This is a genomic window from Streptoalloteichus hindustanus (assembly GCF_900129375.1).
Lineage (GTDB): Bacteria > Actinomycetota > Actinomycetes > Mycobacteriales > Pseudonocardiaceae > Streptoalloteichus > Streptoalloteichus hindustanus.
On sequence record NZ_FQVN01000009.1, the window covers coordinates 1 to 56,407 of the forward strand.

Annotated in this window: 54 protein-coding genes and 1 pseudogene (1 of these 55 cut by a window edge); 36 read left to right on the forward strand and 19 right to left on the reverse strand. The window is 73.2% G+C overall.

What is annotated here, in order from left to right; all coding sequences use genetic code 11:
- Both BUE43_RS24665 and BUE43_RS24670 read right to left on the reverse strand, forming a co-directional pair.
- Positions 1–274, reverse strand: a 274-nt coding sequence (locus tag BUE43_RS24665) for an SDR family NAD(P)-dependent oxidoreductase (protein WP_143174361.1), incomplete at its 3' end; no start/stop codon positions are given.
- Between the two features lie 398 nt (positions 275–672).
- Entirely contained in the window at positions 673–1,647 is a 975-nt protein-coding gene (locus tag BUE43_RS24670) for an ABC transporter substrate-binding protein (protein ID WP_073487531.1), read from the reverse strand.
- Between the two features lie 315 nt (positions 1,648–1,962).
- Here BUE43_RS24670 and BUE43_RS24675 point away from each other — a divergent pair, with 315 nt between their 5' ends.
- The 4 genes from BUE43_RS24675 to fes are packed head-to-tail and all read left to right on the forward strand — an operon-like array spanning position 1,963 to position 6,117.
- Positions 1,963–2,961, forward strand: a complete 999-nt coding sequence (locus tag BUE43_RS24675) for a FecCD family ABC transporter permease (protein ID WP_073488062.1) — start codon at positions 1,963–1,965, stop codon at positions 2,959–2,961.
- A complete protein-coding gene (locus BUE43_RS24680; protein WP_073487534.1) occupies positions 2,961–4,013 on the forward strand; it encodes a FecCD family ABC transporter permease in 1,053 nt (350 codons plus the stop codon). The genes BUE43_RS24675 and BUE43_RS24680 overlap by 1 nt, the downstream gene beginning before the upstream one ends.
- Positions 4,013–4,834, forward strand: a complete 822-nt coding sequence (locus BUE43_RS24685; protein ID WP_073487536.1) for an ABC transporter ATP-binding protein — start codon at positions 4,013–4,015, stop codon at positions 4,832–4,834. The genes BUE43_RS24680 and BUE43_RS24685 overlap by 1 nt, the downstream gene beginning before the upstream one ends.
- Positions 4,831–6,117: an enterochelin esterase gene (gene fes, locus BUE43_RS24690; protein ID WP_073487538.1), complete on the forward strand. Its 1,287-nt coding sequence runs from the start codon at positions 4,831–4,833 to the stop codon at positions 6,115–6,117. The genes BUE43_RS24685 and fes overlap by 4 nt, the downstream gene beginning before the upstream one ends.
- On the opposite strand, the gene BUE43_RS24695 is transcribed toward fes, so the two are convergent.
- Positions 6,054–7,187: a 3-deoxy-7-phosphoheptulonate synthase gene (locus BUE43_RS24695; protein ID WP_073487540.1), complete on the reverse strand. Its 1,134-nt coding sequence runs from the start codon at positions 7,185–7,187 to the stop codon at positions 6,054–6,056. The two genes, fes and BUE43_RS24695, sit on opposite strands and share 64 nt — an antisense overlap.
- Before the next feature lie 189 nt (positions 7,188–7,376).
- Positions 7,377–9,050: a glycoside hydrolase family 13 protein gene (locus BUE43_RS24700; RefSeq protein WP_073487543.1), complete on the reverse strand. Its 1,674-nt coding sequence runs from the start codon at positions 9,048–9,050 to the stop codon at positions 7,377–7,379.
- A 561-nt stretch (positions 9,051–9,611) separates the two neighbouring features.
- Between BUE43_RS24700 and BUE43_RS24705 the strand changes: the two genes are divergently transcribed.
- From BUE43_RS24705 to BUE43_RS24715, 3 genes are all read left to right on the forward strand, one after another.
- Positions 9,612–11,069: a M20/M25/M40 family metallo-hydrolase gene (locus BUE43_RS24705; protein WP_073487545.1), complete on the forward strand. Its 1,458-nt coding sequence runs from the start codon at positions 9,612–9,614 to the stop codon at positions 11,067–11,069.
- Entirely contained in the window at positions 11,066–12,931 is a 1,866-nt protein-coding gene (locus BUE43_RS24710; RefSeq protein WP_073487547.1) for a PLP-dependent aminotransferase family protein, read from the forward strand. Before BUE43_RS24705 ends, BUE43_RS24710 begins: the two co-directional genes overlap by 4 nt.
- Before the next feature lie 162 nt (positions 12,932–13,093).
- On the forward strand, positions 13,094–13,543 hold the full coding sequence (locus BUE43_RS24715; protein ID WP_073487549.1) for a MarR family winged helix-turn-helix transcriptional regulator: 450 nt from the start codon (positions 13,094–13,096) through the stop codon (positions 13,541–13,543).
- A gap of 15 nt (positions 13,544–13,558) precedes the next feature.
- Here the strand turns inward: BUE43_RS24715 and BUE43_RS24720 are convergent, their stop codons facing one another.
- Positions 13,559–13,846 carry a hypothetical protein gene (locus BUE43_RS24720; RefSeq protein WP_073487551.1) on the reverse strand — a complete coding sequence of 96 codons (288 nt, stop codon included), beginning with the start codon at positions 13,844–13,846 and terminating at the stop codon, positions 13,559–13,561.
- 145 nt (positions 13,847–13,991) lie between these two features.
- Here BUE43_RS24720 and BUE43_RS24725 point away from each other — a divergent pair, with 145 nt between their 5' ends.
- The 5 genes and pseudogenes from BUE43_RS24725 to BUE43_RS24740 all read left to right on the forward strand — a co-directional run bounded on the left by BUE43_RS24725 (position 13,992) and on the right by BUE43_RS24740 (position 15,918).
- The gene (locus BUE43_RS24725; protein WP_200797665.1) at positions 13,992–14,867 is read left to right on the forward strand and encodes a helix-turn-helix domain-containing protein; all 876 of its coding nucleotides are present in this window, start codon (positions 13,992–13,994) and stop codon (positions 14,865–14,867) included.
- A complete protein-coding gene (locus BUE43_RS24730) occupies positions 14,864–15,169 on the forward strand; it encodes a DUF397 domain-containing protein (RefSeq protein ID WP_073487553.1) in 306 nt (101 codons plus the stop codon). The genes BUE43_RS24725 and BUE43_RS24730 overlap by 4 nt, the downstream gene beginning before the upstream one ends.
- 43 nt (positions 15,170–15,212) lie before the next feature.
- Positions 15,213–15,518, forward strand: coding sequence for a DUF397 domain-containing protein (locus BUE43_RS24735; RefSeq protein ID WP_073487555.1), 306 nt, complete (start codon positions 15,213–15,215; stop codon positions 15,516–15,518).
- A 43-nt stretch (positions 15,519–15,561) separates the two neighbouring features.
- Positions 15,562–15,645, forward strand: a pseudogene (locus BUE43_RS35345) (DUF397 domain-containing protein); the annotation flags it as partial.
- 54 nt (positions 15,646–15,699) lie between these two features.
- Positions 15,700–15,918: a DUF397 domain-containing protein gene (locus tag BUE43_RS24740; protein WP_327083490.1), complete on the forward strand. Its 219-nt coding sequence runs from the start codon at positions 15,700–15,702 to the stop codon at positions 15,916–15,918.
- Between the two features lie 84 nt (positions 15,919–16,002).
- Here BUE43_RS24740 and BUE43_RS24745 read toward each other — a convergent pair whose 3' ends face one another.
- On the reverse strand, positions 16,003–16,929 hold the full coding sequence (locus tag BUE43_RS24745; protein WP_073487560.1) for a ribonuclease Z: 927 nt from the start codon (positions 16,927–16,929) through the stop codon (positions 16,003–16,005).
- Between the two features lie 162 nt (positions 16,930–17,091).
- Between BUE43_RS24745 and BUE43_RS24750 the strand changes: the two genes are divergently transcribed.
- Entirely contained in the window at positions 17,092–17,847 is a 756-nt protein-coding gene (locus BUE43_RS24750) for a 4'-phosphopantetheinyl transferase family protein (RefSeq protein WP_073487562.1), read from the forward strand.
- A 136-nt stretch (positions 17,848–17,983) separates the two neighbouring features.
- Here BUE43_RS24750 and BUE43_RS24755 read toward each other — a convergent pair whose 3' ends face one another.
- From BUE43_RS24755 to BUE43_RS24765, 3 genes are all read right to left on the reverse strand, one after another.
- Entirely contained in the window at positions 17,984–18,394 is a 411-nt protein-coding gene (locus BUE43_RS24755; protein WP_073487564.1) for a VOC family protein, read from the reverse strand.
- Between the two features lie 102 nt (positions 18,395–18,496).
- Positions 18,497–18,838, reverse strand: coding sequence for a helix-turn-helix domain-containing protein (locus tag BUE43_RS24760; RefSeq protein WP_200797669.1), 342 nt, complete (start codon positions 18,836–18,838; stop codon positions 18,497–18,499).
- A 110-nt stretch (positions 18,839–18,948) separates the two neighbouring features.
- Complete coding sequence (locus tag BUE43_RS24765) at positions 18,949–19,941, reverse strand: o-succinylbenzoate synthase (protein ID WP_268844441.1); 993 nt, start codon at positions 19,939–19,941, stop codon at positions 18,949–18,951.
- 90 nt (positions 19,942–20,031) lie between these two features.
- Here BUE43_RS24765 and BUE43_RS24770 point away from each other — a divergent pair, with 90 nt between their 5' ends.
- Entirely contained in the window at positions 20,032–20,448 is a 417-nt protein-coding gene (locus BUE43_RS24770) for a hypothetical protein (protein ID WP_073487568.1), read from the forward strand.
- Positions 20,449–20,504: 56 nt separating this feature from the next.
- Here BUE43_RS24770 and BUE43_RS24775 read toward each other — a convergent pair whose 3' ends face one another.
- Positions 20,505–20,978: a hypothetical protein gene (locus BUE43_RS24775; RefSeq protein ID WP_073487570.1), complete on the reverse strand. Its 474-nt coding sequence runs from the start codon at positions 20,976–20,978 to the stop codon at positions 20,505–20,507.
- 218 nt (positions 20,979–21,196) lie between these two features.
- On the opposite strand from BUE43_RS24775, the gene BUE43_RS24780 reads away from it, so the two are divergent.
- From BUE43_RS24780 to BUE43_RS24800, 7 genes are all read left to right on the forward strand, one after another.
- A complete protein-coding gene (locus BUE43_RS24780) occupies positions 21,197–21,649 on the forward strand; it encodes a flavodoxin family protein (protein WP_073487572.1) in 453 nt (150 codons plus the stop codon).
- A gap of 415 nt (positions 21,650–22,064) precedes the next feature.
- The gene (locus BUE43_RS24785) at positions 22,065–23,126 is read left to right on the forward strand and encodes a thiopeptide-type bacteriocin biosynthesis protein (RefSeq protein WP_073487574.1); all 1,062 of its coding nucleotides are present in this window, start codon (positions 22,065–22,067) and stop codon (positions 23,124–23,126) included.
- A complete protein-coding gene (locus tag BUE43_RS24790) occupies positions 23,116–25,665 on the forward strand; it encodes a lantibiotic dehydratase (RefSeq protein ID WP_143174362.1) in 2,550 nt (849 codons plus the stop codon). The genes BUE43_RS24785 and BUE43_RS24790 overlap by 11 nt, the downstream gene beginning before the upstream one ends.
- Before the next feature lie 25 nt (positions 25,666–25,690).
- Positions 25,691–25,831 (forward strand): hypothetical protein, encoded by a 141-nt coding sequence (locus BUE43_RS34375; protein WP_159447787.1) that lies wholly within the window; start codon positions 25,691–25,693, stop codon positions 25,829–25,831.
- Positions 25,832–25,954: 123 nt separating this feature from the next.
- A complete protein-coding gene (locus tag BUE43_RS34380) occupies positions 25,955–26,125 on the forward strand; it encodes a hypothetical protein (RefSeq protein WP_159447788.1) in 171 nt (56 codons plus the stop codon).
- Between the two features lie 466 nt (positions 26,126–26,591).
- Positions 26,592–27,782 (forward strand): lanthionine synthetase LanC family protein, encoded by a 1,191-nt coding sequence (locus BUE43_RS24795; RefSeq protein ID WP_073487578.1) that lies wholly within the window; start codon positions 26,592–26,594, stop codon positions 27,780–27,782.
- A gap of 275 nt (positions 27,783–28,057) precedes the next feature.
- Positions 28,058–28,714 (forward strand): response regulator, encoded by a 657-nt coding sequence (locus BUE43_RS24800; RefSeq protein ID WP_073488068.1) that lies wholly within the window; start codon positions 28,058–28,060, stop codon positions 28,712–28,714.
- Between the two features lie 48 nt (positions 28,715–28,762).
- Here the strand turns inward: BUE43_RS24800 and BUE43_RS24805 are convergent, their stop codons facing one another.
- On the reverse strand, positions 28,763–29,938 hold the full coding sequence (locus tag BUE43_RS24805) for a sensor histidine kinase (protein WP_073487581.1): 1,176 nt from the start codon (positions 29,936–29,938) through the stop codon (positions 28,763–28,765).
- 274 nt (positions 29,939–30,212) lie between these two features.
- Between BUE43_RS24805 and BUE43_RS24810 the strand changes: the two genes are divergently transcribed.
- Together BUE43_RS24810 and cutA are read left to right on the forward strand one after the other, a co-directional pair.
- Positions 30,213–31,301: a Gfo/Idh/MocA family oxidoreductase gene (locus BUE43_RS24810; RefSeq protein ID WP_073487583.1), complete on the forward strand. Its 1,089-nt coding sequence runs from the start codon at positions 30,213–30,215 to the stop codon at positions 31,299–31,301.
- 66 nt (positions 31,302–31,367) lie between these two features.
- Positions 31,368–31,700, forward strand: a complete 333-nt coding sequence (gene cutA, locus BUE43_RS24815) for a divalent-cation tolerance protein CutA (protein WP_073487585.1) — start codon at positions 31,368–31,370, stop codon at positions 31,698–31,700.
- Positions 31,701–31,780: 80 nt separating this feature from the next.
- Here cutA and BUE43_RS24820 read toward each other — a convergent pair whose 3' ends face one another.
- Positions 31,781–32,650 (reverse strand): oxygenase MpaB family protein, encoded by an 870-nt coding sequence (locus tag BUE43_RS24820; protein ID WP_073487587.1) that lies wholly within the window; start codon positions 32,648–32,650, stop codon positions 31,781–31,783.
- A gap of 198 nt (positions 32,651–32,848) precedes the next feature.
- On the opposite strand from BUE43_RS24820, the gene rdmE reads away from it, so the two are divergent.
- The 5 genes from rdmE (at position 32,849) to BUE43_RS24845 (ending at position 37,682) form a co-directional block, all read left to right on the forward strand.
- Complete coding sequence (gene rdmE, locus BUE43_RS24825) at positions 32,849–34,486, forward strand: aklavinone 12-hydroxylase RdmE (protein WP_073487590.1); 1,638 nt, start codon at positions 32,849–32,851, stop codon at positions 34,484–34,486.
- A gap of 141 nt (positions 34,487–34,627) precedes the next feature.
- On the forward strand, positions 34,628–35,584 hold the full coding sequence (locus BUE43_RS24830; RefSeq protein ID WP_073487592.1) for an MBL fold metallo-hydrolase: 957 nt from the start codon (positions 34,628–34,630) through the stop codon (positions 35,582–35,584).
- Between the two features lie 126 nt (positions 35,585–35,710).
- A complete protein-coding gene (locus tag BUE43_RS24835; protein ID WP_073487595.1) occupies positions 35,711–36,082 on the forward strand; it encodes a YidH family protein in 372 nt (123 codons plus the stop codon).
- Positions 36,079–36,396 (forward strand): DUF202 domain-containing protein, encoded by a 318-nt coding sequence (locus tag BUE43_RS24840; RefSeq protein ID WP_073487597.1) that lies wholly within the window; start codon positions 36,079–36,081, stop codon positions 36,394–36,396. The genes BUE43_RS24835 and BUE43_RS24840 overlap by 4 nt, the downstream gene beginning before the upstream one ends.
- An 80-nt stretch (positions 36,397–36,476) precedes the next feature.
- Positions 36,477–37,682 (forward strand): glycoside hydrolase 5 family protein, encoded by a 1,206-nt coding sequence (locus tag BUE43_RS24845; RefSeq protein WP_073487599.1) that lies wholly within the window; start codon positions 36,477–36,479, stop codon positions 37,680–37,682.
- A 39-nt stretch (positions 37,683–37,721) separates the two neighbouring features.
- On the opposite strand, the gene BUE43_RS24850 is transcribed toward BUE43_RS24845, so the two are convergent.
- From BUE43_RS24850 to BUE43_RS24865, 4 genes are all read right to left on the reverse strand, one after another.
- Positions 37,722–38,273 carry a hypothetical protein gene (locus tag BUE43_RS24850; RefSeq protein ID WP_073487602.1) on the reverse strand — a complete coding sequence of 184 codons (552 nt, stop codon included), beginning with the start codon at positions 38,271–38,273 and terminating at the stop codon, positions 37,722–37,724.
- A gap of 173 nt (positions 38,274–38,446) precedes the next feature.
- Positions 38,447–39,640 (reverse strand): DUF418 domain-containing protein, encoded by a 1,194-nt coding sequence (locus BUE43_RS24855; RefSeq protein WP_234995901.1) that lies wholly within the window; start codon positions 39,638–39,640, stop codon positions 38,447–38,449.
- A gap of 69 nt (positions 39,641–39,709) precedes the next feature.
- The gene (locus BUE43_RS24860; protein ID WP_073487604.1) at positions 39,710–40,432 is read right to left on the reverse strand and encodes a TetR/AcrR family transcriptional regulator; all 723 of its coding nucleotides are present in this window, start codon (positions 40,430–40,432) and stop codon (positions 39,710–39,712) included.
- A 326-nt stretch (positions 40,433–40,758) separates the two neighbouring features.
- Positions 40,759–41,877: a nucleotide disphospho-sugar-binding domain-containing protein gene (locus BUE43_RS24865; RefSeq protein WP_073487607.1), complete on the reverse strand. Its 1,119-nt coding sequence runs from the start codon at positions 41,875–41,877 to the stop codon at positions 40,759–40,761.
- A gap of 780 nt (positions 41,878–42,657) precedes the next feature.
- Between BUE43_RS24865 and BUE43_RS24870 the strand changes: the two genes are divergently transcribed.
- The 8 genes from BUE43_RS24870 (at position 42,658) to BUE43_RS34800 (ending at position 54,516) form a co-directional block, all read left to right on the forward strand.
- Positions 42,658–42,858, forward strand: a complete 201-nt coding sequence (locus BUE43_RS24870; protein WP_073488072.1) for a hypothetical protein — start codon at positions 42,658–42,660, stop codon at positions 42,856–42,858.
- Positions 42,859–42,952: 94 nt separating this feature from the next.
- Entirely contained in the window at positions 42,953–43,741 is a 789-nt protein-coding gene (locus tag BUE43_RS24875; RefSeq protein WP_234995902.1) for a hypothetical protein, read from the forward strand.
- A 99-nt stretch (positions 43,742–43,840) separates the two neighbouring features.
- Complete coding sequence (locus BUE43_RS24880) at positions 43,841–45,019, forward strand: ABC transporter ATP-binding protein (RefSeq protein WP_073487609.1); 1,179 nt, start codon at positions 43,841–43,843, stop codon at positions 45,017–45,019.
- Positions 45,019–45,888 (forward strand): ABC-2 transporter permease, encoded by an 870-nt coding sequence (locus tag BUE43_RS24885; protein WP_073487611.1) that lies wholly within the window; start codon positions 45,019–45,021, stop codon positions 45,886–45,888. Before BUE43_RS24880 ends, BUE43_RS24885 begins: the two co-directional genes overlap by 1 nt.
- A 227-nt stretch (positions 45,889–46,115) precedes the next feature.
- The gene (locus tag BUE43_RS24890) at positions 46,116–49,982 is read left to right on the forward strand and encodes an ABC transporter ATP-binding protein (protein WP_234995925.1); all 3,867 of its coding nucleotides are present in this window, start codon (positions 46,116–46,118) and stop codon (positions 49,980–49,982) included.
- A gap of 197 nt (positions 49,983–50,179) precedes the next feature.
- The gene (locus BUE43_RS35660) at positions 50,180–50,308 is read left to right on the forward strand and encodes a hypothetical protein (RefSeq protein WP_268844442.1); all 129 of its coding nucleotides are present in this window, start codon (positions 50,180–50,182) and stop codon (positions 50,306–50,308) included.
- A 271-nt stretch (positions 50,309–50,579) separates the two neighbouring features.
- On the forward strand, positions 50,580–54,257 hold the full coding sequence (locus BUE43_RS24895; protein WP_234995903.1) for a multifunctional oxoglutarate decarboxylase/oxoglutarate dehydrogenase thiamine pyrophosphate-binding subunit/dihydrolipoyllysine-residue succinyltransferase subunit: 3,678 nt from the start codon (positions 50,580–50,582) through the stop codon (positions 54,255–54,257).
- An 82-nt stretch (positions 54,258–54,339) separates the two neighbouring features.
- A complete protein-coding gene (locus tag BUE43_RS34800) occupies positions 54,340–54,516 on the forward strand; it encodes a DUF6104 family protein (protein ID WP_200797666.1) in 177 nt (58 codons plus the stop codon).
- Between the two features lie 116 nt (positions 54,517–54,632).
- Here BUE43_RS34800 and BUE43_RS24900 read toward each other — a convergent pair whose 3' ends face one another.
- From BUE43_RS24900 to hutI, 3 genes are all read right to left on the reverse strand, one after another.
- Entirely contained in the window at positions 54,633–54,899 is a 267-nt protein-coding gene (locus BUE43_RS24900; RefSeq protein ID WP_234995904.1) for a MazF family transcriptional regulator, read from the reverse strand.
- Between the two features lie 29 nt (positions 54,900–54,928).
- A complete protein-coding gene (locus BUE43_RS33660) occupies positions 54,929–55,246 on the reverse strand; it encodes an Arc family DNA-binding protein (RefSeq protein WP_143174364.1) in 318 nt (105 codons plus the stop codon).
- 81 nt (positions 55,247–55,327) lie between these two features.
- Positions 55,328–56,407: the 3' portion of an imidazolonepropionase gene (gene hutI / locus BUE43_RS24910; protein ID WP_073488075.1), read on the reverse strand. The gene runs 78 nt beyond the window's last position; the window shows 1,080 of its 1,158 coding nt (coding positions 79–1,158); the start codon falls outside the window, past its right edge; it ends in the stop codon at positions 55,328–55,330.

Here is a 56,407-nt window from a genome sequence, read left to right on the forward strand (position 1 = left end):
CGTTGACCAGAATCCCCAGCGGCCCCAACTCCCGCTCCACCCGGTCCACCACCGACTCCACCGCCGCCACGTCGCTCACGTCCGCGACGAACGGGGAGACCTGGAACCCCTGCTCGGTGAGCTCCTCGGCCAGGGCGGTGACGCCGGCGGGATCCCGGTCCAGCGCGGCGACCGCGACCCCGGACCCGGCCAGTGCCCGGACCACGGCGGCGCCGATGCCCTGACCGGCGCCCGTCACCAGGGCGACCCCGCCCGCGATGCCGTTGCCGTCCATACGCTCGTGTCCCTCTCGTCCCCGCCGGCCGCGCGGGCTCCCGGCCCGGCCCCGGGACTCGGCTCGGGGCGGTGCGACCAGGGAGGTCCGCGGCGGACGGCCCGGAATACAAATGTGAAGTGAGGCTAACCTAAGTTCACTCCATCGTGTGACTGCGAATGAGTGATCGGCCTCACGGGGCACCGCCCCAGGTCGGAGCCGGTGCCGCGTTGCTCGCGTGTGCTGTGCCAGAAAGGAAAGACGGGGCGAACGGCAGATACCGCGCTCGTCCGCACAGACGAGAACCCGCCGCGTCCGGACGCCTCGACGGGCGTCCCGACGCGGCGGGGCGACAGACGACAACGCCCGCCGACCCGGGCCGGGGGCGGCCTCGGGTCAGCGGGCGCGTGCAGCCGGGATCAGGACTTGGCCATGGCCTTGCTGACGTCCTCGACCACCGCGAGCGCGCCGAGCGGGCCGCCCCTGCTGGTCCACAGGGAGCCGTCGACGGCCACCAGGTGGTTGTCGCGGACCGCCTTGAGCTGCTGGAACGCCGGCATGTTGCGGGCCTGCTCCATGGCCTGCACGGCCTCGCCGTCCGGGGTCAGGGTGCCCAGGAACAGCCAGTCGCCGTCCATCTTCGCCAGCGCCTCCAGGCTCAGCGGCGAGCCGTGGCTGAAGCCGGGCTCCTGCTGGGCCGCGGGGCGGCGCAGGCCGAGGTCGGCGACGACGAGGCTGGCGAACTGCTGCGTCTGCATCGTGCCCGGGCCCTTTGGGTTCCAGCGCACGATGCTCACCTCGGCGTTCGCGTTCGGGCCGAGCTTGCCCTTGACCTCCTGGACCTTCCGGTCGTAGTCGGCCAGCACGGCCTTGGCCTTGTCCGCCTTGTTCAGCGCGTCGGCCTCGATGCGGAACGCCGTCTTCCAGTCGGTCTCCAGCTTGAAGGTCACCACGGTCGGCGCGACCTGGCGGAGCTGGTTGAGCACGTTCTCGTCGGTGACGCCGCCGGCGAGGATGACGTCGGGGGTGGACTCGACGACCTTGTCCATCGACGGGGTGCTGAGGTCCCCGACCACCTTGATGTCCTTGAGCCGGTCGCCGAGGTAGCGCGGCGGAGTCTTCTGGCCGCGCCCGTTGACGGTGCCCACCGGCTTGACGTCCATGGCCAGCACCGCGTCGAGGTCCTGCTCGCTCAGCGCGAGGACGCGTTGCGGGTTCGCGGGCACCTCGACCTGCTTGCCCAGGGCGTCCGTGATCGTGCGCTTGCCACCGGCGTCCTGACCCCCGGTCACCGGGGACTGCCCCGACGAGCAGGCGGACAGGCCGACGAGCGCCGCGAGGGAGGCCGCGACCAGGCCCAGTCCGCGGCGGGAGAGTCGAGCTGAAGCGGTCATGGTTCCTCTCCGACAGTGAAGGTCCGACGCGCGCACGCCCGAGCCGGCCGCCCGGCGACAACCATCCACTGTGGACATCACTGGGGACGCCACCGGGGACCCGGCGGGGGACGCCGAGCGGCGCGCGGACGTCGGCCGGGACACGGTCCCGGGGATGAGGAAGCGCCATCCTCGGCTGTGCACGGTGGGTTAGGTTAGCCTCTCCTCATGCCCCTGTCATCGGTACGCCGGTCGTGTGAACCAGACGATGATGTATCACATACTGCAACCGACGCGCCGGTGCGGCGGCAACGCCGCCGGACGGCCGTCGGCCCGGTGGCGGCAGGCCTCGGGGTGCTCGCCATCGCCCTCGTCACCAGTTCGATCTTGGTTGGCTCCGGGGACATCCCCAGCGGGCGCGTCATCGACTACGTCCTCGGCGACGCCGCCGCGCGCGCGGACTCCCACCTACAGATGGTGATCACCACGCTCCGTGTCCCCCGCACCCTGGCCGCGGTCCTCGTGGGCTGCGCGCTCGGCGTCGCCGGCACGCTGCTGCAGTCCGCGACCCGCAACCCGCTCGCCGAGACGGGCCTGCTCGGCGTCAACGCCGGCGCGGCGCTCGGCGTCGTGCTCGGCATCGCCTACGCCGGCGTGGAGAGCGGGTACGGCTACCTGGTCTGGGCCTTCGCCGGCGCGGCCGTCGCGAGCGCGCTCGTGCTGATGATCGCCAGGGTGGGCGGCGCGCTCGTCTCGCCGCTGCGGCTCGTGCTGGCCGGCGCCGCGCTCGGCGCCACCTTCCGCGGCCTCACCGGCTCGATCCTGTTGCGCCAGGCCAACTCCTACGACCAGTACCGGTTCTGGGTCCTCGGCTCACTGTCCGGTGTGGACATGAGCCTGACGCTGCGGATGCTGCCGGCCATCGGGATCGGGCTGCTCACGGCCGTCCTGGTGGCCCGGCCGCTGTCGGCGCTGCACCTGGGCGACGACGCGGCCCGCGCCCTCGGCCACCGGCCGGGCCTCGTGCGCGTCGTCGTGGCGGTCGTCGTGACGCTGCTGGCCGGCGCGGCGGTCGCCCTCGCCGGCCCGATCGCCTTCCTCGGCCTGCTCGCGCCCTACCTGGCCCGCGCGGTCGCCGGCCCGCGCATGCTCGCGCAGGTCGTGGTGTCCGGCATGGCGGGCATCGTCCTCCTGCTGGCCGCCGACGTGCTGGGCCGGGTCGTGATCCGGCCGTACGAGGCGCCGGTCTCGGTGCTGCTGGCGATCGTGGGCGGGCCGGCGCTGGTCCTCATCGCCCGGTCCCGCCGGCTGATGACCCTGCGGACGGAGGCGTGATGGAGCACCCGGTCCCCCCGCCCCCGGACAGCGTCGTCCTCCGGCGCGGCGCCCTCTCCGTCCTGCTGCCCCGCCGCGCCAGCCTGGCGGCGCTGGGCCTCGGGGTGCTCGCGGCGCTGGCCGTCGTCGGCTCCACCCTCGTGGGCGCCGGCCACCTGACGCCCGGCCAGGCGCTGAACGCGTTGTTCGGCGAGGGCGGCCACAACGCGGTGCTCCTGGTCCAGAAGTTCCGGCTGCCCAGGGTCGTGGCGGGACTGCTCGCCGGCGCGGCGCTCGGCCTCGCCGGCTGCCTCACCCAGACGCTGTCCCGCAACCGGCTGGCCACGCCCGACCTGCTCGGCGTGACCGACGGGGCCACGGTGGCGATCCTGGTCGCGGTCGCCGGCAGCACCGCCGGGATGATCGGCGACTGGTGGCTCGGCCCGGTCGGCGCGGTCGTCGCGGGCGCGCTCGTGATGCTGGCCGCCGGCGGCGCGGACAGCAGGGGGTACCGCGTGCTCGTGGTGGGCCTCGCGCTGACCGCCACCGTGCGCGCGATCACGGATCTCGTGCTCACGCAACAGGGTCTGCACACCGCGTCGGCGATCTTCACCTGGACCATCGGCAGCCTCAACGCGCGCGGGTACGAGATCGCCGTGCCGGTCGGCGTCGCGCTCGCGGTGCTGCTCCCGCTGGCGGTGCTCGCCGGCCGGCAGCTCTCGGTGCTCCGCTTCGACGACGACGTGGCCGCGACCCTGGGCACGGACCTGCGCCGCGCCCGGATGTACGTCCTGGCGATGGCGGTCCTGCTCGCCGGCCTGGCGGTCGGCGTCGGCGGGCCGATCGCCTTCGTGGCCATGGCCGCCCCGATCGTGGCGGGCCGCCTCGCCGGCCCGGCCCGCGTCCCGCTGGTCGGCTCCGCCCTCGTCGGCGGCGTGCTGGTGGTCCTGGCCGACACGCTGGCCAGGATCGCCACGGAGCACGAGCTGCCGGTCGGCGTCGTCACCAACGTCCTCGGCGGGCCGTTCCTGCTGTGGGTCCTGCTCAGCGACAAGTCGAACAGGAGGTTCTAGTGGAACTCGTCGTGGAGCGGCTGCGGGCCGGCTACCCGGGGTTCGTCGCCGTGGACGAGGTGGATCTCCGGATCCCGTCGGGCCAGGTGGTGGCCGTCGTGGGACCCAACGGCTGCGGCAAGTCGACGTTGCTGCGCGCCCTCGCCCGCCTGCACCGGCCCGAGTCGGGCCGGGTGCTCGTCGGCGACGCCGACATCTGGGGGCTGCGCCCCCGCCAGGCCGCGCACCGCGTCGCGCTGCTCCCGCAGTCGCCGCGCGCGCCGGAGGCCATCACGGTGGCCGGGCTGGTCCGGTTCGGTCGGCACCCGCACCAGGGGCTGTTCCGGCAGTGGTCGCGCGAGGACGAGCGGATCGTCGGGGAGTCGCTGGCCGCGACCGGCGTGGCCGACCTCGCCGAACGCCGCCTCGACCAGCTCTCCGGCGGTCAGCGGCAGCGGTGCTGGATCGCGATGACCCTGGCCCAGCGCACGCCGGTGGTCCTGCTGGACGAGCCGACCAGCGCGCTCGACCTCGGCCACCAGGTCGAGGTTCTGGGCCTGGCCCGGTCGGTCGCGGCCACCGGGCGCACCGTGGTGATGGTGCTGCACGACCTGGGTTCGGCGGCCCGCTACGCCGACCACCTCGTCGCGATGCGGGCCGGCCGGATCGTCGCCGCCGGGCCGCCCCGCGAGGTGGTGGACGCCAACCTGGTGCGGGCGCTCTACGACATCGAGGCCGACATCCTGCGCGCTCCGGCCGACGGCGCGCCCGTGGTCGTGCCGGCCCCCGCCCCGGCCACTCCGGCCACGACGGTCACAGAGGCGGAGGCGGTCGGGGCATGACGCCCCCGGCCCCGCCCCGCACCCCGATGCCCCCGCCCGAACTCGCGGTCAGCCCACGGATCGCGGAGCTGGAACGGGATCTCGCCTCGGGGGCTCCCGACGCCCTCCCCCGGTTCTGGGCCGAGGTCGCCGGAGAGGGCACACCGCTGGTCGAGCCGATCGCGGGCGATCTCGACCACCGCGTCGTCACCTTCCTCTGGCGCGACGCGGGAACGCGCACCAGCGAGGTGCTCCTCCTCGCCAACTGCGTGACCGACCGCAGCGTGCTCCCCCAGAGCCGTCTCACGCGGATTCCCGGCACCGACGTGTGGCACCGCAGCTACCGGATGTCCGGAAAGTGGCGCGGCAGCTACCAGTTCGTCGCCCTGGACGAGCCGTTTCCCGACCCGCCCGCCGTGGAGGACGCGAACAGCGCGACGACCGGGCACCGCATGTGGCGAATGCTCGGGCTGATGGCCGAGCCCGACCCGCTCAACCACCGCCGGCTTCCGGCGCGGTGGGGCGCGCCGCCCCGGTCCGTCGCCGAGTTGCCGGACGCGCCGCCACAACCCTGGGCCGCGCCGCGACCGGGAGCTCCCCGGGGCAGGGTGGAGACCCACATAGTCCACAGTGGACATCTGGGCGCGGACAGGAAGGTGTGGGCCTACCTGCCGCCCGACCACGACCCGAACGTCGAGTACCCGATCCTGGTGCTGCTCGACGGGGACATGTGGGGCGACGCGCTGCCCATCCAGTCCACATTGGACAACCTCGTCGCCGAGCGCCGACTGCCCCCGCTGGTCGCGGTGATGCCCGACGCGGTGGACAACCAGACCCGCTGGCGCGACCTCGGGTGCCACGACCCGTTCCTCGGCTTCCTGCGCGACGACCTGCTCCCCTGGGCCGCACGCCGCTGGCGGGTCACCGACGACCCGGCCCGCACGGTCATCGCCGGGCAGAGCCTCGGCGGCCTCACCGCCCTGTACGCCGGGCTGCGCGCCCCCGAGCGGTTCGGCAACCTGCTGGCGCAGTCGGCTTCGGTCTGGTGGCGACCGGACGGCGCCGGCGAGCCGCACTGGCTCGCCGGCCAGTTCGCGGAATCCGCCCCGCTACCCCTCCGAATCCACCTGGAGGTGGGGACTCAGGAGTGGATCCTCACGCCGGCCACGCGACACCTCCGGAACGTGTTGGGGGACAAGGGATATGACGTCAGCTACGCCGAGCACGCCGGCGGGCACGACTACGCGTGCTGGCTCGGCTCGCTGGCGACGGGGTTGATCACGCTGACCAGCGGCTGGGCGTGACGCCGCCGCTCGCGCACCGCGACGGCCAGTGAGCGGAGCAGCGACGCGGTGGCGTCCCACCCCATGCAGGCGTCGGTGACGCTCTGGCCGAACACCAACGGCTCTCCGGGAACCACGTCCTGCCGGCCGGAGACGATGAAGCTCTCCAGCAGCAGCCCGCGCACCCCGTCCTCGCCGGCGGCGATCCGCTCGGCGATCTCGCCGGCCACCGCGCGCTGCCGCTCGTGGCACTTCCCGCTGTTGCCGTGGCTGGCGTCGATGACGACCCGCTCCGGCAGGCCGGCCGCGCGCAACCGCCGCCGCGTCTCACGGACGTCCTCGGCGGAGTAGTTGGGACGACCGGAGCCGCCGCGCAGCACGACGTGGCAGTGCGGGTTCCCGCTCGTGCGCAGGATCGCCGGGGCGCCGTTGTCGGCGATGCCCAGGTAGGCGTGCGGCGCCGCCGCCGCGCGGATCGCGTCCACAGCGGACTGGACCGAGCCGGACGTCGCGTTCTTCATGCCGACGGGCATCGGCAGGCCGCTGGCGAGCTGCCGGTGCACCTGGCTCTCCACGGTCCTGGCCCCGATCGCGCCCCAGGTCACGAGGTCGCCGAGGTAGGCGGGCGTGATCGGGCTCAGCCACTCGACGGCGATCGGCAGGCCCAGCTCCGTGATCGCCAACATGAGTTCGCGCGCCGAGCTGAGTCCACTGTGGACGGCGAAGCCGCCGTCGAGCGACGGGTCGGTCAGCAGCCCCGGCCAGCCCAGCGCGCTGCGCGGCTTCTCCAGGTAGACCCGCATCACCAGGAGGAGGTCGTCGGCCAGCTCCTCGGACATGTCCCACAGCAGCCGCGCGTACGCCATCGCGGCGGCCACGTCGTGGACCGAGCAGGGGCCGACCACCACGAGCAGCCGGTCGTCCGTTCCGGCCAGCACCCGGCAGGTGGCCTCGCGGGCGGCGAGCACGGTGTCGGCGACCCGGTCGGTCACCGGCATCCGCTCGGCCAGCGCGGCGGGGGAGACCAGCGGCTCGGCGGTCACCCGACCGCCCGACTCCCGCGAGACGGGGCCCGGCACCGCAGCTCGCATCACGTCTCCTCGCTCGATCGGGTGATGAGTGAGGTAAGCCTAACCTCATTAGATCACCCTGCGAAGACCCCGTGGCCGCCGTCACGCACGATGGAGCGACAGCACGTCCCGATCCGATCGCGGAGAGTGCACAAAAAGCTGTGCCCGTGCGGCGAGATCACCACACGGGCACAGCGGACGAAAGGGACGTCAGGCGAGCCAGACGGCGGCGTCCGAGGGCAGCAGGACGCGGTCGCCCGCCCGCTCCAGCGGCACGCTGCTCACCAACACCCGGTCGTGGGCGGGCAGCTCGACCGCCTCGGCGCCCAGGTTCACGACGCAGCGAAACCCGCTGGCACGCCGGAAGACCAGCACGTCGGCCGGGGCGGCCGCGGCGTCTTCGGACCAGACCAGCTCGCCCTCCACCGGCAACTGCCGGCGCAGCCGGAGCGCGGTCTGGTAGAGCCGCAGCGTCGAACCCTCGTCCTTGCGCTGCTCGGCGACGGACAGCGCGCCCCAGTCGGCCGGCTGCGGCAACCAGGACTCGCCGCCCGGACCGAACCCGAAGCCCGGCGCGTCCGCGGTCCACGGCAGCGGGACCCGGCAGCCGTCCCGCCCCTTCTCCGCGCCACCGCTGCGCCGGTGGATCGGGTCCTGGAGCACCTCGGCCGGCAGGTCGGCCACCTCCGGCAGACCCAGCTCCTCGCCCTGGTAGACGTAGGTCGACCCGGGCAGCGCGAGGGTCAGCAACGCGGCGGCGCGCGCCCGGCGCAGCCCCAGACCCGCGTCCACCGCCGGTTCCCGACCGTCGGTCAGCAGCCACTTCTTGGGGTCGACGTCGGCGGGCAGGCCGAGCCGGCTGGCCACCCGCACCACGTCGTGGTTGGACAACACCCAGGTCGGCGTGGCGCCGACCGACCCGTTGGCCGAGATCGCCAGGTCGATGCCGGCCCTGAGCTCCTCGGCCACCCACGGCCGCTGCAGGAAGTCGAAGTTGAACGCCTGGTGCAGCTCGTCCGGCCGCACGTACCTGGCCAGCCGCTCCGGCGGGGACACCCACGCCTCGGCGACGGCGATCCGCTCGCCGGGGTAGTAGTCGAGCACCTCGCGCCAGCGGCGGTAGATCTCGTGCACGTCCTCGCGGTCCAGGTACGGGTGGTCCCGTCCCTCGACGTGCGTGAACAGCCCCGGCACGGTCTCGACCACCTCGTCCGGGTAGGCGCCGTCCTTGGCCATGCCGTGCGCGACGTCGATCCGGAACCCGTCGACGCCCCGGTCCAGCCAGAACCGCAGCACGTCGTCGAACTCCGCGAGCACCTCCGGGTTCTCCCAGTTGAGGTCGGGCTGCTCCGGCGCGAACAGGTGCAGGTACCACTGCCCGTCCGGCACCCGGGTCCACGCCGGACCGCCGAAGACGCTGCGCCAGTTGTTCGGCGGCAGCTCACCGCGTTCGCCGCGGCCGTCGCGGAAGTGGTAGCGCCGCCGCTCCCGGCCGCCCGGCGCGGAGCGCAGCGCCTCCTGGAACCACGCGTGCTGGTCGCTGGTGTGGTTGGGAACCAGGTCGACGATCACCCGCAGGCCCCGCTCGCGCGCCTCCTTGAACAGCGCGACCGCATCGGCCACCGAACCGAACACCGGATCGATCCGCCGGAAGTCCGCGACGTCGTAGCCGCCGTCGGCCATCGGCGAGACGTACCACGGGTTGATCCACAACGCGTCGACGCCGAGGTCGGCCAGGTAGTCCAGCCGGCCGCGAATGCCGTTGATGTCGCCGATCCCGTCGCCGTTGCCGTCGGCGAAGGACCGGATGTAGACCTGGTAGATCACCGCGTCCCGCCACCACCGCCGGTCCGGTTCCCGCCGCTCCGGCACGCCGCCGCCCATGTCGCTCCCCTCGTCAGCCCTCATGCCCGGCGACGCTAGTGACTGCAAATACTTGCAGCCACAGCCGAACAGGTGACCTGGACCACAGCCCTGACCGGTTGTTACCTCTCGCAAAAGGTTGCGGCTCCCTCGGCCGCCCCTGGCCACCCCGACCCACCTCACCGCATCGAGTGATCACGGCCGGGGCGTGCTTCCCGTCGTTCGGGCAGTTGGCACGGGGCAACCTCGCGCCAACCACCTCACGGAGCGGAGCCAACCCCCCGAGAAAGGTCAACTTCGGAGTGATCTTCCGGGGGCTCCCTTGCCGGCGGCCGGCCGGCTGAGAAGGCTCGGGGGCACAACCCGAGGACCGAGGCGCCGAGCGCGCGGAGACCACCGACTGCGCCGGCCTCACCACCCACCTTCCGCCCTCGCGGCGTCCCCCGTGGCGCCGGGACCGAACGCGTCCAGACTTCCTGTCCTCAGCGGACTGTCCACTGAGGACGAGAACAGCGAACCGCCGGAGATCGGCCGAACTCGAACACCGCCCGCACCCGAACACCGCGCAGCAAGGGGAGGACCATGGGTCAGACGACCCGGACGCCAGTCGCCGACCTCGACGTCGACGTCGACGAGCTCAGGCAACGGACCCGGCAGGAGGCGGAGTCACAACGGGAGGCGCTGAAGAGCCTCGTCGGGATCGCCTCCGTCAGCAGGGACGTCAGCCCACCACCCCAGGAGATCGGGGACTGCTGCGACGCGGTCGTCCAGATGTTCCGGGACGCCGGGGTGTCATCCGCCCACCGCGACACGATCACCTACCAGGGCAGGGAAACCTTCCCGCTGGTCTTCGCGCACGAACCCTGCCAGCTCCCGGGGGCGAACGCGCCGACCGTCCTCATCTACTCGCACTACGACGTGCAGCCCGCCGCGAAGCAGGACGGCTGGGACACCGAGCCGTTCAAGCCCACCGAGAAGCCGGACGGCGACGACACCCGCCTCTACGGACGCGGCGCGGCCGACGACAAGTCCGGCATCGTCGTGCACCTGGGGGTCTGGAAGGCGCTCCAGGAACGACTGCCGGTCAACCTCAAGTTCGTCTTCGAGGGCGAGGAGGAGATCGGCAGGGGAATCCTGGAGGGCTACCTCGCCGACCCGGCGACGGAGGACGACCGGTTCACCGCCGACCTGGTCATCGTGGCGGACACCGGCAACCTCGCGGTCGGCGTCCCCACGGTCACCTCCACGCTCCGGGGCATCGCGATCTTCGACGTCACCGTCGACACGCTGGGGCAGTCGGTGCACAGCGGGATGTACGGCGGCCCCGCCCCGGACGCCTTCACGGTGCTCGTCAGGGCGCTCGCCACCCTGCACGACGACCGGGGCGACGTGGCCGTGCCCGGCCTGGCCCACGACGACGACTTCCCGTGGGAACCGGTGGACGAGCAGCGGTTCCGCACGGACGCCGGCGTGCGGGACGGCGTTCCCCTCGTGGGGAGCGGGACCCTCGCCCAACGGCTGTTCGGCCGGCCGGCGATCAACGTCGTCGGGCTGGACGGGCCGAAGCCCTGGGCCAGCAGCACGAACGTCCTCACCCCGCACGCGAAGGCCAGGATCAGCGTCCGGCTCGCGCCCTCCCAGGACCCGGAGCAGGCCCGACAGGCGCTCCAGAAGCACCTCGACGCGCAGCGGCCGTGGGGCGTCACACCGAAGGTCGAGTTCGCCGGCGCGGGCGCCGGCTACAAGGCGAACACCGACGGCCGGTACTACCGCATGGCCATGCGCTCGATCGCGAGCGCGTACGAGCAGGACGAGGCCAAGCAGACCGGTCAGGGCGGGTCGATCCCCCTCGTCGACTCCTTCCACAAGCTCAACCCGGACGCGGACATCGTGCTGTGGGGCTGCGAGGAGCCGAAGGCCCGCATCCACGGCACCAACGAGAGCGTCAGCTACCGCGAGCTGTCGGCGATGACGCTCGCCGAGGCGATCCTGCTGGCAACCGCCGGCGGTCTCATCCCACCCACCGGAGGTTCCCGATGACGCAGGCCAGGCGCGAGCGCCAGACCCACCCCGACCTCCCCTACGGCCCCGACGGCGTCCCGTGGTCGGAGATGCTGCGCTCGGAGGGGCTGTCCAACGGGCACCCGGCGATGATCAGCGACCCGGTCGCCAACCCCCGCGACGTCTACCCGCGCGACGACCTGCCGCCGAACGTCTTCGAGCTGCCGCCCACCGGGCTGAGCCCGGAGAAGCGACACGCGGCGATCCTCGAACTTGAGGAGTACGTGACGCGCAAGCGCGACCACTTCCTCGGGTACCAGGCCAACCAGGACCAGGACCACTACCGGCTGGACCTGTCCCGGTTCATGGAGAGCCACGTCAACAACGTCGGCGACCCGTTCACCGCCGGCAACTTCAAGGTCAACAGCAAGGTCGTCGAGCGGTCCGTGCTCGACTACTACGCGGCGCTGTGGAACGCGAAGTGGCCGCACGACAAGACGGACCCCGAGTCCTACTGGGGCTACACGCTGAGCATGGGCTGTACCGAGGGCAACCTGTACGGCCTGTGGAACGCGCGGGACTACCTGGCCGGCAAAGCCCTGATCACCGATCCCGAGTCGACGGCGCAACAGCCCCGACTGCTGTGGGTCCAAGCCGCGCCGCCGGAGCACCTGTCCGCGGAGCAGAAGGAGAACGCGCTGCACCCCGTGGCGTTCTTCTCCGAGGACTCGCACTACTCGCTGACCAAGGCCATGCGGGTGCTCAGCGTCGACACCTTCTACGCCCTCGGCACGGCGAAGTACCCGAAGGACAACCCGTTGGCTCCAGGGAAGCCCTGGCCGAAGGAAGTCCCCTCCGCGGCCGGCGAGTCCGGGTTCTCCGCCGACGGGCCGGGCTGCGTGGACGTGGAGAAGCTGGCCGTGCTCGTGGAGTTCTTCGCGGCGAAGGGCCACCCGATCCTGGTCAACCTCAACCTGGGCTCCACGTTCAAGGGCGCCTACGACGACGTACGCGCGGTGTCCGAGCGGCTCTTCCCGATCTTCAAGAAGCACGGCCTGCTGGAACGTGAGGTCGTGTACGGCAAGGGCAAGGACGCCAAGCCGCTCACGGACCGGCGGCGCGGCTTCTGGCTGCACATCGACGGCGCGCTCGGCGCGGCCTACCTGCCGTTCCTGCGGATGGCGGCGGAGAACCCGAACTACGAGTACGTGCCGGAGGTCCCGATCCCGGAGTTCGACTTCGGGCTCACGGTCAGCGACCAGGAGACCGGGAGGACCTACGACATGGTCAACTCGATCGCGATGAGCGGCCACAAGTGGATCGGCTCGCCCTGGCCGTGCGGGGTCTTCATGACCAAGGTGAAGTTCCAGATGCGGCCGCCGGACAACCCGGCCTACATCGGCTCGCCGGACACCACCTTCGCCGGGTCCCGCAACGGGTTCTCCCCGATCGTCCTCTGGGACTACCTCGCGCAGCATTCCTACGACAAGCAGATCTCGATGATCCGCGACGCCCAGCGGATGGCCCACTACACCGAGCAACAGCTGCTCCGGCTGCAGAAGACGCTCGGCAGGGACCTCATGGTCGCGCGCACTCCGCTGGCGCTGACCGTCCGGTTCCGCCGGCCCAACGAGCGGATCATCGCGAAGTGGTCGCTGTCGTCGGAGTCGCTGAAGCTGAACCCGGACGACCCGAAGAGCCCGCAACTCGACTACGTCCACGTCTTCCTCATGCCGTGGGCCAAGCCGAGCATGATCGACGACCTGGTGAAGGACCTGCACGCGAAGGACGCGTTCCCGTCCGAGGCGCGGGCGCTGCCGACGGCCGAGCCCGCGCGGGAGATCCACGAGCACGCGGCGGCTCTGGCCCACGTGCCGCACGGCGGGCGCGGTTTCGAGTGATCCGCCCCTGACCCGACGCGACCGCCGGACGCCAGGCCCGGCCCGGATTCGTCCGGGCCGGGTCGTTCCGCGCCCGCCGCCGCGTAGGGTGGTCCGCAGAGCGGTCTGTGCAGGTGCACGTGTTGCACGCGCATGGGCCCCGGGGACGAAGGAGGCTCGGCGATGCTCAAGGACGACACCGCCGCCGAGGTGCGCGCCCAGGGATGGCGCACGCTCGCCGCGCTGCACGCCATGATCGAGAGTCACCTGGAGCGCGTGCTCCAGGCGGAGCACCAGCTCAGCGTGAGCGAGTACTCCGTGCTGGAGGTGCTGTCCCGCCAGGACGACTGGCACATGCGGATGCAGCAGCTCGCCAACGCCGTGGTGCTCAGCCAGAGCGCCGTGAGCCGACTGGTCGGCCGGCTGGAGAAGGCCGGCCTCCTGTGCCGGTTCCTGTGCGAGACCGACCGGCGCGGCATCTACACCGAAGTCACCGACGCCGGCAGGGAACTGCTGGCCAGGGCGCGCCCCACCCACGACGCGGCGCTCCGCGAGGCCCTCGACGAGGCCGACGCCCGACCGGAGCTGGCCCCCCTGGTCACGGCGCTCGCCGCACTGCCCACCCACGAGTGACGCCGCGAACCACCCTCACTCGACCGGCACCAGCTCACACCAGCCGGACCAGTAGACGTCCTCGCGGTCCTCGCAGAAGTAGGGATCGACGTGGTCCAGCTCGCGCTCGACGAGCACCACGCAGTACGAGCCGTAGCGGTACTCCTGCTTGCCCATGATCTCGACCGCCCACTCGTGCATCCAGCGGTCCGCCCCCTCGGTCGGCACGTCCGCCGCGTCGACCTCCTTCTCGGCGCGCGTCTCGTACCAACACCCGAGCCGGCCCGGGTTGTGCTCCTCCAGCAACACCAGCTTGTGCGACATCACCCCTCCTCAAACGTGGTGATCACTGTCACACCGAAGGGTAGGCAGTAAGACTTACTTGGTGAAGTTGCCCAATGGGGTGACTTGTCGGTCCTGGCGGGCACACGGGCAAACTTGCCTGTCCCCGACGCCGAAAGGACCCGCCGTGGCCGAGACGCCTCCGGAAGCAGTCCCACTGCTCAGCCCGACGGTCGGCCGACGTTGGCTCGCCCAGGAGTTCCGCCGCCTCCGCGAGGCCGCCAACATGACCCAGTCCGACGTCGCGAAGCGCCTCCGGTGCGCCTCAACGAAGATCACGCACCTGGAGAGCATGCGGAACACGTTCAACGCGACCGACCTGGAGATCGCGTTGCCCTTCCTCGGGGTCCCACCGGAGCGGGTCGAGTGGTACCTCCGCATCTGGGAGGCGTCCCGCGAGAAGGGCTGGTGGGACGGCAGCCAGGCCATCCCCTCCTGGTTCTCGTTCTACGTCGGCCTGGAGTGGGGAGCCAGCGAGATCCACTCCTGGGACATGGGCTACATCCCCGGCCTCCTCCAAACGCAGGGCTATGCCGAAGCAGTGATCACGGATGGAGCAACTGTCAACGACAGCGCCATCAACGAGCAGGTCGTTACCCGACTGCGCCGGCAGGAAGCGTTGCGCCGCCGAGAGAATCCCCTTCGACTCCACGCGATCTTGGATGAGTCCGTGCTACGTCGTCGAGTCGGCAGCCCTCAGGTGATGCGTGACCAGCTTCGACACTTGGCCACGCTGGATGAGGGCCCTACGATCACTCTTCAGGTGATGCCCTTCGCGCGAGGTGAGCACCGAGGTCAGCTCGGTTCTTTCAAGTGGCTGGGCTTCCCGCAGGAGGGAGATCCCGGCGTTGTGTACTTGGAAAACCAGGGCGGCGGTCTCTACCTGGAGAAGTCCGAGCAGCTCAGCAGATTTCGCGCTGACTTCGTGGAGCTCAGCCGGCGAGCCCTCGCACCGGAGGCATCGATCAAACTGATCAACTCGCTGCTGGAGGAGCTCGGATGAGCACAAGCGCTACTTTCTCGGTCTCCCTCCGTGGAGTGCAGTGGCGGAAAAGTAGACGGAGCGGCCACGGCGGCGGAGACTGCGTCGAGGTCGCCGACCTGGCTCCGCTGTGGCGGAAGAGCAGCCACAGCGGCCCTAACGGCGGACAGTGCGTGGAGGTGACCGGGCTGGCCGGACCAGTGGGAGTGCGGGACTCCAAGAATCCCACCGGACCGGCACTAGTGTTCAACCCCACTGCGTGGACATCCTTCGTACGGAACACCAAGACCGGCCAGCTCAACCTCCCCAGCACGGAGAGCTGAACACGGCAACACCCGCCCTCCCCAAGGCTTTGAAGGAGCCTGGATGAGCGCGAGCCATGTCCCCAAGGCAACCAGTCCCGATCCGAAGTGGCGGAAGAGCGGTCGCAGCGGCCCCAATGGGGGAGCATGCGTCGAGGTCGCCGACCTCGCCCCGCTCTGGCGAAAAAGCAGCCATAGCGGCCCCAACGGCGGCGAGTGTGTCGAGGTGGCCAACCTGACCGGACCAGTCGGGGTACGGGACTCCAAGAACCCCACCGGACCAGCACTGGCGTTCAGCCCCACCGCATGGACATCCTTCATGCAGACCACCAAGAGCGGCCGACTCAACCTCCCCAGCACGGAGAGCTGAACACGGCAACACCCGCCCTCCTCAAGGCTTCGAAGGAGCTCCGATGAGAACTGCCCGGCTTGCGGTTCGGTGGCGGAAAAGCAGCCGAAGCGGCAACGGTGGCGGCAACTGCGTCGAGGTCGCCGACCTGGCTCCGCTGTGGCGGAAGAGCTGCCACAGTGGGCAAGGCGGCGGACAGTGCTTGGAAGTCGCCAACCTGGCGATGATGTGGCGGAAGAGCGGCCACAGCGGCCCCAACGGCGGACAGTGCGTTGAAGTGGCCGACCTGACCGGACCGGTCGGGGTGCGGGACTCCAAGAATCCTGCTGGACCAGCGCTGGCCTTCCACTCCACCGCATGGAAGTCCTTCGTGCGGAGCACCAAGGCCGGCCGGCTCGACCTTCCCGGCGCGGAGGGCTGAGCTCGGCGTCGCCCGCCCTTCCTGGGTGAGATCGTTCCCATGCGGCGTGGATGGGCGGGCTGGAGTGCTCGTGCTCGCCGGACTTTAGGCGGGCACGATCCGGCGGGCCGGCACGGGGATGCGGGTGAGGTCCTCGGCGACCACGATGTCGCCGTCGAACAGCTCGGCCGCTTCGGCGTGGAAGCGGGTCGGGTCGTCGTAGCGCTGGGAGAAGTGGGTGAGCACCAGGCAGCGCACCCCGCACTCCGCCGCGACCCGGGCGGCCTGGGCGGCGGTGAGGTGGCCGTAGTCGGTGGCCAGCGCGCGGTCCTCGTCCAGGAAGGTTGATTCGATCACCAGGAGGTCGACGCCGTCGGCGAGCGCGTAGACCGCGTCGCACAGCCGGGTGTCCATGACGAACGCGAAGCGCTGGCCCGGTCGCGGTGCGCTCACCTCCGCCAGGGCCACCGTGCGGCCGTCGACCTCCAGGGAGCCGGCTCTCTGGAGCTGGCCGACCCGTGGTCCGCTGATTCCGAAGCGCGCCAACAGTTCCGGCACCATGCGGCGTCCGTCCGGCTCGACAAGGCGGTACCCGAAGGACTCCACTCCGTGGTCCAGCCGGCGGGCCTCCAGCACGCCGAACGGCCCGGTCGCGACCGGGCCGTCCCTCTCGACCGGGACCTCCCGGAGGTCGGCCGTCTCGTAGAAGGCGCAGGCGTGCCGGAGGCGGGCGAAGAACTCCCGTCCGGAGGCCGGGTAGTGGGCGTGCACCGGGTGTGCGACCCGGTCCAGCGACAACCGCTGGACGATGCCGGGCACCCCGAGGCAGTGGTCGCCGTGGAAGTGGGTCAGGCACAGCCGGGTGATGTCCGAGGCGGCCACCCCGGCCAGCAGCATCTGCCGTTGGACGCCCTCGCCCGGGTCGAACAACAGCCCCTCGTCGTCCCACCGCAGCAGGTACCCGTTGTGGTTGCGCCGTCGGGTGGGCACCTGGCTGGCCGTGCCCAGGACGATCAGCTCACGTGGCGACACGCCCGGACCATACCGACGGGCTCCCCCGTCCAGCTCCGCGTCGTCCCCCTTCTCGTTCGTGCGGCGGCGCAGGCGCCTTCGTCGTCGGGGTGAAGGCGATCACTGCGCGCGTGTTGCCGACCCCGCTAGCGTCGTGCCGTCGATGAGCTGGAGGGTGGGGACATGGCGGAGCACGAGGAGCTGCCGGCGGACGAGTGCCACGTCTGGTGGGCGCGCCCGGACGCCGCGCTGGCCGGTCTCGTCGGGTTGTTCGACGAGGCCGAGCGCCGACGCCACGACCGCTTCCTGCGCGAGGCCGACCGGTGGCGCTACGTCGCCGGGCACGCCCTGATCCGGCTCGTCCTCGCCCCGCTCGTCGGGCGTCGCCCGGCCGAGCTGGCCTTCTCCACCGTCTGCCGGCACTGTGGGGCCGGCCACGGCAAGCCCCGGCTCACGCCGGAGTCCGGGCTGGACTTCTCGCTCTCCCACTCCGGCGACCGGGTCGTGCTCGCGGTGGCCAGGGGTGTGGAGCTCGGGGTCGACGTCGAGGAGCTGAGCCGCCGCACCGAGCCGGAGCTGGCCGAGCACGTGCTCTCCCCCGCCGAGCTGTCGGCGCTCGACGCGCTGCCGGAGGACCGGCGGCACGCCGGTTTCTTCACCTACTGGACGCGCAAGGAGGCGGTGCTCAAGGCGACCGGCCACGGGCTGGCGATCGCCACCCGCGCCGTGGAGCTGTCGGCGCCGACCGAACCGCCCCGGCTCGTGCGGTGGTCGGCGGCCGAGCCCCTGAACTCCCCGGTCACGCTGCACGACCTCCGGCCGGGCCCCGGGCACCTGGCCGCCCTGGCGGTGCTGACCGACCAGCCGCACCGGGTGGTCGAGCGGGACGGCGACCGCCTGCTCCGCCAGGCCCTCGCCGACCTGCCCGCCGCCCGCTAGGACCAACCTGGAGATCGGCTTTCCGCGTTTCTCCCGGAACCAGGCGAAGATCCGAAGCCGAGCGGTTCTTCTCCTTTCCCGGCAAGGTTTCCGTCACCGGGATTCGACTCCCGCTCGTGACCCCGTGGTTCGGGCCTCAGGCCTTCGGCTGCGTGAAACGGATGCGGTTGCCGAACGGGTCGCGGAGGCCGCAGTCGATTCCGTACGGGCGCTCGGTCGGTTCCTCGGTGAACTCGACGCCCTTGGCGAGCAGCTTCTCGTAGGTGCCCCGGCAGTCCTCCGTGGTGAGGATGAGCCAGCCGCCCATCGCACCCTTGGTGACCAGGTCGCGGACCTGCTGCGCGGTCTCCTCGGACATGGCCGGCGCGCCCGGCTTCTCCAGCAGGATCTGGCGCTCCGGGTGGCCGGGGACGCTGACGGCCAGCCAGCGCATGAAGCCCATGTCGATGTCGGCGGCGACCTCCAGCCCCAGCTTGCCGACGTAGAAGTCGAGGGCCTCGTCCTGGTCGAGGACGTAGATCTGCGAGTGCGTGATGGCGTTGAACATGGGAGTAACGCTACTGGCGAGGTCCGGACGAAAACTTATCCAAAACTGCTCGGTTGCCGGACGGCGTTGGCGAGGGCGGAACCTTCAGGCGCTCGGGCGGGCCTACGCCATCACGAAGCACGTCGGCACGCCCGAGGCCGTCGTTTCCTTCCGGTACTCCCTGGGCGACCGGCCGACGATGTCGCGGAACGTGCGGCTGAACGTGCCCAGGCTGCCGAAGCCGACCTCGAAACAGATGTCCGTCACGCTGCGGTCGGTCTCCCGCAGCAGGAACATCGCCCGCTCGACCCGGCGGCGCTGGAGGTAGCGGTGCGGCGTCTCGCCGAACGTGGCGCGGAACGTGCGCGTGAAGTGCGCCTCCGACACGTGGGCGATCCGCGCCAGGGCCGGGACGTCCAGCGGCTGCGCGTAGGCGCGGTCCATCGCGTCCCGTGCCCGGAGCATCCGGCGGTTGGTCTCTTCCACGGCGCGACTCACCGCGCCATCACACCACAGCGCCACCACACCAAGGGCCATCACGCCACAGCGCTCCGCCGCTGGTGACAGCCCCGTTCTCACAGCTCGGGGCCGCCCCCGGCGGTGAGCACGGCGTGCGTCCGCCGGAGGCGGTCCAGCCACCACGCGCGGCGCTCGTCGTCGACGATCTCGGCGGCGGCCAGCAGCTCCGGGTCGGGCGCGGGCGGGGCCGTCGGCACCCGCAGCTCGCCGTCGACCGGGCGCAGCCCGTCGGCGACGAGGTCGCCGTCGAACAACGCGAGCGTGCCCAGCCCGCAGGCGAAGTCCAGCTCCGGCAGCGCGGCGGCCAGCGCCACCTGCGCGGCCAGCCCCACGCTGGTCTCCAACGCCGAGGACACCACGCACGGCAGCCCGCACGCCTCGGCGACCCGCAGGGCGCGGCGCACCCCGCCCAGCGGCGTGCACTTGATCACCGCCACGTCGGCGGCGCCCGCCACCGCGACCCGCAGCGGGTCCTCCGCCCGGCGGATCGACTCGTCGGCGGCGACGCGCACGTCGACCCGGCGGCGCACCGCGGCCAGCTCGTCGAGGGTGCGGCAGGGTTGCTCCACGTACTCCAGCCCGCCCGCCGCGCGGTCGAGCTGGCGGATGCGCGCGACCGCCGTGTCGACGTCCCACGCGCCGTTGGCGTCCACCCTGATCCGGCCGGACGGCCCGAGGGCGTCCCGCGTCGCGGCCACCCGCTCCGCGTCCTCCGCCGCGGAGTCCGGGTGGTCGGCGACCTTCACCTTGGCCGTGCGGCAGCCGGAGGCGGCGACGATGGCCGCCGCGCGCTCCGGCCCGACCGCCGGGACGGTGCAGTTGACCGGGACGCGGTCCCGGACCGGCGGGGGCCAGCCCCGCCCGGCGGCCTCCAGCGCGGTGGCCAACCAGCTCGCGGACTCCCGGTCGTCGTACTCCGGGAAGGGGCAGAACTCGCCCCAGCCGACCGGACCGGGCAGCACGACGCCCTCCCGCACGGTGATGCCGCGGAACCGCGTCCGCATCGGAACGGCGTACACCCGCGCCTGGTCGAGACCCACGCTCTCCACGGGGCCGAATCCTGCCACCGGGCCTTGACTGCCGTTTCGTAACGGTGTTCTATAACGGCGTTCTGATTGCTGCTCCGCGCGGAGGACCCCATGCAGACGCTCGTGCTCAGCACCCCGTCCCGCCTGGTCGCCGGCCTGGTCCTGCTCACCGTGGTGACCATCGAGGTCGGTGGCTGGTACCTCACGAAGGTGACCGCCGGACGAGTGCCCCTGACCGACTTCCAGAAGGCGTTCGCCAGGGCCGGGCACGCGCACGCCGGCGTCCTGGTCACCCTCGGCCTGGTCTGCCTGGTGCTCGCGGACGCCACCCGGCTCGACGGCGCGCTGGGCTGGATCGCCCGCCTCGGCGTCCCGGCCGCGGCGGTGCTCATGTCCGCCGGCTTCTTCGCGTCCTCCCTCAGCCCGGGCGCCACCCGCCCCAACCGGCTGATCGCCGTGCTGTGGGTCGGAGCCGCCGCGCTGGCCGCCGGCGTGGTGACCCTCGGGATCGGCCTCCTGACGAGCTGACCGGGGCGGCCGGAGAGAACAGCGCGGCCGGAGAGAACAGCGCGGCCGGAGAACAGCTAGGAGTCCGGCGAGCGGGAGACCAGGAACACCGTCATCGGGACCTCGGTGTGGTCGACGATCAGGTGAGTGTTCGTGACGTGGTTCCTGGCCCCGCCCATGCGCTGGGGCACCTTGTACGTGCCGAGGTCGTGGTCGGGCGGGAAACGCCAGTCGAGGTTCAACGGGATCTGCGGCAGGCTCCACGTCCCTTCGTCCCGCACCCGCCGCTCGCCAGCCGGGTCGCCGCCGAGGTTCGAGACGAGGGACCGCAGGCAGGCGTCGGACGGGGTGAGCCTGATGTAGAGCACCCCACCCGAGCCGATGATGTTCTCGTCCGAGAACCACCGCAGCCCGTCCTGGCACGGCAGGTCGATGGCGTAGCGGTGGAGCGCCTCCTCCAGCGTCTCGATGCCGCGCGTGACGTCTTCCTCCGGATGCGGCGGGTACTTCCTGGGGTCGCTCGCGCCGCAACCCGCGACCAGCAGGCTCACACCTGCGACCGCCGACCATCCTCGAACAGCGAGGGACCGCCTCCGCGCGGGCTGTGCGACGACCACTGGGACTCCTCCCGGTCTGTGTCCTCCCTCCTGGGGACGCCCCACCGAGAAGCCGGTTCCGTCAACGTTGATCAAAACCTCTGTCGATCACAACGACTGCTGCGCACGGCCACTGTTGCGGACCGGCGGCGAGGCGGGCAGGCTCCCGAGGCGTGCCGCGGCTGCTGATCATCCACCACACGCCCTCCCCGCACCTGCAGGCGATGTTCGAGGCGGTCGTCTCCGGCGCGACCACGCCGGAGATCGAGGGCGTGGACGTCGAGCGGCGGGCGGCCCTGGCGGTCACGGCGGTCGACGTCCTGGAGGCGGATGGCTTCCTCCTGGGCACTCCGGCGAACCTGGGCTACATGAGCGGCGCGCTGAAGCACGCCTTCGACCTCATCTACTACCCGTGCCTGGACTCCACGCGCGGGCGGCCGTACGGCCTGTACGTGCACGGCAACCAGGGCACCGAGGGCGCTGTGCGCAGCGTCGAGGGCGTGACCACGGGGTTGGGCTGGCAGAAGGTCGCCGACCCGGTGGTGGTCATGGGCGATCCCGGCAAGGCCGATCTGGAGGCGTGCTGGAACCTGGGCGCCACCGTGGCCGCCCAGCTCACGGCGTAGCCGAGGCGGCACGCCGGTGGCGGTCGTCGCTGTGAGTGTCCACTGTGGATGACTGCTTGTGAGTGATACCGACTCGGTCACCGCGCGCCCGACCACACCGGCGCTCCGCAGTGGCCGGAGATCGGCATCCGGCCCGTCACAGCGAGCGCCGATCCCGACGAACGTGCTGCCCTGACGGCATCTCCGCTCCGCCGGACGATCTCCCGCGACCCGGAGAAGACCCGGAAACCGCTCTGCGCCAAGGGATCGAGACCGCGTTCGGTGACTTCGGGTGAGAGCGACGGCCGCCTCCCCTCCTTCAGGTGAAGTTGCCACCAGCGGCCGCCCTCCCGATCCGGTGATTGGGCTGCCTGCGGTTTCGCCGTCCCGACAAGGGAGTCATGCTCAGTTCATCGCCATTACCGAGGGTGTTCCCATGACAGCCAGCAACCAGTTGGTGAGCAAGGTTCCCGACTACCCCGTGCCGGTGGGAGAACGTGAGTTCTCGTTGGCCGACTTCCTCACCGGCTGCCTGGAGACGACGCGCGGCGCCGGCCAGGGCGACGCCGAGCTCGCCGACGCCCACCGCGCCTTCGTGGCCGCCGGCCTCGCCGCGCTCCGCGCCGGGGCCGAGCAGCGGGAGTGGACGCAGGTCGGCCTCGCCGCGCGGCCGGACGCCCAGACCGTCCTCCCCGGGCTGATCGCCGACATCGCGGGGGAACTCCTCGACCACGGGCTGGCCGTCAACTTCTTCTTCATGCACAAGCCCCCCGGTCTGCGACTCCGCTTCCAGGCGGCGCCCGGCCGGTTCACCGAGCTGCACCGCCGGGTGCTGGGCTGGGCCGAGGAGCTGCGCGCCCGCGGCACCGCGCAGACCGTCCTGCCCGCCGTGTACGAGCCGGAGACCCAGCTGTTCGGCGGGCCGGTCTCCATGCGGTACGTGCACGAGCTGTTCACCGCGGACTCCCTCGCCTGGCTGGAGATCCACCGGCACGCGGCCGCCGCGCCGGGGCCGGAGGGCGGGGAGGACGCCGCGCCGCCGTGGGCGATGTCCCTGTTGTTGCTGCGCGCCGTCCTCGACGGGCTGGAGATCGTCGGCTGGGAGCACCGGGACGTGTGGCGCCGGGTGCAGTGGGAGACCGGGCGCCAGTTCCCCACCGAGGCCCGCGCGGTCGCCGGGCTGGCCTCGGCCGCGGAGGGCATCCGCCGGATGTGGGAACGGCCCGACGCGCTGCTGCGCCGCCTGCCGCGCTGGGCGCAGCGGGTCGCCGAGCGGCACCGCGCGGCCGCGCTGGACGTGGGGCACCGGTGGCGCGCCGAGTACTTCCACACCGAGCACGCCGACGTCGGACCGCGCAGGGCCGCCGCGTTCTACGTGGTCTTCCACTGGAACCGGGGCCGGTTGACGGCGGCGCGCCAGTCGCTGCTCGCCGAGGCGCTCGCCAGTCCCGGCCAGGAACCCGCGGAGGTCGGGGAGGTCGGGGACGGTGTCGGATAACCGGCGGGGAGACCAGGGCGCGGCGTTGCTCCGGCTGGCGGGCCTGCCGGTGCGGCTGTGGCTGGCCGGCGGCTGCCCCCGGCTGTTCTCCCTGCTGGCCGAGTCCGACCGGTCGGCGGACGACTACCGTCGGAGCGCCGCCCGGCTCGCCGAGCGGATCGGCGAGCGCCTGGTCCCCCTGCGGGAGCTCGCCGACCAGGACCGGGTCCGGCTCATCGCGCTGCGCCGGACCCTGCACCACGGCCTCCCGGTCGACGGGGACCAGCACGCGGCGCTGGTCGAGCGGATCGGCCTGCTCCCCGATCCGGGGCCTCGGATCGCCGCCGAGCTGCGGTCGCTCGCCGAACGGTCCCGCTGGCTCCACGCGCTCGACGCGCACATCGCGAGCGAGATCGCGGCGGAGCAGGTCCGCCTGCGCGGCCTGCCCTGGCGGCTGCTCCGCTCGTCGCCGGCCGGCGCGGCGGCGCTCGCCCACGACGCCCCGGACGCCCTGGCCGACGTCGAGCGCCGGTTGGCCGCCGGCGAGGACTGGGACGACAAGCGGCTCCGGCAGCGCGGCGACTACCTGTGGCGGCTGATCGGCCGGGGAGCGGTCAAGACAACGCCCCGCACGTGGCTGGGGCACGTCGCGCTGGTCGACATCACCGACACGGCCGGCACCCGCGACGACGGCGACCGGCGCCTTCTGTCCACAAGAGACGGATCGGAGCCCGTCGCCGCCCGGTACGCCGTGCACCAGGTGTCCAACGTGTACACGTCGCGGCCGGACCCGGCGGACGGGGCCGCGTCCGGGCAGGGCGAGGTCTCCCTCACCGGACTGCACTGGTTGGACGGGGAGGACCTGGTCTGCTGGGTCGTCGACCAGCGGGGCGGAACCCACACGCGGGAGGTCCGGCTGCGCAACACCCCGGTGCTCGACGCCGTCCGTCGGGCGCTGGCCGGGGGACCGCGCGAGCGCGACGACGTGCTGGCCCAACTGCTCGGGGCCAGGACCCGGGACCCGGGGGCCGTGGCGACGCTCACCGCGTTCCTGGACCACCTCGTCCAGCTCGGCGTCGTGCAGCGCGCCGCCAGGGTCACCAACCTCCTGTCCGACTGGCGGCACTCGCCCACCGGAGCGTCCACAGAGGACGGTTCCGCGTTCGTGGACGTCTACCGGCAGGTCCGCGCGGTCGTCTCGGCGAGCGCGGTCGAGCGGGTGCGGCAGGCGACGGCGCCGGCGCTCCGGCTCGCCGCCCTGATCCAGCGGGAACGGAAGCGGCCGAGGCATCCGGTGCTGGAACTGCTCGACGAGCGCCGCCGGACCGTCCCCGAGTTGGTGCGACGATACCTCCAGGAGCACCGCGACCAGCGGCCACCGGCCCCGGAGGGAGCACCCAGGGACTGGCCGCGCGCCGACCGCCCCGACTCCGGGTACGCCCGGTTGCTGGCCTGCCTCGCCGACCGCTGCGACCGCGGCGAGGACCCGATCCGGATCGACGCGCGGCTACTGGAAGCCGTCGGCGCGACCGGGACCCCCGAGATCGACGCGGACTGGCCGCTGGACCTCATGCTCCGCCCCCTCCCGTCCGGCGGGCCGCTGGCCGTGCTGGAGACCGCCAGCGCGCCGGCGACCACCGACGCCCGGTTCGCCGACGGGTTGGGCCAGCTGCACGGCGAGCCCGCGTTGGTCGCGGACTACCGCGCCTTCCTCCGCGACCGGGAGCGCCGCGACGGCGGCCGGTTCGTGGAGGTCCTGGTGCCGCCCCTGTCCGAGCGCGCGGCGAACGCGGTGCGCCGGCCCCGCTACACCGACCTGTGGACCGGCGACCCCGACCACCGCGCCTACCACCCGCCCCCCGACCGGTCGGACAGCACCCAGCCGGGCGACGCCCGGCCGAGGTACCTGCCGTTGCACGCGATCACCTTGCGGCTCGTCGACGGCCGCGCGGTCGCCGAGGCCGAGGGGCAGGTCGTGTGGCCGATGTACCACGCGACCCGGGTTCCCCTACCGCCGTGGGACATCGTCATGGCCCTGCTGCGCGCCGCCGCGCCCGAGGGGTCCCGACGGGGAATCCGGTGGAGCGGCCTGCTGGCCGCCTTCCCCACCCGCGACCACCTGCCCCGGGTCCAGATCGAGGACGACCTGGTCCTGTGCCCCGCCCAGTGGCGGGTGCGGCGGGCGGAGCTGTGGCCGGCCGGTGCCACGACGGTGGACAAGCTCCGCGTGCTCTCCCGGCTCATGGCGCGGCGGGGCGTGCCCCGGTGGGTCTTCGCCGCGCCCGGCGCCGCCGCCCGTCCGGTGCCGGTCGACCTGGCCGGCCTGCCCGCGGTCCGGATCGTCGACCGCCTGCTCGCCGCGCCCGACGTCGAGGAGATCCTCGTGGAGGAGATGCTGCCGACCCCGGACCAGGCCGCGGTCTCGGACACCGCGCACGCCCCCGGCGACCGGCTGGTGGCCCAGCTCCTCCTGCGGCTGCCGGCCGCCTCCGCGCCCTTCCGCCCCGCCGTCCGCGCGGCGCCCCGTCCCACCGAGGTCGAACCGGCCGCGGGCACGTGAAACCCAACCGGAGAAAGGAGAAACAGTGGATCTCACGCTGGACCTGGAGGACCTGGACAGCCTGATCGACGACCTGGAGACGCAGGTCAACGAGGTGCGACTCCCGGAGCGTCAGGCGGAGACCATCCCGAGCCTCATCGTCTGCACGCAGAACTGCACGGTCTAACCGCAGCGGCCAGGGTGGGCGCGGCGCGAGCCCGCCCACCCCACGCCGTCCTCCCCACCCGCCGGGGACCTCCCGGGCACGGGTGCGGGGATCCGACCGATCGCCGACGAAGGGAGGTGAGCGATGGGCGAGTCCCTCCCGCTCCACGACCTGGACCAGCTCATCGAGGACCTGGAGGCCCGCACGGCCGAGTTCCGGCTGCCGGACCCGCCGGACGGCGGGCGGCTGAGCCACCTGCTGTGCAGCGTCCTCGATCCCGAGTGCCGACCCCGGACCGTTCTCGGCTGCCAGTGAGCGTCACCGCCGGCCTGCCGTCCGCGACATCTCGACGGCCAGGAGCACCGACGGTCGTCGCTGGTCGAACCGGGTGGGTGCGCGGGTGGCGCCCACCCGGTCCACTTCGGACAGAGCGGTCCGCTTCGCCCGTCAGCTCCTTCGCTCACGCGCGCTCTCGCGGGAGCCGAGCCGAGGACGCCACTTCCACCAAAGGTCCACTGTGGACATATGTGGCCCGGCCCGACGTCCGACCTGTCGACCCCCGCTCTGCCGAGAGCGTCCCCGACCACCCCGGAGACCCGAATCCCCCACCGAGCGATCCCACGGAGGACGACGTGTCCCACCGCTTCCCGGCCCAGCGACACCGGCGCCGCGGGCTCCCGCCCAGACGCAGACCCACCCCTCGGACGTCCTCCGGGGCGATCCCGCGGAGAGCTCCGTCGCACACCTCGGCCGAGCGGCGCGTCCTCGTGGCGAGGTCGAGATGACCACGAGGCTGGAACCGGGCACCCCGAGCGCCGCGCTCGACCTGGCCGGGTGGGCCCTGGCGACCTGGGCGGAGCGCGGTCGGCGCAGCACCGACCCCGGGCCGGCGGTGCTGGCCTTCCTGCTGGGGCCGCGGCACTCCGCGGTCGCCCCGGCGCTGCGCCGGTGGCTCACCGAGCTGGAGGAGCCGGAACCCCTCGCCGGGCTGCACGACGGCGGGCTCGCCGGCCAACTGGGCGGGCTCCGCCTGCTGTCGCCGCTGTACCCCCGGCTGTCCCGGGTCGCCGAGGCCGTGTCCGTGGCGCTCACCCGCGCCGCCCACCGCGGTCACTGGTCGGCCGGGCCGGTCGGCTTCCCCAGCTACGACGTGGTCAGCGGGCCGGCGGGCGTCCTGCTCGCGCACTGCGTGCACGGCCCCAGGGACGGCGAGCTGACCCCGTTCGCCGCCGCCCTCGCCGCCCGCTGCGACCAGCCGGACCTGGCCGGACTGCGGTGCACCGCCTACCAGGAGCACGAGGCGCTGGCATGGAACCAGGGCCTGGTCAACGCCGGCCTGGCGCACGGCGCGGCCGGGGTGGCCGTGGCACTGGCGGCGGCCGTCCACGCCGACCCGGCCGACGACCACGTCGCCGCGGCGTTGCGCCGGGTCGGCCGGTGGTTGGCCGGGGAGGCGTTCCGGGACGACCGGGGCGTCTACACGTGGTCCTCCGCCGGGCGCGAGGGCGCGGCCACGCCCACGCAGGCGGGACCGCGCCAGGCATGGTGCTACGGCTGCCCGGGCGGGGCGTGGGCGCTGCGGGAGGCCAGCGTCGCGCTGACCCTGCGCGGGACCTCCGGGGTCGCGGCCGAGCTGGGCCAGGTCGCCCTCGTCGCGATGCGCTCGCTGGCCCAGAACTTCGACGAGGACTTCCACCTCGTCGGCGAGGCCGCCGCCGACCGGCTCGCGGTGTGCCACGGCGCGGCCGGGGTGCTCGCGATCGCCGACGCGTTCGCGCACTGGACCGGGATGCCCGACGCGGTGGCGCTGCGGGACCGGCTGCGCAGCCACCTGCTGCTGCACCTCGACGAGGTGGCCGGGCTGGCCATGTCGGACATGAGCCTGCTCGGCGGGGCGGCCGGCGTGCTCGCCGTGCTGCTGACCATCGACGGCGGCAACCGGGCCTGGCTGCCGCTGCTCGCCCTGCGCTGAGCCGTCACCCCACCCAGTTAGTCCATTGTGGACAGTCATGCCCGCTCCCGGCCCGGACGGACCGGGGAGCGCGGTCGGCGCCCGTCCGATCGTCGATCGGGCCACACCCGCGCCCCGCACCCCGGCGGGTCGGACTAGGCCAACCAGGTTCTGTTCGCCCGCCACAACCCCCGTTCGTCGGACGGGGTGCTGACGGAAGTCGTAATCGCGACCGGCCGCGCGCGGCCCTCCGCCCACTAGCCTCGACCAGGCCGGCTCGTACGGGGGAGGCAGTGGTGATCAGAGTGGGCATCGCGGACGACGAGGCGCTCGTCCGCGCCGGTGTCCGCGGGATCCTGGAGACCGCCGACGACCTGGAGGTGGTCGGCGAGGCCGACGACGGGCGGTCCGCCGTGGAGCTGGTCCGGACGCTGCGCCCCGACGTGCTGCTGCTCGACGTCCAGATGCCGGGCATGGACGGCCTGCTCGCGGCCAACGCGGTCCGCGACACCGCGCCGGAGACCGCAGTCGTCGTGCTGACCACCTTCGACTACGACGAGTACGTGCTGCGGGCGTTGCGGGCCGGCGCGGTCGGCTACCTGCTCAAGGACACCGACCCCGCCGAACTGCTGCGCGCGGTCCGCGTGGTCGCCGACGGCGAGGCGGTGCTCTCGCCCAGGGTGACCCGCACCCTCGTCGAGCACTTCAGCGGGGGCTGCGGCCTGACCGCCGAGCGGTCCAGGAGCCGGGTCGCCTGCCTCACCGAGCGCGAGCTGGACGTGCTCGCGCTGATCGGCAGGGGCATCTCCAACTCGGAGATCGGCCACCGGCTGCACCTCAGCGAGGGCACGGTGAAGGCGCACGTGAGCCGGGTGCTGACCAAGCTCGGCTGCGAGAACCGGGTGCAGGCCGCGATCGTCGCGCACGAGGCGGGCTTGTTGCGCATGCCGTGACAGCGGCTTTCGGAAGGCCTCTTCAGCGGATCTCCCCAGGAAGTCCCGTCAGGAGCTCGCCGAGACCTCCCCGACCGGAATCCGCACCACCACGACGTAGTCGCCGCGTTCGAGGCGGCCGTGCTCCAACGTCCCGCCCAGCAACGCCACCCGCTTCGCCAACATGGCCAGGCCGCTGCGGGCGCCGGCCGCGGTGCTGGCCGGCGGGGTCTCCGGCGCCGCGTTGCGCACCACGATGCGCAGCTCCTCCCCCACCACGCGCAGGAACAGCCGGGTGGGCACGACCCCGGCGTGCTTGTGGACGTTGGTGAGCGCCTCCCGCACCACGCGGTGCGCCGTCCGGCGCAGCACCGGGTCCAACCGCCACACGGCCTGGTCGACCGACTCCACGACCGGCACACCCGCGCGGCGCGAGCTCTCCACCAGCTCGACCCACGCCCGCTGGTCGGCGTGGTCGAGGGGCCGGTCCCCCGCGTCGGTGTCCCGGAGCACGCCGATCACCTTGCGCAGCTCCCGCATCGCCTCCTGGCCGGTGCGCCGCAACAGCTCGGCCTGCGCGCCCTGCTTGCCGCCGAGCTCCAAGGCGCCGGCGTGCAGGACGATCAGGCTCAGCTTGTGCCCCAGCGAGTCGTGCATCTCCTGGGCGATGCGGTGCCGCTCCCTGAGCACCGCGCGTTCGGTCGCGAGCTGCTCCTGGCAGGACAACGCCTCCGCCCGGTCCCGGTAGGCGACCAGCAACTGCCGGGTCCGCCGCAGGTACAGGCCGACCAGCAGGGGCAGCACGACCATGAAGGCCAGGTCGAGCAGCCGCCCCATGGGGGTCGCCTCCGGCCACGGCGCGACGGCGAAGGCCACCGCGGCGACCCCGAGCGTCAGCAGGCTCGGCCCCAGCCGGGCCCGCACCCCCACCGTGTACGCGGCGCAGCCCAGCGCGGGGAAGACGTTGGGCTCGGTCAGCACGTGGATCGTGGCGACCGCGAGCAGCACGAGGGTCGGCGCGGGCCGGCGTAACGCCAACAGGGCGCCGGCGGCCACCGACCACCACAGCGCCGCTCCGGACTCGCCGACCAGGGTGACGCCGCCCCACAGCAGCACCGCCACCACGTCCAGCACCAGCGCCCGTCGGCGGGCCGGCACCGCGCGCCAGCGGTCCTCCCACGCCAACACCCGCGTCGGGTCGTCACCCGACGCGCCGCCCCCGTCGTCCTTCCCGACCGCGTCCACGGGACTCCAGTCTGCCCAGCCGGACGCCGGCGGGACAGCATCATGGCAGGTCGTCAAGGGTTCAACCGCTCCTCTGGCCGGTCCCGCGCCCCCCTGGCGCCGAGAGACCGCCTCCGCCGTCAACGTTGTCATGCGCGGAGCGGCCGGGCGCGAGCCAGTCGGGGGACGTGCCCGCGCGGCCCCGTGACCTTCCCCACCGGGCCGTTCGGCCCGCCCCGATCCGGCTCCTCGGGGGTGGCCCGACCGGGCGCGCGGGTCGCCTAGGGTTCAGGCGGTGAGGACATTCCGCGTCGCCCTGGTCGGATACGGACTCGGCGGGTCCGCCTTCCACGCGCCGTTCCTGGCCACCACACCCGGCATGGAGCTGGCCGCCGTGGTCACCGGCAACCCCGAGCGGCAGGCGGCGGCGCGGGACCGGCACCCGACGGCGGAGGTGCTGCCGTCCGTCGCCGAGCTGTGGCGGCGCGCCGCCGAGTTCGACCTCGCCGTGATCACGACGCCCAACCGCGAGCACGCGCCGCTGGCCAGAACCGCGTTGGAGCACGGCCTCGCCGTGGTGGTGGACAAGCCGTTCGCCACGACGAGCGCGGACGCCCGGCAGCTCGCCGAGCTGGCCGCCGCGCGCGGCCTGCTGCTGTCGGTGTTCCACAACCGGCGCTGGGACGGCGACTTCCGCACCGTCCAGCGGTTGCTGACCGAGGGGCGCCTGGGTCGCGTGCACCGCTTCGAGTCCCGGTTCGAGCGCTGGCGCCCCGAGGTGCGCGCGGGCTGGAAGGAGAGCGCCGACCCGGCCGACGCCGGCGGCATCCTGTTCGACCTGGGCAGCCACCTGATCGACCAGGCCGTCGCGTTGTTCGGCCGACCGTCGCGGGTCTACGCGGAGGTCTCGACCCTGCGGCCGGGCGCGCTGGTGGACGACGACGCCTTCGTGGCGCTGCACCACCCCGCGCCCGAAAGCGCCCCGGGCGTCTCCGGCGGGCCCGACATCGTCTCGCACCTGTGGATGAGCGCGCTGGCCGCCGATCTCGGGCCCCGGTTCCGGGTGCTCGGCGACGCCGGGGCGTTCGTCAAGCACGGCCTCGACCCGCAGGAGGCCGCGCTGCGAGCCGGGGAGACACCCGGCGGCCCGGAGTGGGGAACCGAGCCGCCGGAGGCGTGGGGCCGGCTCGGCGCGGGCGGGGACGTCGAGCTGGAGCGCACCGACGCCGGCGCCTACCAGCGGTACTACGCGGGGGTGGCCGAGGCCCTGGCCACCGGGGCCGAGCCGCCGGTGGGCGCGGCGGACGGCGTCACGGTGCTGGAGGTCATCGAGGCCGCGTACCGCTCGGCGCGGGAGGGGCGGGTCGTCCCGCTCCCGGCGTGAGAACACCGCCGGCGGGTGACGTCCGCCGGCGGTCGCCGACCGCCTCCGCTGGCTAGGGTGGCCGGTGTGACCGACTACTGCCAGGTCGTGACGACGACGGACTCGTTGGAGGCCGCCGAGGAGTTGGCCAGGGGCATCGTCGAGGAGCGGTTGGGCGCGTGCGTGCAGGTCGTCGGCCCGATCCGCAGCGTCTACCGCTGGCAGGGCGAGCTCCAGGTCGACCAGGAGTGGCAGTGCGTGGTCAAGACGACCACAGCGCGCCTGGTGGACCTGACGGAGTACATCCGCACGCACCACGACTACGACGTGCCGGAGGTCGTCGCCACGCCGATCCTCACCGGGAACCCGGACTACCTGTCCTGGCTGGCGAGCGAGACCTCGTCACCGCCGACCTCGTGACCCCGGCGACCTCCTGACCAGTGCTCTCCTGACCGGGGCCCTCCTGACCGGGGCCCGCGTGATCTCGGCAGCGGCCGGGATCACGCGGGGAGCAGCGCGCGCGACGGGGCCGCGGACCGGCCGAGCCGGTCGAGCGCGTCCCGCAGGTGGTTGTCGGCCACCCGCCAGCGCACCGACTCCGGCACGGCCAGGCCGGCGGCCCTGGCCGCGCGCAGCCCCACGGTGGCCACGGTCCTGGGGAACGGCTGGTGGCCGTGCAGGTCCAGCGCCCAGCCAGGGAGCAGCGAGTAGGCCAGGTGGCCGATCGGCTGGTAGGCCACGGCCCTGGGTGGGACGAGCCACCACGGCACCGGGGGCTGGTGCAGGAAGTCGTAGATCACCTCCGAGTCCCCGGTGCGGCGCAGGGTCGGGCGGACGCCGGCGAAGTAGTCCTCGAACTCGGCCACCGAGCCGGGCACCTCGTCGGCGCGCAGGCCGACCAGGACGGCCGACCTCCGTTGCTCGGCGAGGTAGCGGTCGGCCTGGGCGGGGGTGAGCCGGAACCCGGCCCGCCGCACCACGGTGAGGAACGAGTAGACCTCGGCGCAGTGCACCCAGAGCAGGAGCTCGGGCTGGTCGATGCGGAACCGCTGACCGGTCCTGGGGTCGACGGCGCGCAGCGCGCGGTGCACGGCGCGCACCCTGGCCGCGGCCCGCTGGGCCTCGGCGGTCGTGCCGTAGGTGACGGCGCCGACGTAGGCGGCCGTCCGGAAGAGCCGGCCGAACGGGTCCCTGCGGAAGTTCGAGTTCTGCACCACGCCCGCCACCGCCAGCGGGTGCAGCGCCTGGAGGTAGAGCGAGCAGATGCCGGCAAGCCACATGGCGGGGTCGGCGTGCAGTTGCCAGGTCACCGAACGCGGCCCGAAGAGCCCCGTCTCGACCGCCTCCGTCGTCGCGAGTCCTTGACGCACAGACAAGAGACAAAGGCTCTCAAATCCGGGCCGCGACCGCCGCTCGCCCCGACAAGTCCACCCGTTCGGCCCGAATGTTCATCCACCGGACGGCAGGGCCGGCGGCGGCCGCGCCCGCCACTTCCCTTGACTCCCGTGTATCTTGGTTAGCGAGATACTTTGCAACCATGAGACATGGCGTCTCGGATCGGAGGGGGCATGCCCGACAACCGGGTTCCGGTGCTGGTGGTCGGCGCCGGGCTGGCAGGGGCGTCCACCGCGTGTTTCCTGGCGACGCGCGGGGTTCCCGCGCTGGTCGTCGAGCGCAGGGAGGGGCTCTCGCCCCATCCCAGGGCGATCGGCCAGAACGTGCGGACGATGGAGCTGCTGCGGTGGGCCGGCCTGGAGTCGGCCGTCCACGAGATCAGCCCCGTCGAGCACGCCCGACTGCGCATCGTCATCGCGTCGAGCGTGCGCGGCCCCGTCCTGCACTCCATCACCGAGGGGACGGTGCCGGACACCAGCCACCTGAGCCCGGCCTCCTGGGGGATGGCGAGCCAGGACCGGATGGAGGCCCTGCTGCTCGACCGGGCGGCCGAACGGGGCGCCACCGTCCGCCTCCACACCGAGCTGGTGGAGTTCACGCAGGACGAGGACGGCGTCACGGCCCTGCTGCGGGACCGCACCACCGGCGAGGAGGAGCGGGTCCGCGCCGACTACCTCGTCGGCGCCGACGGCAACCGGAGCGCCGTCCGGAGCGCGCTGGGCGTCGGGACGCACGGCGCCGGCACGCTGACCCACAACGTGAGCGTGTTGTTCGAGGCGGACCTCGGGGACCTGGCCGACCCCGGCGAGCAGGTCCTGTACTACCTCCAGAACCCGGAGTTCATCGCCGCGCTCGCCAGCCCGATGGGCGCGCGCGGACGGCACGTGTTCTCCGTCGAGTACCACCCGGACCGCGGCGAGTCGCCGGAGGACCTCACCGAGGACCGCATGACCGAGTTGCTCCGCGTCGCGCTGGACTCGCCGGCGCTGCGACCCCGGTTCCTCAGCCGCGGGCCGTGGGAGATGGCGGCGCGGGTGGCCGACCGGTTCCGCGTCGGCCGGGTGCTGCTGGCCGGCGACGCCGCGAAGGTGACGCCGCCGACCGGCGCTCTCGGCGGCAACACCGCCGTGCAGGACGGCTTCGACCTCGCGTGGAAGCTCGCGGCCGTGCTCGACGGGCAGGCCGGGCCCGGCCTGCTGGACAGTTTCGACGCCGAGCGCCGGCCGTTCGCCGAGATGGTCGTCGGGCAGTCGCTGCGCAACGCGGCGGTGCGCATGGCGCCGCACCTGCTCCAGGAGGCGCTGCCCGAGGAGGTCCCCTACCTCGACATCATGCTCGGCTTCCGGTGCCGGTCCTCGGCCGTGCTGGCGGAGAACGACGCGGACGGCGGGGACGGCAGCGCGGACGACGGGGCGGACGACGGGGCGCCCGCGGAGAACGCGCTGCGGCCCAGCGGCCGGCCCGGCTTCCGCGCTCCGCACGTGCCGCTGACCAGCGCCGGCACGCCTCTGTCCACTGTGGACCTCTTCGGTGACGGCTGGGTCCTGGTCACCGGGCGCGCCGGCGGGCCGTGGCACGAGGCGGCCCGGCACGTCGCCGAGCGGCTCCGGCTGCCGCTGCGCGCCGTCGGGCCGGGCGAGGAGCTGGCCGACCCCGACGACCGGCTCGCCGGGGCCTACGGCATCGGGGAGGCCGGCGCGAGCCTGGTCCGGCCGGACGGCGTCGTCGCGTGGCGCAGCGCGGTCGGGACGCCCGACCCGACCACGACGCTGCACCGGGTGCTCTGCCAGGTCCTCGATCGGGTGGCGTGAGCCACGACCGTGGGGGTGACCGCGACCGGACGTCACCCCCACGGCGGCTTCCCGCGCGCCCGGATCGCCCGGGCGGCCCAACGGCGGGACAGTGGAACCCGCCGTCTCCGCCGCCGCTCGGCGCGACCAGCAGGAGGGACCATGGCCACGCCGTTCGCCTCGTCGGCCGACCGCGGTGAGCGGACCGAGACGTTCGAGGTCCTCGCCGACGGGGTGTACGCGCTCACCGCCGAGGGTGATCCGAACGTGGGCGCGGTCGAGGGCGAGAACTTCCTGGTCTGCTTCGACGCCCGGGCGACGCCCCTGCTGGCCGACCGGTGGCTGACCCGGCTCCGGGAGCGCACCGCCAAGCCCGTCCGCTACCTCGTGCTCTCCCACTTCCACGCGAACCGCACACTGGGCGCGAACGCCTTCGGCGCGGAGACGGTCCTCGCCCACACCGAGACCCGCCGGCTCGTCGCCGAGCGCGGGGAGCAGGACCGGGCCAGCGAGTTCGGCCGCACGCCGCGGCTGTTCGAGGGGCACGCGACCATCCCCGGCCTCACCTGGCCGACCGTGACGTTCACCGACCGCGTGACGATCGAGCTCGGCGGCGACCGGGGCGTGGTGGAGCTGGCCTGGCTGGGGCGGGGGCACACCTCCGGCGACGTCGTGGCATGGCTGCCCCGGCAGCGGGTGCTGTTCGCCGGCGACCTGGTCGAGACGCGGGCGGCGGTGCACACCGGCGACGGCTACCACCAGGACTGGCTGCGCACCCTGGACCGGGTGGCGGGCCTCGGCGCGGAGGTCCTGGTCGGCGGGCGCGGCGAGGTGGCGCGCGGCCGGGACCAGGTGGACGGGGCGATCCAGCACACGCGCGACTTCCTGACCACGCTGCTGGGGTGCGTGACGGCCGCCCAGCGCAGCGGCGGCACGCTGGAGGAGGCGTTCCGCGCCGCCGACAACTCCCTCACCCCGACCTTCGGCCGGATGCCGCTGTACAACCACGTGCTGCCGTTCGACGTGACGCGCGCGTGGGATGAGCTGGCGGGCGAGGAGCACCCGGAGATCTGGACGCCGGAGCGCGACCACGAGGTGTGGCGGCGGCTCCGGGGCTGAGCGGGCCGGCGGCCGTGCCCGCCCCGCGCCCCGCGTTCGGCGTTCGCCGGTGGCGGTGGCGGTGGCGGTGGCGCGGGAGCCTCCCGCGCGAAGCCGTGGCCGCCCCGCCCGACTACCGTCGCCGGGGTGGAGGACGGGCGGAAACGAACGCGCTGGCCGGGTCGGGTGTACGGCGTCGGCGAGGAGCCCGACCCGCGCTTCTCCCTCGCCAACGAGCGCACCTTCCTCGCCTGGCTGCGGACGTCCCTGGCGTTGATGGCCGGCGGCATCGCCGTGGAGGCCATCAACCCGTTCGAGGGCTTCCTGCAGACCGCGCTCGCACTGGTCCTGCTCGTCGTGGGCATCCTGACCGCGGCCACCGCCTTCGGCCGCTGGGCGGCCACCGAACGCGCGATGCGCACCGGCCGGCCGCTCCCCGCGCCCCGGCTGGCCGCCGTGCTCAGCCTGTGCCTGGTCGCCGCCGGCGCCGTCGCCGTCCTCCTGCTGGCCCTGCGGTGAGCCCGTGGGACCCGGGGCTGCAGCCCGAGCGCACGACGCTGGCCTGGGTGCGGACGAGCCTGGCGTTCCTCGTCGTCGTGCTCGTCGCGGTGCGGTTCACCGCCCACCGCGACGTGCTCGCGGCCGTGGTCGCGGCGATCGTCGCGTTCCCGTTCGTCCCGGCGCTCGGGCTGCTCGTGTGGGAGCGCTACCGCCAGGGGCGCCGGCGGCTGCACGCCGAACGGCCGCTGCCGGACGGCCGGCTGCCGGCCGTGGTCACCGCGCTGGCCGTCGTCGTCGGCCTGGTCGGCGTCGGGTACGTCCTGCTCGGCTGACCAGCGCGGCGCGGACGAGCCCTTTCGGCGGCTTGTCGCGCCGGCCTCGCCTGCTATGCCTCAGGCCAGGGAGGTGCGTGATGACCGGAGGACCGCGGTTCGGCGCGAACTACACCCCGTCCGAGCACTGGTGGCACACGTGGCTCGACTTCGACCCCGACTCGGTCCGGCGCGACCTGGAGGGCGTCGCGGCGCTCGGACTGGACCACGTGCGGGTGTTCTGCGTCTGGCCGGTCTTCCAGCCCAACCGGGGCGTGGTGCGGCCGAGGGCGCTGGCCCAGCTCGTCGAGCTGGCGCGGGTCGCGGCGGGGTGCGGCCTGGACGTGGCGGTCGACGGGTTGCAGGGCCACCTGTCCAGCTTCGACTTCCACCCCTCGTGGACGCAGACCTGGCACCACCGGGACTTCTTCACCGACCGCGCGGTGGTCGAGGCGCAGGCGGCGCTGCTGCGGGCCGTGGCCGGGGCGCTGCGGGACGAGCCGAACTTCCTCGGCCTCACCCTGGGCAACGAGCCGAACAACCTCGTCCCGCACCACCCGTGCGGTCCCACCCAGGTGGAAGCCTGGCTGGACCGGCTCCTCGCCGCGTGCGCCGACGCGGACCCCGACCACCCGCACTGCCACTGCGCCCACGACGCCGCGTGGTACGACGACGGGCACCCGTTCACCCCGCGGGCCTGCGCCACGAAGGGCGCGATGACCGTCGTGCACCCGTGGGTCTTCAGCCACGACTGCGCCCGGCGCTACGGCGCGCTGTCGTTCGAGGCCACGCACCTCGCCGAGTACGCCGTCGAGCTGTCCCAGGCGTACGCCGCGGACCCGGCGCGGATGGTGTGGGTGCAGGAGCTCGGCGCCCCCGCTCCCCACATCCCCGCCGCCCTCGCGCCCGAGTTCGCCAGGCGTGCGCTGTCCGCCGTGGTCACCTGCCCGCGTGTCTGGGGCGTCACCTGGTGGTGCTCGCACGACATCGACCGGCGGTTCCTCGACTACCCCGAGCTGGAGTACGGCCTCGGCCTGTTCCGGTCGGACCGGAGCCGCAAACCCCTGGCGGAGGCGGTCGCCACGACGGTCGCCGGGCTGCGCCGCGACCCGCCGGCGCGCCGGCGCCGCCCCGTCGCGCTGGTCCTCTCCGGCGGGCGGGCGCCCTCCGCCCCCGGCGGTGACTTCTTCGAGTCGTGGATGCGGCTCGCCGCCGAAGGCGCGCCCGCCGCCGTCGTGCTGGACGAGCGGGCCGACGACTACGCGCACCTGACCGCCAGGGGCATCACGCAACTCATCCGTCCATAGCAGACAGTCCACTGAGGACGGCAGCGCACGGCCGGAGGGTCAGGCCACCGCGGACGAGGACGTGCCGAACGCCATGGCCCGCGACCGCCGCCGCCGGTAGTGCAGGGCCAGCACGAGGACGAGCGGACCCCACGCCAGCGCGGGGAGGTAGAGGACCCCGACCTCCCAGCCGGGCGGCTGCCGGGCGACGTCGTCGGGGCCGATCAGCACCGGTGCCCGGTCCACGAGGTGGAACATCCAGTTGAGCACGCCGTACAGGCAGAGCGCGATGATCAGGGACGCCCCGACGACCGCGGGGACCACCGCCGACCGGACCGGGATCGCCCGGCCGCCGAGCCCGGGCACCCACTTCGGCACCCGCTCGCCCCAGCGGTGGACGAGACCGGGGGTGAGCATCGCGAATCCCATCGTCACCGCGGAGAGGAGAAGCAGGTACCACCCCTCGTCCCGGAAGCTGACCTCGCCCGAGAACACCTCGCCGGCGCGCCAGCCCGCCGAGGGCAACACGCAGAGCGGAACGGCGTACGCCGCCCAGACCGCCCACCTCGGTGCGGACGTCGAGGCCTCCGCGCCCCTCGCTGACCTGTCCATGTCACTCCCCTCGCCACAGCCTCGCGTCGGAGCCTCCCAACCCTGGAGCAGTCCGGCCTCCCCTTGAGGAACCAGTCCCCTCCCTCCGCCGGGGGAACTCATCGCGATGGCGAGAACGCGAAACCCGCCGCCTATCACCACGTGGTGATGGACGGCGGGTTTCGCCGGACAGGTCAGGCAGTCACCTGGCGACTTCTGTCCCGTGAGCGCTGCGGGGCCTGCACGGCCCACCGCCACGCCGCCTCGATCGGCCCCTGCCGGAACCGTCGCTGCCAGAGCTCGCTGAACACCACCAGCACCACGGAGATCCCCAACCACGCAAACGGTGTCCACAGTGGACGGTACTCGACGAGCGCCGCCGCCAGGCCCAGACCCCAGCCGTAGCACAGCACCGCGCCCAGGAGGTTCTGCAGCATGTAACAGGTCAGCGCCATCCGGCCGACGGCGGCGAACCGCGCGCGCAACCAGCTCCGACCCGGCCGGCGGTACACCCACCACCCGATCAGACCGACGTAGCCCAGTGCCACCACGGGCGGGAGCACGTACCGGTCCACGAACACCAGCGACGGGTCGCCCAGCAGCGCCGTGGCCAGGTTCAACGGCACGCCGACCCCGAGCCCGACGATCATCAGCCGGCGACGCAGCACCGCGCCCCGCTCCCCCGGCGCGAACGCGCCCGCCCGGTACAGCCGCGCGCCGAGCAGGAACAACGTCACCGCGAGCGGGATCGTGAAGATCGCCTCCGCGCGGAACACGCCCGCGTGCTGCAACCGGAACACGATCTGGTCCAGGTAACTGCCGCCGGTGTAGAGCGTGAACTGCTCGCTCCTCCCCGCCCCCGCCCCCGCGGCGCCGACCCCGACCGTCATCAGCCCCATGAGGGCCAGGTGGTTCACAGCGGCGGCGACCATCCACCAGCGCTGCGCGCGGTCACTCGTCAACGCCAGGTACGACACCACGAGCCCGGTCACGGCGTAGCCCATCAGCACGTCGAACTCGACGACGAGCACGTAGTGCAGCACGCCGTCGAGGAACAACAGGGCCATCCGCCACAGGTACCAGCCCGGCCAGCGCTTCCCCCTGCGCGCGGCCGACGCCCGCTGGATCTCCAGCCCCACACCGAACAGCAGCGTCAGCATGGCGAGGAACTTCCCGTTGGCCAGGAACCGGAGCACGACCTCGGCCACCCCGCCCTCCCGGTCGCCGACCAGCATGCCGACGATCCCCCGGGGATCGGTGAAGATCCAGATGTTGGTGCCCAACGTGCCCAGGATCGCGATCCCCCGCAGAACGTCCAGCAGGACGATCCGCTCCCCCTCACCCCGTGGCGCTCCCTGTCGCGACACGGTGTCCATCGCGTTCGTCACGCCATCTATTTGACACGCTCGTACTAAATCAAGCCACCGGTATACCGTTCTTGTGACCGCTGTCACCCGTCAGGGGCGCGGCCCCCGGGCGGAGAGGCCCACGAGAACGCTGTCCAGCCCGAACGCGAACCGCTCGTCCATCGTCCGCTCACTCATCCGGTCGACCCGGGCGGAGACCTCGGGAAACCGGTCCCCCGCCAGGGACTTCACGAGGGGGCGCATCATCTCGGCGAACCCGACGATGTCCATCCCGGCCGCGCGCAGGCGCTGCTCGGTCCGCAGTTCCGCCGTGATGAACCCGAGCAGGTAGTCGGCGAGCGTGTTCACCGCGCGGTCCAGGTCGGCTCCGGACAGCCCGGAGTCCCCGAACGCGACCAGCATCGCCTCGGTGAAGCGCATCAGGTTCGGACCGATGGGCGGGTAGACGCCCAGCAGGCGGGCTACCCAGGGGTGCCGGCAGGACACCGCGCGGTAGCTGGTCGCCAGCGCCCGCACCCGCTCGGCCCAGTGCAGGTCGACGGCCGGGATCGAGACCTCCCCGAACACCTCGTCCATGGCGAGTTCGAGCAGGTGCCCCTTGTTGGCCACGTGCCAGTAGAGCGACATCGCGGCCACCCCGACCCGCGAGGCCAGCCGGCGCATGGACAACGCCTCCATGCCGTCCTGGTCCAGCAGCTCCACCGCGACCAGCACGATCTGCTCGCGGCTGATGCCCGCCTGGTGTCCCGACGGTGTCCTCGGCGTCTCCGCCCACACGGTGTTCCAGGACCTGTTCTGCCGTCTGCCCGCCACGCGACCTCCCACGGTGCGTCCCCACCCGACCCGCGACGCTCAGGTGATCGTACGGACCTCGACCGCAGCGACAGGCACGTTGACGACAAGTACCCGATATACCCGACGACAGGACAGAAATCGCCAACCGGTCCCATGCTCCAGCCGGCGGGAGAAACGACGGGCACGAATCGCGATTTCGTCCACTATGGACCTCGCAGGGCCGGAACCGCCAGAGGCGGCTCACTTTCCCGACGTGTCCAATGTGGACGCTTGGGTTCCCCCGTCCACCGAGGACGGATGGTGGTGTGGGTGGGGAGCCCACACCACCCGCCCGCGCGGAACGATCAGAACAGGGAGTCGATCAGGCGCGGCACCAGCTGACAGGGCGTGGGCAGCGCGTCGATCTCGGCGCGCACCTCGGTCGCGACGGACCGCAGGCCCTCGTCCGAGAGCAACGCCGTCAACACCTCCCGGTCGAGCGCCGTCTCCTCCGGCGTCAGGCCCACCCCGCGCTTGGCCACCGCGATGGCGTTGAAGTGCTGGTCGGCGCCCTGCGGCAACACGATCTGCGGCAGTCCGGAGGCCAGCGCGGTCATCGTCGTCCCGGACCCGCCGTGGTGCACGACCGCGTCGGAGACGTCCAACAACACGCTCAGCGGAACCCAGTCCACGACCCGCACGTTGTCCGGCAGCGCGCCCAGGGGCTCGGGGTCCGCCCCGCCGAGCGCCAGCACGAACTCCGCGTCCATCCCGTCCGCCGCCGTGACCAGGTTCCGCAGCGCGGTCACGTTCTTGAACACGGTGCCCAGGGTGACCGCCACCCGAGGCCGGGTCCGCTCGACGAGCAACCACTCCGGCAGCCGACCGCCGGCGTTGTACGGGACGTACCGCATCGTCCACGGCTGACGCTCGCCCGTGTACATGCTGGGCGGGGCGACGCTGAGCAGCGCGCCGCGCGGGGCCTCGTGGGCCACGCCGAACCGCTCGTAGGTCGCGGCCATCTTGGTCCGCACCAGTTCGGTGCGCTCCGCCATGGCGGAGACGCCGTACTCGTGGTTGATCACGGGAATGCCGCGCCTGGCCGCCACGAACAGCCCCACGCCGTCCATCGGCGAGTGCACGACGAGGTCGGGTCGCCAGTGGTCGGCCAGGTCGACGGCGCGGTCGACCAGGTTCTCGGCCACGGCCGCGAACAGGTCGGTGCCGATCTCGATCAGCTTCGGACCGCTCCGGTCCTCCGGGGTCAACGCGGCGAACCGCGGGGCGAGCGGCGCGCTGAGCGGCTCGAAGCTGAAGTCCGGCGCGAGGTCCACGGCGGGCAGACCAGCCGCGACCGCGGCGTCGGTGGTCTCGGCGGCGGTGGCCACCAGCACCTCGTGACCGCTGGCGCGCAGCGTCCACGCGAAGTTGATGAGCGGGAACAGGTGGCCGAGCCCCGGCGAGGCCGTCAGGAGGACACGCATCGGTGTTCCTTTCCCCCGGTGTTGAGTGATCCCCGCAAGGTATCTCTGTGACTAAGAGTCTTAACCAGTGACATAAAACCGGGCCGGGAGGGGTTGACACGCCGGCGCCGCGGAAGCGAAGCCGGGACCAGCGGAGACAGATCGAACCGCGGCGCCGGTCAGCGAGGAGCACCGAATCTGTCGGGAATCTTTCGCGGGGGGAAGGCCTGTCCTTGGTCACACCCCCGCCACCGCCGCCCCGCTGTCCTCAGCGGACGCCCGGTCCGGGGTGGTCGGGCGCAGGGTCCCGCCCCGCCGCCGGAGGTGACCAGCGATGCCCCGCGCGCGAGCCGTCGACGACGTGGCGAGTCAGCGGAAAACCGCGCGACGCGGGGAGAACGGCGAGGTTGTGGCGGGGTTGGCGACCGGAGAACGGATGAGGGGCGGACGAGGGGCGCACCGCGATGACGAACGACAATGGGAGCTCGTCGCGCGGGAACGGGGAAGAGGAAGATCCTGGAGACGAAAGGGGCGGCCCGCTCAACCGGCCTGGGGGTCACCGGGAGCGAGCCGCCGCGTACAGCTTAGCCGCCACACGGGGTTTGTGGGCAGCGGATCGGCAATCATCCCCCCAAGAAGGGACAAGTCCGCCCGTCCGGGTGGCTTCGGCCAGCAAACGAGTGATGTTCCCGTGTTCTGGTGCGCTGTCCCACCCCCACCACCGATGTCCCCAGCGAACCGAAGCGACGCCGAGCGAGGAGCGCGCAGCCGGACCGCCGGCGGCGCATGGGGTGCGTGCCGATGACCGAGCAGCGCTGGTGGGTGGCCTGCCGGGACGCCTTCGGGCGGGACCGGGCGGTGACCGTTCTGGTCGACCGCGGCGAGGTGGTGCTCGTGGCGCCGCCCGGCGAGGCCGCCGTGCTCTCCGCACAGCAGACCACGAGGTTGCGCGGGGCGCTCGACGAGGCCGCCGGTTCGAGTGACGAGCAGGCCGCCCGCTAGGGCGGTGGGACGGGGACGTCCCGGAGCGCGGTCCGCCCCGGCGCGCTCCCGGACGCCGACGAGTGCGGGTGTCCGCACGGGGACTGGAGGTGGGATGAACCACGTGGCGTGGCGAGGCTCGATCCCGGTGTTCGGCCGGACGCGGAGCCGTGCGGCCCGCGCGGGCGGTCGGACGACCGGCGTCGGGACCCGCTCACCGGGGCCGACCGCGGGCGGGCCGGCCGACGGGCGGGACGCCCCGGTGGGGGGTGGCGCGGCCCAGGGCGGCGCGCACGCGCGGCGGAGCGAGACCGCCGAGCGTGAGGGGGGTCTGACCATCACCGCGGTGCTCGACCGGCTGGCCCTGCTGGACCGGTTGGCCGCCGAGGGCGAGCCGGCGGCGTTGCTGCCGGTCGCCCGCACCGAGATCCAGCGGCTGGCCGAGGGCTGGCGCCTCCTGCTGCTGGTGCACCAACCCGACGCCGACGGCCGGTGTCGCGCCTGTCCCGGTCTGCTGCGCCGGCGCCGCCGGTGGCCGTGCCAGCTCTGGCTCACCGCGCACCGGCACCTGATCGGCGACGGCGCGCCGACCCGCGACCGCCGCCGCCCCCTGCGCAACACGCTCGAACTGCTGCGCCGCGCGCGCCTCGCCCGGATGGCGTCGTCCACCCGGCCCACGCCGTGGGTCCCGCGCCACGCCGCGCCCACCGCGCCGGCCGCGCCGCCGGTGGAGACCCCGGCGCCCAGGGCGGAGACCACCTCGGGGCTGCCCGTCGTCGACGCGGCCCCGCCCTCGCCCATCCCCATCGGCGGGCACCTGGAGACCGACGCCACACGGATCTACGTCGCCCCGGTCGTGGAACGCCCGCACCGGGAGGAACGCCCACCCGGGTGCTGTGCCTGACCCGGGGTGACCAGCGCCGGCCGTCGCTGTTCCGACCCGGGCACGCACCGTCATGCGGCAGGATGACGACGAGTTGACACCGGTCATCCTGGAGGACGTGTGCACGACGGCAGCGGCCGGATCGTGGTGCAGGGCCTGACCAAACAGTTCGGTCCGGTCATCGCGGTGCAGAACCTCAGCTTCACGGTCGAGCCCGGCTCCGTGACCGGGTTCCTCGGGCCCAACGGCGCCGGCAAGACCACCACCCTGCGCATGCTGCTCGGCCTGGTCACGCCGACGGCCGGCACGGCGACCGTCAACGGTCGCCGGGTCGACCAGCTCGGCAACCCGGCGCGGGTGGTCGGCGCGGTACTGGAGGCCCAGAGCTTCCACCCCAAGCGCACCGCCCGCAACCACCTGCGCGTCTACGCCGCGGCGGCCGACGTGCCGGACGCGCGGGTCGACCAGGTGCTGACCCTCGTCGGGCTGGCCGAGGCCGCCCAGCGCAAGGTGGGCGGCTTCTCGCTGGGCATGCGGCAGCGCCTCGCGCTGGCCACCGCGCTGCTCGGCGACCCGCAGGTGCTCGTGCTCGACGAGCCGGCCAACGGGCTGGACCCGGAGGGCATCGCCTGGCTGCGCAACTTCCTGCGGCAGTTCGCCAGGACCGGCCGCACCGTGCTGGTCTCCAGCCACCTGCTGGCCGAGATCGAGCAGACGGTGGACCAGGTGGTGATCGTCAGCCGCGGCCAGACCATGTACTACGGCCCGCTGGAGCACCTGCGGCAGTCCCAGCAGACCCGGGTGCTGGTGCAGCCGGCCGACCCGCACGCGCTGGTCGCCGCGCTCAACGAGGCCGGGCTGCACCACGTCGAGCCGACCCAGGACGGCCGGCTGGCGGTCACGGGGGCGGACAGCAAGCAGGTCGCCGACATCGCGCTGGCCGCCGGCGTGGCCGTCTACGGCATCCAGCAGGAGGCCGTCGACCTGGAGCGGATCTTCTTCCAGCTCACCAGTGGCCAGTACGCCGCCGCCGGGGTCAACCCCTACGGCCCGGTGCCCCCGGGCGCCGTCCCGCAGGGCTACCAGCCGCCACCCGGCTACCAGCCGCACGCGGGGTACGGGCCGGCGACCGGGCAGCAGCCCGTCGTCGGTCAGCAGCCGGTGGTCGGTCAGCAGCCCGGACAACAGCCCGGTCAGCCGGTGTACCCGCCGCAGGACCACCAGCAGCAGGGCTACCAGCAACAGCCGCCGGGCCCAGGGCAGCAGGGCGGCCCCAGTGGTTTCGGAGGTAACGCCTGATGGGCTCCCTGGTCAGGGCCGAGTTCCGCAAGATCTTCACGACCAACCTCTGGTGGGGCCTGCTGATCCCGACCGTGCTGCTCGGCGTGCTGTGGAGCTGGGGCTTCTCCGCGTTCGGCAGCGCGGTGGTCGAGCGGCTCACCAGCACCCCGGCGCTTGAGGGCGTCGACGCCGGCGACTGGATGGTCTCGGTCTTCGGGTTCGCCAGGGGCGCGAACCTCACCACGCTGTTCCCGATGATCTTCGGCGCGCTGGCGGTGGCCGGCGAGAACTACCGCAGGACCATCACGACGACCTTCCTCACCGCGTCGTCCCGGGGCAGCGCGCTCGGCGCCAAGCTCGTCGTCTACACCGTGGTGGGCCTGGGCTTCGGCGTCGCGGTGGCGCTGTCGGCCAGCCTCGGCACGGTGCTCGGCGCGGGGAACACGCCCCTGCCGGGCGGCGCGGGCTGGTTCCTGCTCACCCTCACCACGATCCTGGAGTCCACGCTGTGGACCCTGTTCGGCGTGGGTGTCGGCGCACTGGTCGGCAACATCTTCGGCGCGGTGATCGGCCTGCTGATCTACGCGGTGCTGGTGGAGAACCTGGGCGCCTACGTGCTGAGCTCGGCGCTGGAGACCACGGTCCCGACCGTGCTGCCCAACGGCGCGGCCAGCGGCATGCCGGGCGCGGTCGCCGCCGACCTGTTCCTCGACAAGGTCGGACCGATCAACCCGCTCGTCGAGAAGGAGGCGCGGCTGGTCGTCGAGGCGGCGGCCGGCGCGCAGGGCGCGTTCCCGTGGTGGGCCAACACGCTCATCTTCGCCGGCTACACCGCGCTGTTCATCTGCCTGGGCTGGCTCGTGACCGGCCGGCGCGACATCAGCTAGGCGTCAACCTCCGCGTGTGGGCCGTCGGGATCTCGATCCCGGCGGCCCACGCGTTTTCCCGGCCCACCGGCTCCTGCGGCGCCGCCCACAACGACCGGGCGTTATCAGGGGTCGCGCTTAGCCTTGGTCGCGTGAGCACAGCACCGACAGCCCCGCCCAGCCGCCCGGCGAGGAACGGCACGGCCGACGCCGACGACCCGGACGGCGGCGCGGGGCGGTCCGGCTGGCTGCGCCGGCTCGTCGCGGCCTGCTGGCGGCACCCGAGGACGGTGGCGCTGTCGGTGGGCTCCTCGGTGCTCGGGGTCAGCCTCCAGGCGCTCGGTCCGCTGCTCACCCGGGTCGCGGTCGACGACGCGGTCGCCGGCAGCACGGCGCGGCTGGCGTGGGTGGTCGCCGGACTGGTCGGCCTCGCGCTGCTCTCCTACGGCGCGGCCTTCGTCCGCCGCTACCTCGGCGGCCGGCTGGCCCTGGACGTCCAGCACGACCTGCGCCGGGCGGTCTTCTCGTCGGTGCAGCGGCTCGACGGGGGCAACCAGGACGCGATGCGCACCGGGCAGGTGGTGTCGCGCGCCATCAGCGACCTCCAGCTCGTGCAGGCGCTGCTCATGATGGTGCCGTTGAGCATCGGCACCGTCGTCTTCGCGGTGGTGGCCATCGCCGCGATGCTGTGGCTCTCGCCGATGCTCACCCTGGTCGCGTTGCTGGTCGTGCCCGCCGTGGGCGTGGTGGCCTCCCGGGCCAGGCGCACGCTCTACCCGGCGACCTGGTCGGCCCAGCAGCGCGCCGCGGACCTCGCGCAGCACGTCGAGGAGACCGTCACCGGGGTCCGGGTGGTCAAGGGCTTCGGCCAGGAGGAGCGGGAGGTCTCCCGACTGGAGGCGGCGGCCCACCGCCTGTTCGGGGAGCGGATGCGGGTCGCCCGGCTCTCCGCGCGGCCGACGGCCTCGCTGGCCCTGCTGCCGGCGCTCGGGCAGGTCGGCATGCTCGGCCTCGGCGGGTGGCTGGCGCTGCGCGGCGAGCTCAGCCTGGGCACCTTCCTGGCCTTCGCCAGCTACGTGGCCGGGCTGGTGGGACCGGCGCGGCTGATCTCCAGCCTGCTCATGCAGGCCCAGCTCGCCAGGGCCGGCGTCGAGCGGGTGTACGAGCTGATCGACTCCCAGCCGGAGGTGCGGGAGGCGGCCGGGGCCGGGGACGTGCCGGCGGGGCCGGTGCGGGTCGAGCTGACCGACGTGCGGTTCGGCTACACCCGGAGCGAGCCCGTGCTGGACGGGGTGTCCCTGTCGGTGGCGCCCGGCGAGACGCTCGCGCTGGTGGGCACGGCCGGGTCCGGCAAGTCCACCGTGTCGCTGCTGCTGCCCCGCTTCTACGACCCGCACGAGGGCAGCGTGCGGATCGGCCCGCCGGGCGCGGAGGTCGACGTCCGGGAGCTGCGCCTCGCCTCGCTGCGCCGGACCGTGGGCGTGGTGTTCGAGGAGGCGTTCCTGTTCTCCGACACCGTCCGCGCCAACATCGCCTACGGCCGGCCGGACGCCTCGGACGCCGAGGTGGAGGCCGCGGCGCGGGCGGCCGAGGCGCACGGGTTCGTCACCGCGCTGCCCCAGGGCTACGACACCCCGGTCGGGGAGCGCGGCCTGACCCTGTCCGGCGGGCAACGCCAGCGCATCGCGCTGGCCAGGGCGCTGCTGAGCGACCCGCGGGTGCTCGTGCTGGACGACGCCACCTCCGCGGTCGACCCGGCCACCGAGGCCGCCATCCACGCCACGCTGCGGGCCGTCACCGCGGAGCGCACGACGATCCTGGTCGCGCACCGGCGGTCGACGCTGGCGTTGGCCGACCGCATCGCGGTGCTCGACGCGGGCCGGGTGGTCGACGTCGGCACCAGGGCCGAGCTGGAGCAGCGCTGCGCGTTGTTCCGGGCGCTGCTCTCCGGCCCCGGCGAGGGCATCGAGGACCCGGACGCGCGGACGCCGGTCGACCTCTCGCCGGGGCCGGACGGCGTCACGCCGGCGCTGTGGCCCGAGCCGGAGACGGACAGCGTCACTGACACGGGCGTGAGCGCGGCCGGCTCGGCGTCGGGCTCCGCGTCCGCGTCGACGTCCGCGACCGCGGCGGCCCGGCTGTCCGCTTCGGCGGGCGTGCGTGCGGTCAGGGCCGGCCGAGGCCCGCGCACCAGTGCGGCCGTCGACGCCCAACCGCCGACGCCGGAGCTGCTGGCCAGCGTCGAGGCGTTGCCGCCGCCCGCGGACGAGCCCCGGCTGGCCGGCGTCGACCCGAGGGCGGAGGACCCCGGGTTCCGGCTGCGCCGGCTGGTGCCGCTGGTCCGGTGGCCGCTGCTGGTCACCGTCCTGTGCGTGGCCGGGGACGCGGCCACCTCGGTCCTGCTGCCCTCGCTGGTGCGGCACGGAGTGGACTCGGGAGTCCACGTGGGGCAGGGCGACGCGCTCCGCGCCGCCGTGCTGCTCGGGCTCCTCGTCGTGGCCGTGGGCTGGCTGCTGGTCGCGGTGCAGGCGGTGGTCACCGCGCGGGCCGGCGAGACGCTGCTCTACGTGCTGCGCGTGCGGAGCTTCGCGCACCTGCAGCGACTCGGGCTCGACTACTACGAGCGCGAGCTGGCCGGCCGGATCATGACCCGGATGACCACCGACGTCGACGCGCTGTCGACGTTCCTCCAGACCGGCCTGGCGAGCGCCGTGGTCAGCGTCCTCACCCTCGTCGGCATCACCGGCGCGCTGGTGCTCATCGACCTGCCGCTGGCGCTGGTGGCGCTGAGCGCGCTGCCCCTGCTGCTCGTGGCCACGCTGGTGTTCCGCCGGTTGTCGTCGCACGCCTACGCCGAGGCGCGGGAGCGGGTCAGCGCGGTGAACGCCGACCTGCAGGAGAACGTCTCGGGGCTGCGGGTCGCGCAGGCGTTCACCAGGGAGGAGCGCTCGGCCAAGGCGTTCGCCGAGCGCAGCGACGCCTACCGGCGGTCGCGGCTGCGGGCCCAGCGCTACATCGCGACGTACTTCCCGTTCATCACGCTGCTGTCCGAGCTGGCCCAGGCCGCGGTGTTGGCGGTGGGCGCGCACCGCGTGGCGACCGGCAGCCTCACTCCGGGCGTGCTGCTGGCGTTCCTCCTCTACCTCGGGCTGTTCTTCGGGCCCGTGCAGCAGCTGTCCAACGTGTTCGACTCCTACCAGCAGGCCAGCGTGGGCCTGCGGCGGATCGGCGACCTGCTGCGCACCCCCAGCTCGGTGCCCCCGGCCGCCGACCCGGTGCCGGTGCGGGGCCGGCTGCGGGGCGAGGTGGAGCTGCGGGACGTCGTCTTCCAGTACGCCGACACCGAGGAGCCGGCGGTGGCCGGGGTGTCGCTGCGGGTGGCCCCCGGGGAGACGGTCGCGCTGGTCGGCGCGACGGGGGCCGGCAAGTCGACGCTGGTCAAGCTGATCGCCCGGTTCTACGACGCGACGCGGGGCCAGGTCCTGGTCGACGGGGTGGACGTGCGGGACTACGACCTCGCCGGCTACCGGCGCCGACTGGGCGTCGTGCCGCAGGAGGCGCACCTGTTCACCGGGGACGTCGCGCGCAACATCGCCTACGGCCGGCCGGACGCGGGTCCGGCGGAGGTCGAGGCCGCGGCCAGGGCGGTGGGCGCGACGCCCGCGGTCGCCGCGCTGCCGGCCCGGTTCCGGCAGGAGGTCGGCGAGCGCGGGCAGGGGCTGTCGGCCGGTCAGCGCCAGCTCGTCGCGCTGGCCAGGGCCGAGCTGGTCGACCCGGACGTGCTGCTGCTGGACGAGGCGACGGCCGCGCTGGACCCGGCGACCGAGGCGGCGGTGCTGGCCGCCAGCGACCGCCTCGCGCAGCGCCGGACCACGTTCGTCGTGGCGCACCGGTTGGCCACGGCGGCCAGGGCGGACCGGATCGTGGTGCTGGCCGGCGGGCGGATCGTCGAGGAGGGCGGCCACGCCGAACTGCTCGCGGCCGGTGGCGCCTACGCCCGGCTGTGGGCGGCCGGCTCCGAGGCCGGCTCCGAGGCGGGCCGGGCGGCGGGTTCCCCGGCGGGTCCGGCGACGGCTCCGGCTGGCGGCGAGGAGCCGCCGGCCGCCGCACGCTGACCGCCCCGGGGCCGGGTGGGGAGACACCATCGGGCGGTTGTCCGGCGCGCCGCCGGGCGTCGGGCGGGCGCGGCGCCGGCGGCGTGCAACTGCCAGGTGGTTCTTGCCAGGGGTGACGCCCCGGCAGGCGGTCCTCACCCGACCGCCGGCAGGCCCTCGCCCCGTCGCGACCAGATGATCACTCTGGGTGACAGAAGGTGGACGACCGTTCGGCGCAGCGCGGCCACCGCCCGGCGCTCGCGCGGACAGGTGTCTCCGACCCCTCGGCGGAACCCGGAGTGGTGATCGATCCCGACATCGGCCGCCATCTCGACAGCGCGGAGTAGCCAGAGACCGGAAAGACCCCCGGACGGGACCCGCCGTAGTGGTGATGGACAGAGCCGATCGGGTGACAGAGGGTCTTCCGGATCGATCCTGTGACCCACTCCTCTCCCCCAGGGGGCGACCGTGTACCAAGACGCGCCCGCGGGGGACTAGCCTGAAAACCGAGTGTGACTACCCCGAGCAGATGGATCGAGGCGAGAGCCAGCCGTGTCCAGCAGCAGCCCTGCGAGTCCTGCGTCACAGTTCGGCCCCAACGAGTGGCTCGTCGAGGAGATGTACGAGAAGTTCCTCGCCGATCCCTCCTCAGTAGACCCGGCGTGGCACGACTTCTTCGCTGACTACAAGCCGACACAGAAGGCGGGTGCGGGCACGCCGGCGAAGCCAGCCGCCGCGGCGCCGCAGACCGTGACCCAGACCGCGACCACCACCCCGGACAGCAACGGCCAGGTTTCGCCCACCATGACCGCCCCCACGTCGCCCGCGGCCAAGCCCGCCCCCGCCGCGCCGGCCGCCGCCCCCACCGCCAGCGCGCCGACGACCGCCGGAGCCGCCGCCCGCAAGCCCGCGCCGGCCCAGGCCCCCAGCGCCGCTCCCGTGAAGCCGGCCGCCGGCCCGGAGCGCAAGACGCTGCGCGGCGCCGCCGCGGCCATCGCGAAGAACATGGAGCAGTCGCTGACTGTTCCGACCGCGACCAGCGTGCGCGCGGTCCCGGCGAAGCTGCTCGCGGACAACCGCATCGTCATCAACAACCACCTCAAGCGGACCCGCGGCGGCAAGGTCTCCTTCACCCACCTCATCGGCTACGCCGTCATCCGGGCGGTGGAGAGCTTCCCGAACATGAACCGGGCGTTCGCCGAGGTGGACGGCAAGCCCAACCTGGTGACGCCGGAGCACGTCAACCTGGGTCTGGCCATCGACCTGCCGGGCAAGGACGGCCAGCGCTCGCTGGTGGTGGCCTCCATCAAGGGCTGCGAGAACATGACGTTCTCCCAGTTCTGGCAGGCCTACGAGGAGCTGATCCGCAAGGCCCGCACCGGCAGCCTGACCGCCGACGACTTCTCCGGCACCACCATCTCGCTGACCAACCCCGGCACCATCGGCACCAACCACTCGGTGCCCCGGCTGACCAAGGGTCAGGGCGCGATCATCGGCGTGGGCGCGATGGAGTACCCGGCCGAGTACCAGGGCGCCAGCGAGGCCACCCTGATCGAGATGGGCATCAGCAAGATCATCACGCTGACGTCCACCTACGACCACCGGATCATCCAGGGCGCCGAGTCCGGCGAGTTCCTGCGGCGCGTCCACCAGCTCCTGCTGGGCGAGGACGGCTTCTACGACGACATCTTCACCTCGCTGCGTCTGCCGTACGAGCCGGTGCGCTGGGTGCGCGACATCCCGGCCGGCGCGGTCGACAAGACGGCGCGCGTGCTGGAGCTGATCGACGCCTACCGCACGCGCGGCCACCTGATGGCCGACACCGACCCGCTGAACTACCGCCAGCGCCGGCACGAGGACCTCGACGTCCTCTCGCACGGCCTGACGCTGTGGGACCTGGACCGCGAGTTCCCGGTCGGCGGCTTCGCCGGCAAGGAGCGCATGAAGCTGCGCGACGTGCTGGGCGTGCTGCGCGACTCGTACTGCCGGACCGTCGGCGTCGAGTACACGCACATCACCGACCCGGACGAGCGCCGCTGGCTCCAGGAGCGCATCGAGGTCCCGCACGAGAAGCCGGCGGCCACGGTCCAGAAGTACATCCTGTCGAAGCTGAACGCGGCCGAGGCCTTCGAGACGTTCCTGCAGACGAAGTACGTCGGCCAGAAGCGGTTCTCGCTGGAGGGCGGCGAGAGCGTCATCCCGCTGCTGGACGCGGTGCTGGACAAGTCCGCCGAGCACGACCTGGACGAGGTCGTCATCGGCATGCCGCACCGGGGCCGGCTCAACGTGCTCGCCAACATCGTCGAGAAGCCGATCTCGCAGATCTTCCGCGAGTTCGAGGGCAACCTCGACCCCGGCCAGGCGCACGGCTCCGGCGACGTGAAGTACCACCTCGGCGCCGAGGGCAAGTACTTCCGCATGTTCGGCGACGGCGAGGTGAAGGTCTCGCTGACCTGCAACCCGTCGCACCTGGAGGCCGTGGACCCGGTGCTGGAGGGCATCGTCCGGGCCAAGCAGGACCTGCTGGACAAGGGCGGCGAGGGCTTCACCGTGCTGCCCGTGCTGATGCACGGCGACGCCGCGTTCGCCGGCCAGGGCGTGGTCGCCGAGACGCTGAACCTGGCGCTGCTGCGCGGCTACCGCACCGGCGGCACGCTGCACGTGATCATCAACAACCAGGTCGGCTTCACCACCGCGCCGGAGCACTCGCGCTCCAGCCAGTACTGCACCGACGTGGCCAAGATGATCCAGGCGCCGGTGTTCCACGTGAACGGCGACGACCCGGAGGCCTGCTACTGGGTCGCCAAGCTCGCGGTGGACTACCGCCAGGAGTTCGGCAAGGACGTCGTCATCGACATGGTCTGCTACCGGCGCCGGGGCCACAACGAGGGCGACGACCCCTCGATGACCCAGCCGGGCATGTACGACATCATCGACGGCAAGCGCAGCGTCCGGAAGACCTACACCGAGGCGTTGATCGGCCGCGGGGACATCTCCGTCGACGAGGCCGAGAAGGCGCTGCGGGACTACGCCAGCCAGCTGGAGCACGTCTTCAACGAGGTGCGGGAGCTGGAGCGGCACCCGGCGTCCCCGAGCCCGTCGGTGGAGTCCGACCAGCAGGTCCCGGCCAAGGTGCCGACCAACGTCCCGGCCGAGGTCGTCCAGCGGATCGGCGACTCCTACGTCAACCTGCCGGAGGGCTTCAGCCCGCACCCGCGGGTCAAGCCGGTGCTGGAGCGGCGCGCCAAGATGTCCCGCGAGGGCGGCATCGACTGGGCGTTCGCCGAGCTGCTGGCGTTCGGCTCGCTGGCCATGGAGGGCCGGATGGTCCGACTGGCCGGCCAGGACTCGCGGCGCGGCACCTTCGTGCAGCGGCACGCGGTGCTGATCGACCGCAAGACCGGCCAGGAGTACACCCCGCTGCAGAACCTGGCCGAGGGCCAGGGCCGGTTCCTGGTCTACGACTCGGCGCTGAGCGAGTTCGCGGCCCTGGGCTTCGAGTACGGCTACTCGGTGGCCAACCCGGACGCGCTGGTGCTGTGGGAGGCGCAGTTCGGCGACTTCGTCAACGGCGCCCAGTCGATCATCGACGAGTTCATCTCGTCCGGTGAGGCCAAGTGGGGCCAGCGCTCCGACGTCGTGGTCCTGCTGCCGCACGGCCACGAGGGCCAGGGCCCGGACCACACCTCGGGCCGCATCGAGCGCTGGCTGCAGCTGTGCGCCGAGGGCTCGATGACCGTGGCCGTGCCGTCGACCCCGGCGAGCTACTTCCACCTGCTGCGGCGGCACGCCCTCGACGGCGTGCAGCGCCCGCTGGTGGTGTTCACGCCCAAGTCGATGCTGCGGCTCAAGGCGGCCACCAGCCCGGTGAAGGAGTTCACCGAGGGCCGGTTCCAGACCGTGCTGGACGACCCGCTGGTGCCGGACCCGTCGAAGGTGACCCGCCTGCTGCTGTGCAGCGGCAAGATCGCCTACGAGCTGAACAACGAGCGGGAGAAGCGCGGTGCCACCGACACCGCCATCCTGCGCGTCGAGCAGCTCTACCCGGTGCCGAAGCGCCGGCTGGCCGAGCTGCTGGAGCGGTACCCGAACGCCACCGACATCCGGTGGGTGCAGGAGGAGCCGGCGAACCAGGGCGCCTGGCCGTTCTTCGGCCTCAACCTGCCGGAGCTGCTGCCGGAGCGGCTGACGGGCATCCGGCGGGTCTCCCGCCGGCCGATGGCCGCGCCGTCCTCGGGCATGAGCAAGGTGCACGAGGTCGAGCAGCAGGAGATCCTGACCAAGGCGTTCAGCTAGTCGACGCCTACGCTGTTGGCGAGCCGCCGGGTCCCGATCGGACCCGGCGGCTCGGCCGTTCCCCCTCATCTGGAGGACTCTCGTGTACTTCACCGACCGGGGCATCGAGGAGCTGGAGGACCGCCGCGGCGACGAGGAGGTCACCCTCGCCTGGCTGTCCGAGAAGATGCGGGCGTTCGTCGACCTGAACCCCGACTTCGAGGACGCCATGGAGCGCTTCGCCACGTTCCTCGCCCGGGACGACGACGTCGACGAGTGACGCGGCGCGGGGCTGCCGCGCGACCCGCGGCCACCCGCGCTCCCGGGTGCGGTCCCACCGAGGATCGCACCCGGTTTCTCCCCGTGGCCGGGCGTCGGGCGAGGGTGTCCGGGAGGTCAGCCCTCGGGTGTCACGAGGATCTTGAAGAGCATGTTGTCGGCGTTGGTCAGGACCTGGGCCGCCACCCGGCGCTGGCACTCGACCAGGTGGGCCTTGGGCACGTAGGTGACCAGGCCCATCACCGCCCACTGGCCGTCCCCGAGGTCGACGCAGAACCCCTCGTCCGTCGCCCGACCGACCACGAGGGCGGCGAGCACCGTCGGCTCGCTGTCGATCTCGTTGTAGACGGTGGAGCTGATGACCAGAACGGCCGCGTCCCCCACCGTCCACACCTCACCGCGCCGAGGCGTCCTCACTCAGCGCCTTCGCGGTTCGGGCGCCCGGCGTTCGGGCCTTCGGCAGTCGAGCCCCCGGTGGTCGGACCCCCGACGGTCGGGACACCGACGTCGGCCAGCGCCCGCTGGTTCGCCCGGTGGAAGGCCAGCGCCGTCTCCACCACGCCCGGGCTGTCCGCCAGCCACGCCGCGTGCGCCGCGCACCGGCGGCGCATGTCCTCGGCGTCCAGCACACCCTCCACCCAGCTGTTCATCGACTGGTGGTCGGCCTCGGCGTAGCGGCGGACAGCTTCGTACACCTCGTCCGACAACCGCAGTGTGATGGTCCGCGTCATGCTCGCCGACGCTAGCGGGTCACGCTGTCACGGCGGAGGTGTCCCCGCGCCGCGCGCGGGGTCGTGTCGGTGGTGGTGGGCTCAGCGGACGCGCTCTCCCTTGCGCCAGACGGCGTGCGTGAGCGGGACGCCGGGGCGGTAGGCCAGCCACGCCGCGCTCGGCGCGTTCAGCACGTGCACGTCGGCGCGCGCGCCGGGCCGCAGCACGCCGACGGCCCCGTCGCCGCGCTCCCGGCGGAGCGCCCGCGCTCCGCCCCAGGTCGCCGCCCGCACGGCCTCCTCGACGCTCATCCGCATCTGGAGCACGGCCGTGGCCACGCAGAACGCCATGGACGAGGTGTAGGACGACCCCGGATTGCAGTTGGAGGCCAGGGCGACGGTCGCCCCGGCGTCCAGCAGCTCGCGCGCGTTGGGCAGCGGCTGGCGGGTCGACAGGTCGCAGGCGGGCAGCAGGGTGGCCACGGTCTCGGACCCGGCGAGGGCGTCGATGTCGTGGCCCTCCAGGTACGTGCAGTGGTCGACGCTGGCCGCGCCCAGCTCCACGGCCAGGCGCACGCCCGGCCCCGGGCCGAGCTGGTTGCCGTGCACCCGCAGCCCCAGCCCGCGCGCCTTCGCCGCGGCCAGCACCGTGCGCGACTGGTCCTCGTCGAACGCGCCGCTCTCGCAGAACACGTCGACCCAGCGGACGTGCGGGGCGACCGCGTCCAGCATCTCGCCGCTGACCAGCCGCACGTAGTCGTCGGCGTCCCAGCCCTGGGGCACCAGGTGGGCGCCGAGGAAGGTGACCTCCTCGACCTCCTGCCCGGCGATCCGCGCGGAGCGCACCTCGTCGGTGACGGTCAGGCCGTAGCCGGTCTTGGTCTCGAAGCACGTGGTGCCCTGGGCGACGGCCTCGGCGACGTGCCGGCGCAGGCCGGTCGCGAGCTCGGCGTCGCTGGCCGCGCGGGTGGCGGAGACGGTCACCGCGATGCCGCCGGCCTGGTAGGGCTGTCCGGCCATCCGGGCGGCGAACTCGGCGGTGCGGTCGCCGGCGAACACCAGGTGGGTGTGGCTGTCCACCCAGCCGGGCAGCACGGCCCGCCCGCCCACGTCGACCCGCTCGTCGGCGTCCGGGGCGCGGTCGGCGGGGCCGACCCAGACGACCCGCTCGTCGTCGAGCAC

Coding starts and splice junctions, on each gene's coding strand:
- BUE43_RS24865 (WP_073487607.1), bottom strand. CDS start 41,877: ATGCGTGTCCTCCTGACGGCCTCGCCGGGGCTCGGCCACCTGTTCCCG.
- BUE43_RS24715 (WP_073487549.1), top strand. CDS start 13,094: ATGCTCAAGGACGACACCGCCGCCGAGGTGCGCGCCCAGGGATGGCGC.
- BUE43_RS24755 (WP_073487564.1), bottom strand. CDS start 18,394: ATGTTCAACGCCATCACGCACTCGCAGATCTACGTCCTCGACCAGGAC.
- BUE43_RS24750 (WP_073487562.1), top strand. CDS start 17,092: ATGGCGGAGCACGAGGAGCTGCCGGCGGACGAGTGCCACGTCTGGTGG.
- BUE43_RS24695 (WP_073487540.1), bottom strand. CDS start 7,187: ATGCGAGCTGCGGTGCCGGGCCCCGTCTCGCGGGAGTCGGGCGGTCGG.
- BUE43_RS24845 (WP_073487599.1), top strand. CDS start 36,477: ATGACCGGAGGACCGCGGTTCGGCGCGAACTACACCCCGTCCGAGCAC.
- BUE43_RS24705 (WP_073487545.1), top strand. CDS start 9,612: ATGGGTCAGACGACCCGGACGCCAGTCGCCGACCTCGACGTCGACGTC.
- BUE43_RS24720 (WP_073487551.1), bottom strand. CDS start 13,846: ATGTCGCACAAGCTGGTGTTGCTGGAGGAGCACAACCCGGGCCGGCTC.
- BUE43_RS24875 (WP_234995902.1), top strand. CDS start 42,953: ATGAACCACGTGGCGTGGCGAGGCTCGATCCCGGTGTTCGGCCGGACG.
- BUE43_RS24760 (WP_200797669.1), bottom strand. CDS start 18,838: ATGCTCCGGGCACGGGACGCGATGGACCGCGCCTACGCGCAGCCGCTG.
- BUE43_RS24885 (WP_073487611.1), top strand. CDS start 45,019: ATGGGCTCCCTGGTCAGGGCCGAGTTCCGCAAGATCTTCACGACCAAC.
- BUE43_RS24785 (WP_073487574.1), top strand. CDS start 22,065: ATGACAGCCAGCAACCAGTTGGTGAGCAAGGTTCCCGACTACCCCGTG.
- fes (WP_073487538.1), top strand. CDS start 4,831: ATGACGCCCCCGGCCCCGCCCCGCACCCCGATGCCCCCGCCCGAACTC.
- BUE43_RS24895 (WP_234995903.1), top strand. CDS start 50,580: ATGTACGAGAAGTTCCTCGCCGATCCCTCCTCAGTAGACCCGGCGTGG.
- BUE43_RS34380 (WP_159447788.1), top strand. CDS start 25,955: ATGGGCGAGTCCCTCCCGCTCCACGACCTGGACCAGCTCATCGAGGAC.
- BUE43_RS24770 (WP_073487568.1), top strand. CDS start 20,032: ATGCAGACGCTCGTGCTCAGCACCCCGTCCCGCCTGGTCGCCGGCCTG.
- BUE43_RS24730 (WP_073487553.1), top strand. CDS start 14,864: ATGAGCACAAGCGCTACTTTCTCGGTCTCCCTCCGTGGAGTGCAGTGG.
- BUE43_RS33660 (WP_143174364.1), bottom strand. CDS start 55,246: ATGACGCGGACCATCACACTGCGGTTGTCGGACGAGGTGTACGAAGCT.
- BUE43_RS24700 (WP_073487543.1), bottom strand. CDS start 9,050: ATGGGCGGCGGCGTGCCGGAGCGGCGGGAACCGGACCGGCGGTGGTGG.
- BUE43_RS24710 (WP_073487547.1), top strand. CDS start 11,066: ATGACGCAGGCCAGGCGCGAGCGCCAGACCCACCCCGACCTCCCCTAC.
- BUE43_RS24850 (WP_073487602.1), bottom strand. CDS start 38,273: ATGGACAGGTCAGCGAGGGGCGCGGAGGCCTCGACGTCCGCACCGAGG.
- BUE43_RS24830 (WP_073487592.1), top strand. CDS start 34,628: ATGGCCACGCCGTTCGCCTCGTCGGCCGACCGCGGTGAGCGGACCGAG.
- BUE43_RS24870 (WP_073488072.1), top strand. CDS start 42,658: ATGACCGAGCAGCGCTGGTGGGTGGCCTGCCGGGACGCCTTCGGGCGG.
- rdmE (WP_073487590.1), top strand. CDS start 32,849: ATGCCCGACAACCGGGTTCCGGTGCTGGTGGTCGGCGCCGGGCTGGCA.
- BUE43_RS24735 (WP_073487555.1), top strand. CDS start 15,213: ATGAGCGCGAGCCATGTCCCCAAGGCAACCAGTCCCGATCCGAAGTGG.
- BUE43_RS24670 (WP_073487531.1), bottom strand. CDS start 1,647: ATGACCGCTTCAGCTCGACTCTCCCGCCGCGGACTGGGCCTGGTCGCG.
- BUE43_RS24680 (WP_073487534.1), top strand. CDS start 2,961: ATGGAGCACCCGGTCCCCCCGCCCCCGGACAGCGTCGTCCTCCGGCGC.
- BUE43_RS24795 (WP_073487578.1), top strand. CDS start 26,592: ATGACCACGAGGCTGGAACCGGGCACCCCGAGCGCCGCGCTCGACCTG.